The organism is Roseovarius halophilus (ex Wu et al. 2025), assembly GCF_047086965.1.
In genome coordinates, this window is record NZ_JBKOTX010000018.1 from 1 (window position 1) to 51,982 (window position 51,982).

General features: G+C 65.8%; 50 protein-coding genes, 1 tRNA gene and 4 pseudogenes. 33 read left to right on the top strand and 22 right to left on the bottom strand.

Translation table 11 applies throughout. The features are described 5' to 3' along the window. Together ACH107_RS05490 and ACH107_RS05495 are read left to right on the top strand one after the other, a co-directional pair. On the top strand, positions 1-211 hold a 211-nt coding region (locus ACH107_RS05490), incomplete at its 5' end, for an SEC-C metal-binding domain-containing protein (RefSeq protein WP_412504969.1). 149 nt (positions 212-360) lie between these two features. Further along, positions 361-1,392 carry a hypothetical protein gene (locus tag ACH107_RS05495; RefSeq protein WP_412504970.1) on the top strand — a complete coding sequence of 344 codons (1,032 nt, stop codon included), beginning with the start codon at positions 361-363 and terminating at the stop codon, positions 1,390-1,392. 114 nt (positions 1,393-1,506) lie between these two features. Here ACH107_RS05495 and radC read toward each other — a convergent pair whose 3' ends face one another. The 3 genes from radC to dnaK all read right to left on the bottom strand — a co-directional run bounded on the left by radC (position 1,507) and on the right by dnaK (position 5,495). Then, a complete protein-coding gene (gene radC / locus ACH107_RS05500; RefSeq protein ID WP_412504971.1) occupies positions 1,507-2,298 on the bottom strand; it encodes a RadC family protein in 792 nt (263 codons plus the stop codon). A 45-nt stretch (positions 2,299-2,343) separates the two neighbouring features. Continuing rightward, on the bottom strand, positions 2,344-3,501 hold the full coding sequence (dnaJ, locus tag ACH107_RS05505; protein ID WP_310690025.1) for a molecular chaperone DnaJ: 1,158 nt from the start codon (positions 3,499-3,501) through the stop codon (positions 2,344-2,346). Positions 3,502-3,575: 74 nt separating this feature from the next. Next, complete coding sequence (dnaK, locus tag ACH107_RS05510; RefSeq protein ID WP_412504972.1) at positions 3,576-5,495, bottom strand: molecular chaperone DnaK; 1,920 nt, start codon at positions 5,493-5,495, stop codon at positions 3,576-3,578. Between the two features lie 155 nt (positions 5,496-5,650). Between dnaK and ACH107_RS05515 the strand changes: the two genes are divergently transcribed. Beyond that, complete coding sequence (locus tag ACH107_RS05515; RefSeq protein WP_412504973.1) at positions 5,651-6,286, top strand: alpha-ketoglutarate-dependent dioxygenase AlkB family protein; 636 nt, start codon at positions 5,651-5,653, stop codon at positions 6,284-6,286. 12 nt (positions 6,287-6,298) lie between these two features. On the opposite strand, the gene ACH107_RS05520 is transcribed toward ACH107_RS05515, so the two are convergent. Beyond that, entirely contained in the window at positions 6,299-7,120 is an 822-nt protein-coding gene (locus tag ACH107_RS05520; RefSeq protein WP_412504974.1) for an ABC transporter permease, read from the bottom strand. A 131-nt stretch (positions 7,121-7,251) separates the two neighbouring features. Between ACH107_RS05520 and cysQ the strand changes: the two genes are divergently transcribed. The 8 genes and pseudogenes from cysQ to ACH107_RS05560 all read left to right on the top strand — a co-directional run bounded on the left by cysQ (position 7,252) and on the right by ACH107_RS05560 (position 15,161). Further along, on the top strand, positions 7,252-8,049 hold the full coding sequence (cysQ, locus tag ACH107_RS05525; protein ID WP_310690022.1) for a 3'(2'),5'-bisphosphate nucleotidase CysQ: 798 nt from the start codon (positions 7,252-7,254) through the stop codon (positions 8,047-8,049). Then, on the top strand, positions 8,049-8,849 hold the full coding sequence (locus ACH107_RS05530) for a manno-octulosonate cytidylyltransferase (RefSeq protein WP_310690021.1): 801 nt from the start codon (positions 8,049-8,051) through the stop codon (positions 8,847-8,849). The genes cysQ and ACH107_RS05530 overlap by 1 nt, the downstream gene beginning before the upstream one ends. Positions 8,850-8,964: 115 nt before the next feature. Beyond that, positions 8,965-9,861 carry a UTP--glucose-1-phosphate uridylyltransferase GalU gene (galU, locus tag ACH107_RS05535; RefSeq protein ID WP_412504975.1) on the top strand — a complete coding sequence of 299 codons (897 nt, stop codon included), beginning with the start codon at positions 8,965-8,967 and terminating at the stop codon, positions 9,859-9,861. 78 nt (positions 9,862-9,939) lie between these two features. Then, positions 9,940-10,266 (top strand): annotated as a pseudogene (locus tag ACH107_RS05540) (glycosyltransferase family 2 protein); the annotation flags it as partial. A 28-nt stretch (positions 10,267-10,294) separates the two neighbouring features. Beyond that, the gene (locus tag ACH107_RS05545) at positions 10,295-10,912 is read left to right on the top strand and encodes a hypothetical protein (RefSeq protein WP_412504996.1); all 618 of its coding nucleotides are present in this window, start codon (positions 10,295-10,297) and stop codon (positions 10,910-10,912) included. 145 nt (positions 10,913-11,057) lie between these two features. Beyond that, positions 11,058-12,042, top strand: a pseudogene (locus ACH107_RS05550) (glycosyltransferase family 2 protein). Then, positions 12,039-13,733, top strand: a pseudogene (locus ACH107_RS05555) (beta-1,6-N-acetylglucosaminyltransferase). The pseudogenes ACH107_RS05550 and ACH107_RS05555 overlap by 4 nt, the downstream one beginning before the upstream one ends. Before the next feature lie 3 nt (positions 13,734-13,736). Beyond that, a complete protein-coding gene (locus ACH107_RS05560) occupies positions 13,737-15,161 on the top strand; it encodes a sulfotransferase family 2 domain-containing protein (protein ID WP_310690017.1) in 1,425 nt (474 codons plus the stop codon). Here ACH107_RS05560 and ACH107_RS05565 read toward each other — a convergent pair. From ACH107_RS05565 to ACH107_RS05600, 8 genes are all read right to left on the bottom strand, one after another. Next, positions 15,149-15,613 (bottom strand): PTS sugar transporter subunit IIA, encoded by a 465-nt coding sequence (locus ACH107_RS05565; protein WP_310690016.1) that lies wholly within the window; start codon positions 15,611-15,613, stop codon positions 15,149-15,151. The genes ACH107_RS05560 and ACH107_RS05565 overlap by 13 nt on opposite strands. A gap of 36 nt (positions 15,614-15,649) precedes the next feature. After that, the gene (hpf, locus tag ACH107_RS05570; RefSeq protein WP_412504976.1) at positions 15,650-16,225 is read right to left on the bottom strand and encodes a ribosome hibernation-promoting factor, HPF/YfiA family; all 576 of its coding nucleotides are present in this window, start codon (positions 16,223-16,225) and stop codon (positions 15,650-15,652) included. Between the two features lie 229 nt (positions 16,226-16,454). Continuing rightward, entirely contained in the window at positions 16,455-17,216 is a 762-nt protein-coding gene (gene lptB, locus ACH107_RS05575) for an LPS export ABC transporter ATP-binding protein (RefSeq protein ID WP_310690014.1), read from the bottom strand. Position 17,217: 1 nt separating this feature from the next. Continuing rightward, positions 17,218-17,709, bottom strand: a complete 492-nt coding sequence (lptA, locus tag ACH107_RS05580) for a lipopolysaccharide transport periplasmic protein LptA (protein ID WP_412504977.1) — start codon at positions 17,707-17,709, stop codon at positions 17,218-17,220. Positions 17,710-17,713: 4 nt separating this feature from the next. Continuing rightward, on the bottom strand, positions 17,714-18,310 hold the full coding sequence (locus ACH107_RS05585; protein ID WP_310690012.1) for a hypothetical protein: 597 nt from the start codon (positions 18,308-18,310) through the stop codon (positions 17,714-17,716). Between the two features lies 1 nt (position 18,311). Continuing rightward, entirely contained in the window at positions 18,312-19,292 is a 981-nt protein-coding gene (locus ACH107_RS05590) for a KpsF/GutQ family sugar-phosphate isomerase (RefSeq protein WP_412504978.1), read from the bottom strand. Position 19,293: 1 nt separating this feature from the next. Beyond that, positions 19,294-19,905 carry a ribonuclease D gene (locus ACH107_RS05595; RefSeq protein WP_310690058.1) on the bottom strand — a complete coding sequence of 204 codons (612 nt, stop codon included), beginning with the start codon at positions 19,903-19,905 and terminating at the stop codon, positions 19,294-19,296. 30 nt (positions 19,906-19,935) lie between these two features. Continuing rightward, positions 19,936-20,022, bottom strand: a tRNA-Leu gene (locus ACH107_RS05600). Between the two features lie 181 nt (positions 20,023-20,203). On the opposite strand from ACH107_RS05600, the gene ACH107_RS05605 reads away from it, so the two are divergent. Beyond that, positions 20,204-21,184 carry a complex I NDUFA9 subunit family protein gene (locus ACH107_RS05605; protein WP_412504979.1) on the top strand — a complete coding sequence of 327 codons (981 nt, stop codon included), beginning with the start codon at positions 20,204-20,206 and terminating at the stop codon, positions 21,182-21,184. Here ACH107_RS05605 and ACH107_RS05610 read toward each other — a convergent pair. Beyond that, positions 21,181-21,984 carry an undecaprenyl-diphosphate phosphatase gene (locus ACH107_RS05610; protein WP_412504980.1) on the bottom strand — a complete coding sequence of 268 codons (804 nt, stop codon included), beginning with the start codon at positions 21,982-21,984 and terminating at the stop codon, positions 21,181-21,183. The genes ACH107_RS05605 and ACH107_RS05610 overlap by 4 nt on opposite strands. 218 nt (positions 21,985-22,202) lie before the next feature. Between ACH107_RS05610 and ACH107_RS05615 the strand changes: the two genes are divergently transcribed. The 9 genes from ACH107_RS05615 to ACH107_RS05655 all read left to right on the top strand — a co-directional run bounded on the left by ACH107_RS05615 (position 22,203) and on the right by ACH107_RS05655 (position 34,092). Beyond that, complete coding sequence (locus ACH107_RS05615) at positions 22,203-23,636, top strand: NAD(P)-dependent oxidoreductase (protein WP_412504981.1); 1,434 nt, start codon at positions 22,203-22,205, stop codon at positions 23,634-23,636. 61 nt (positions 23,637-23,697) lie between these two features. Then, the gene (locus ACH107_RS05620; protein WP_412504982.1) at positions 23,698-24,387 is read left to right on the top strand and encodes a hypothetical protein; all 690 of its coding nucleotides are present in this window, start codon (positions 23,698-23,700) and stop codon (positions 24,385-24,387) included. A 59-nt stretch (positions 24,388-24,446) separates the two neighbouring features. Further along, a complete protein-coding gene (gene gltB / locus ACH107_RS05625) occupies positions 24,447-28,985 on the top strand; it encodes a glutamate synthase large subunit (protein WP_412504983.1) in 4,539 nt (1,512 codons plus the stop codon). A gap of 97 nt (positions 28,986-29,082) precedes the next feature. Further along, positions 29,083-29,826, top strand: coding sequence for a monofunctional biosynthetic peptidoglycan transglycosylase (gene mtgA / locus ACH107_RS05630; protein WP_310690005.1), 744 nt, complete (start codon positions 29,083-29,085; stop codon positions 29,824-29,826). A 67-nt stretch (positions 29,827-29,893) separates the two neighbouring features. Next, complete coding sequence (locus ACH107_RS05635; protein ID WP_310690004.1) at positions 29,894-30,559, top strand: glutathione S-transferase family protein; 666 nt, start codon at positions 29,894-29,896, stop codon at positions 30,557-30,559. A gap of 93 nt (positions 30,560-30,652) precedes the next feature. After that, on the top strand, positions 30,653-31,696 hold the full coding sequence (gene queG, locus ACH107_RS05640; RefSeq protein ID WP_412504984.1) for a tRNA epoxyqueuosine(34) reductase QueG: 1,044 nt from the start codon (positions 30,653-30,655) through the stop codon (positions 31,694-31,696). Beyond that, positions 31,693-32,859, top strand: a complete 1,167-nt coding sequence (locus ACH107_RS05645; RefSeq protein ID WP_412504985.1) for a PQQ-dependent sugar dehydrogenase — start codon at positions 31,693-31,695, stop codon at positions 32,857-32,859. Before queG ends, ACH107_RS05645 begins: the two co-directional genes overlap by 4 nt. Before the next feature lie 36 nt (positions 32,860-32,895). Then, positions 32,896-33,828: a DMT family transporter gene (locus ACH107_RS05650; protein ID WP_412504986.1), complete on the top strand. Its 933-nt coding sequence runs from the start codon at positions 32,896-32,898 to the stop codon at positions 33,826-33,828. Between the two features lie 78 nt (positions 33,829-33,906). Next, on the top strand, positions 33,907-34,092 hold the full coding sequence (locus tag ACH107_RS05655) for a hypothetical protein (RefSeq protein ID WP_310690000.1): 186 nt from the start codon (positions 33,907-33,909) through the stop codon (positions 34,090-34,092). Positions 34,093-34,153: 61 nt separating this feature from the next. On the opposite strand, the gene ACH107_RS05660 is transcribed toward ACH107_RS05655, so the two are convergent. Beyond that, on the bottom strand, positions 34,154-35,023 hold the full coding sequence (locus ACH107_RS05660; RefSeq protein WP_412504995.1) for a branched-chain amino acid aminotransferase: 870 nt from the start codon (positions 35,021-35,023) through the stop codon (positions 34,154-34,156). 99 nt (positions 35,024-35,122) lie between these two features. On the opposite strand from ACH107_RS05660, the gene ACH107_RS05665 reads away from it, so the two are divergent. The 6 genes from ACH107_RS05665 (at position 35,123) to dxs (ending at position 40,505) form a co-directional block, all read left to right on the top strand. Then, complete coding sequence (locus ACH107_RS05665; protein ID WP_405049817.1) at positions 35,123-35,674, top strand: MarR family winged helix-turn-helix transcriptional regulator; 552 nt, start codon at positions 35,123-35,125, stop codon at positions 35,672-35,674. Between the two features lie 4 nt (positions 35,675-35,678). Next, positions 35,679-36,389 (top strand): response regulator, encoded by a 711-nt coding sequence (locus ACH107_RS05670; RefSeq protein WP_310689998.1) that lies wholly within the window; start codon positions 35,679-35,681, stop codon positions 36,387-36,389. Positions 36,390-36,565: 176 nt separating this feature from the next. Then, the gene (locus ACH107_RS05675) at positions 36,566-37,492 is read left to right on the top strand and encodes a histone deacetylase family protein (RefSeq protein WP_412504987.1); all 927 of its coding nucleotides are present in this window, start codon (positions 36,566-36,568) and stop codon (positions 37,490-37,492) included. Beyond that, complete coding sequence (locus tag ACH107_RS05680; RefSeq protein WP_310689996.1) at positions 37,489-37,731, top strand: exodeoxyribonuclease VII small subunit; 243 nt, start codon at positions 37,489-37,491, stop codon at positions 37,729-37,731. The genes ACH107_RS05675 and ACH107_RS05680 overlap by 4 nt, the downstream gene beginning before the upstream one ends. A 3-nt stretch (positions 37,732-37,734) precedes the next feature. After that, positions 37,735-38,592 carry a polyprenyl synthetase family protein gene (locus ACH107_RS05685; protein WP_310689995.1) on the top strand — a complete coding sequence of 286 codons (858 nt, stop codon included), beginning with the start codon at positions 37,735-37,737 and terminating at the stop codon, positions 38,590-38,592. Next, positions 38,592-40,505: a 1-deoxy-D-xylulose-5-phosphate synthase gene (gene dxs, locus ACH107_RS05690; RefSeq protein ID WP_412504988.1), complete on the top strand. Its 1,914-nt coding sequence runs from the start codon at positions 38,592-38,594 to the stop codon at positions 40,503-40,505. The genes ACH107_RS05685 and dxs overlap by 1 nt, the downstream gene beginning before the upstream one ends. Positions 40,506-40,631: 126 nt before the next feature. On the opposite strand, the gene ACH107_RS05695 is transcribed toward dxs, so the two are convergent. Then, on the bottom strand, positions 40,632-41,405 hold the full coding sequence (locus ACH107_RS05695) for an ion transporter (RefSeq protein WP_412504989.1): 774 nt from the start codon (positions 41,403-41,405) through the stop codon (positions 40,632-40,634). Between the two features lie 28 nt (positions 41,406-41,433). Beyond that, positions 41,434-42,288, bottom strand: a complete 855-nt coding sequence (locus tag ACH107_RS05700; RefSeq protein ID WP_310689992.1) for an SDR family oxidoreductase — start codon at positions 42,286-42,288, stop codon at positions 41,434-41,436. Between the two features lie 237 nt (positions 42,289-42,525). Between ACH107_RS05700 and ACH107_RS05705 the strand changes: the two genes are divergently transcribed. The 4 genes from ACH107_RS05705 (at position 42,526) to ACH107_RS05720 (ending at position 45,842) form a co-directional block, all read left to right on the top strand. Next, the gene (locus tag ACH107_RS05705; RefSeq protein ID WP_412504990.1) at positions 42,526-44,004 is read left to right on the top strand and encodes an AMP nucleosidase; all 1,479 of its coding nucleotides are present in this window, start codon (positions 42,526-42,528) and stop codon (positions 44,002-44,004) included. A gap of 130 nt (positions 44,005-44,134) precedes the next feature. Beyond that, positions 44,135-44,422: an HU family DNA-binding protein gene (locus ACH107_RS05710; RefSeq protein ID WP_412504991.1), complete on the top strand. Its 288-nt coding sequence runs from the start codon at positions 44,135-44,137 to the stop codon at positions 44,420-44,422. A 128-nt stretch (positions 44,423-44,550) separates the two neighbouring features. Next, a complete protein-coding gene (locus ACH107_RS05715) occupies positions 44,551-45,453 on the top strand; it encodes a DMT family transporter (RefSeq protein WP_412504992.1) in 903 nt (300 codons plus the stop codon). A 50-nt stretch (positions 45,454-45,503) separates the two neighbouring features. Continuing rightward, complete coding sequence (locus tag ACH107_RS05720) at positions 45,504-45,842, top strand: transposase (RefSeq protein ID WP_412504993.1); 339 nt, start codon at positions 45,504-45,506, stop codon at positions 45,840-45,842. Here the strand turns inward: ACH107_RS05720 and ACH107_RS05725 are convergent. Continuing rightward, entirely contained in the window at positions 45,787-46,641 is an 855-nt protein-coding gene (locus tag ACH107_RS05725; RefSeq protein WP_310689988.1) for a DUF2189 domain-containing protein, read from the bottom strand. The two genes, ACH107_RS05720 and ACH107_RS05725, sit on opposite strands and share 56 nt — an antisense overlap. A 206-nt stretch (positions 46,642-46,847) precedes the next feature. Here ACH107_RS05725 and ACH107_RS05730 point away from each other — a divergent pair, with 206 nt between their 5' ends. Beyond that, the gene (locus ACH107_RS05730) at positions 46,848-47,282 is read left to right on the top strand and encodes an STAS/SEC14 domain-containing protein (protein ID WP_310689987.1); all 435 of its coding nucleotides are present in this window, start codon (positions 46,848-46,850) and stop codon (positions 47,280-47,282) included. Here the strand turns inward: ACH107_RS05730 and ACH107_RS05735 are convergent. Continuing rightward, positions 47,279-47,908 (bottom strand): ribonuclease T2, encoded by a 630-nt coding sequence (locus ACH107_RS05735; protein WP_310689986.1) that lies wholly within the window; start codon positions 47,906-47,908, stop codon positions 47,279-47,281. The genes ACH107_RS05730 and ACH107_RS05735 overlap by 4 nt on opposite strands. A 131-nt stretch (positions 47,909-48,039) precedes the next feature. Here ACH107_RS05735 and ACH107_RS05740 point away from each other — a divergent pair, with 131 nt between their 5' ends. After that, positions 48,040-48,792, top strand: a complete 753-nt coding sequence (locus tag ACH107_RS05740) for a DUF1013 domain-containing protein (RefSeq protein WP_310689985.1) — start codon at positions 48,040-48,042, stop codon at positions 48,790-48,792. Positions 48,793-48,886: 94 nt separating this feature from the next. Here the strand turns inward: ACH107_RS05740 and ACH107_RS05745 are convergent, their stop codons facing one another. The 4 genes and pseudogenes from ACH107_RS05745 to ACH107_RS05760 all read right to left on the bottom strand — a co-directional run. Next, complete coding sequence (locus ACH107_RS05745) at positions 48,887-50,203, bottom strand: EAL domain-containing protein (protein ID WP_412504994.1); 1,317 nt, start codon at positions 50,201-50,203, stop codon at positions 48,887-48,889. A gap of 79 nt (positions 50,204-50,282) precedes the next feature. Beyond that, positions 50,283-50,876 (bottom strand): recombination mediator RecR, encoded by a 594-nt coding sequence (recR, locus tag ACH107_RS05750; RefSeq protein WP_310689983.1) that lies wholly within the window; start codon positions 50,874-50,876, stop codon positions 50,283-50,285. An 89-nt stretch (positions 50,877-50,965) separates the two neighbouring features. Further along, positions 50,966-51,310: a YbaB/EbfC family nucleoid-associated protein gene (locus ACH107_RS05755; protein WP_310689982.1), complete on the bottom strand. Its 345-nt coding sequence runs from the start codon at positions 51,308-51,310 to the stop codon at positions 50,966-50,968. 72 nt (positions 51,311-51,382) lie between these two features. After that, a pseudogene (locus ACH107_RS05760) lies at positions 51,383-51,880 on the bottom strand (DNA polymerase III subunit gamma/tau); the annotation flags it as partial. Positions 51,881-51,982: the final 102 nt, after the last annotated feature.

Sequence of the window (51,982 nt, forward strand, 5' to 3'; positions counted from 1 at the left end):
GAAAGCGAAACAGAACCAGCTTCATAAGGCCGCCGCGCCCGATAAAACCGCCCCGCCGGGGGCGGGGCCCCCGCCCGCCGCGGCCGGGGCCGCCCTGCGCGAGGGCTTTGACGAGAACGACCCCACCACCTGGGGCAATCCCGGCCGGAACGAACCCTGTCCCTGCGGGTCGGGCAAGAAGTTCAAACACTGCCACGGGCGTCTGGGCTGAGGCTAGCCCCGGGCACGATGCTGCCGCATTTCCGACGCCAAGACGCCGCGGTTGGGCCATTGTGAGGTCACGGGGGCGGGTCAGCCTCCTTCCTAACGTGACCGTGGGAAGGGGGCCTAGGGATAATGTCCCGCATCAGACATATCGCCATGATCGTCGGCACGTTCAGTGTGGCGCTGGGCATCGGCTTCGTCATGCAGAACGGCGATGCCCTGGCCAGCCGGTTCGGCCTGGACGCTCCCGATGGGACCGCGCGTGCTGGTGCTGAGGGCATCACGCAGGCCTTGGCGCCCGCGGCTCAGTCTGCTGTCATGCGCATGAATCCTGCCCTCACGGCCGCCACGACGGAGCGGGCCGGTAGTGGTCCGAAACCGGCATTGCCGGACACGGGCCAGCGGCCCACAATGCCCGGTGCTCCGGTCCGCCTGGCCGCGATCGAAACGGACATGCCGCCCAAGCGGCCTGGTGTCCCCGCCAAAGACGCCGAAATCAACAGCGAGGCGTGCCCGGTCAGCGTGGCAGGCACACCCGAGGATGCGGCGATTGTTTCCCTGTGGATCTCGGCCCCGTGCCACGCCGGGTCACCACTCATCCTGCACCACCAGGGGCTGCGGGTCAGCGCCCGTGCCGACGCGCAAGGTGCTGTAACGCTGGACGTTCCGGCGCTTGCGCCCACGGCGGTCTTCGTCGCCGCCTTTCCCGATGGCGCGTCCGCCGTCGGCACGGTGCGCGTTCCCGATACCGGCCGCTACGACCGGGCAGTGCTGCAGTGGCGTGGTGCCGCTGACGTGATGCTGAGTGCTTATGAATTTGGCGCGGGTTTCGGTGAGGCGGGCCACATCTATCGTGGCAACACCGCTGACGCGGCCCGTGCGATCACCGGCGAGGGGGGGGTCCTGATGCGGCTTGGGGATGCTGCCGCCGACGAATCTCCGCACATGGCAGAGGTCTATACCTTCCCGTCGGGCCAGCATGACCGTGGCGATATCGCGCTGGTTGCCGAGGCCGGGATCACCGCCGGGAACTGTGGTGCCAAGCTGGCCGCCCAGAGCATCCAGATCCGTCCGGATGGCACGACCGAGGCGCAGGACATGACCCTGCGGGTTCCGGGGTGCGAGGCCGCCGGTGATTTTCTCCACCTGCAAGGCATGTTCGAGGATCTGAAGCTCGCAGCGCGATGATCGGGTGAGAGGCCCGCAGGGTCGCGCCGGGCGTGGGGGACGCCGATTTTTTGTCTCTGGCGGACCGGCCGACCGTGGAGCCGGTGATTGGTCACGCGAATGCGCGGCGCAATGCTACAAAAGTCCCTCGGCGCGAAAGCTCAACTCGCGCGACCGGCCGATCACTAGGTGGTCGTGCAGGGCGATGGCGAGCGCGCCCGCGGCCTCATGTATCTGGCGGGTCATGTCGATATCGGCCTCCGAAGGGGTCGGGTCGCCCGATGGATGGTTGTACACCAGGATCAGCGCCGAGGCGTTCAATTCCAGCGCCCGCTTGACAACCTCGCGCGGGTAGACGGGCACATGATCGACGGTGCCCTGACCTTGGGCCTCGTCGGCGATGAGGATGTTCTTGCGGTCAAGGAACAGGATACGGAACTGCTCGGTGTCGCGATGCGCCATGACCGTGTGGCAGTAATCCAGCACCGCGTCCCGGCTGCTGATGACGTGGCGTTGCAGGACCTTGGCGCGGGCCATGCGGTGGGCCAGCGCCTCGACGATCTTCAACTCGGTCGCTACGGCGGGGCCAACGCCCGCAACAGCCTCCAGGCGGGCGACCGGGGCCGAGAGCACGCCGTTCACGTCGCCGAAGGTCTCTATCAGGCGCCGGGCCAGGGGTTTGACATCCTGCCGCGGAATGGCGCGGAACAGGGCCAGTTCCAGGAGTTCGTAATCGGGCATGGCGGCCGCGCCACCGGTCCGGAACCTGTCGCGCAGGCGCTTGCGGTGATCGGCCAGGTAAGAAGGGGGACGCCCGCCTGGGCCGCGGGGCGCGTGTGGGCGTGCCTTCACCTCTTCGTCCCCGGACAGCAGGTCGGGCTGCAGGCCGGCCAGGGGGGCTTCGGAAAAGGCGCGTTGGTCCGACATACCGTCAGGTTTGCGGCGATTCCCTTACCGAAGCGTTAAGGCCCCTTACCCCTTCATGGATTCCCAGAAATTCTTCACCGACTTGAAGAAATTCGAGCTGTTGGGGTTGTTGTCCTCGGCCTGTTTCTCGAATTCCCGCAGCAGTTCCTTTTGCCGCGCGGTGAGGTTCACCGGGGTTTCGACGGACAGTTCGATGAACATGTCGCCGGCCCCGCCCCCGCGCAGGCTGGGCATTCCCTTTGAGCGCAGGCGCATCTGACGGCCCGACTGGCTGCCCGCCGGGATCTTCACGCGGCTGCGGCCACCGTCGATGGTGGGCACCTCGATGTCCCCGCCCAGGGCCGCCGTGGTCACCGAAACCGGCACCCGGCAGAAAAGGTGGTTGCCGTCGCGTTCGAACAGGTCGTGCTCAATCACGTCGATGAAGACATAGAGATCGCCGGACGGCCCGCCGCGCATGCCGGCCTCGCCCTCGCCGGCGTGGCGGATGCGGGTACCGGTCTCGACGCCCGGCGGCACGTTGACGGCAAGCTGCTTTTCGGTCTCGACGCGGCCCGCGCCGTGGCAGGTCTTGCAGGGGTTCTTGATCGTCTGGCCCATGCCGTTGCAGGTCGGGCAGGTCCGTTCGACGGTGAAAAAGCCCTGCTGCGCGCGGACTTTTCCCATGCCCGAACAGGTTGGGCAGGTCACCGGTTCGCTGCCGCCCTCGGCACCGGATCCGTCGCAGCTGCCGCAGTGCACCGAGGTCGGAATGGTGATCGTCTTCTGCGTGCCGGTATAGGCCTCTTCGAGGGTGACGCGCATGTTGTAGCGCAGGTCGCTTCCGCGCGCCGCGCGCGAACGTCCGCCGCCGGGGCCGCGGCCGCCCATGAAATCTCCGAAGAGGTCGTCGAAGACATCCGAGAAGGCGCTGGCGAAATCGCCCTGGCCCTGGAAACCGCCACCGGGACGACCGCCGCCACCGCCGCCCATGCCGCCCTCGAAGGCGGCGTGGCCGAAGCGATCGTAGGCCGCTTTCTTCTCCGGGTCCTTGAGAACCTCGTAGGCCTCGCCGGCTTCCTTGAACTGTTGCTCGGCGTCGGGGTTGTCGGTGTTCCGGTCCGGGTGCAGTTCCTTGGCCTTCTTGCGATAGGCCTTCTTGATATCGTCAGCATCGGCGCCCTTGGAGACCCCGAGAATCTCGTAATAGTCACGTTTGGACATTCGCGTTCCCCCCTATGGGTCGCAAAAGGCCGGCCCGCCACGATGTGCGGGCCAGCCTCGGAGCGTGATTTCCCTCAGGCGCGCTTGTTGTCGTCGTCGAGGTCTTCGAAGTCGGCGTCGACGATGTCCTCGTCGGCTTCGCCCACCCCGTCCTGCGGGGTCTCGGGGTCGGCGTCGCCGGACTCTTCGCCTTGGGCCTTGTAGATCGCCTCACCCAGCTTCATGGCCGCTTCGGTCACGTTCTGGATGCCCGAGCGGATTTTCTCCGGGTCCTCGCCCTCCAGGTTTTCCTTGAGCGCCGAGATCGCCAGCTCGATCGCCTCGATGGTGGACGGGTCGACCTTGTCGCCGTGGTCCTCCATCGACTTCTCGGTCGAATGGATCAGGCTTTCGGCCTGGTTGCGAGCCTCGACCAGGTCCTTGCGTTGCTTGTCGGCCTCGGCGTTCTCCTCGGCATCCTTGACCATCTGTTCGATGTCGTCCTCCGACAGACCGCCCGACGCCTGGATCGTGATCTTCTGATCCTTGCCGGTGCCCTTGTCCTTGGCCGAGACATTGACCACGCCGTTGGCGTCGATGTCGAAGGTCACCTCGATCTGCGGCATGCCGCGCGGCGCCGGCGGGATGTCCTCGAGGTTGAACTGGCCCAACAGCTTGTTGTCGCTGGCCATTTCGCGTTCGCCCTGGAACACGCGGATGGTCACGGCGTTCTGGTTGTCCTCCGCGGTCGAGAACACCTGGCTCTTCTTCGTCGGGATGGTCGTGTTGCGGTCGATCAGGCGCGTGAAGACACCGCCCAGCGTCTCGATACCCAGCGACAGTGGCGTGACGTCCAGCAGCACCACGTCCTTGACATCGCCCTGAAGCACACCGGCCTGGATGGCGGCGCCCATGGCGACGACCTCGTCGGGGTTCACGCCCTTGTGGGGTTCCTTGCCGAAGAACTTGGTGACCTCGTCAAAGACCTTGGGCATGCGGGTCTGACCGCCGACCAGGACGATCTCGTCGATGTCGTCGGTCGACAGGCCCGCGTCCTTGAGCGCGGCCTTGCAGGGCTTGATCGACGCCGTGACCAGATCACTGACCAGGCTTTCCAGCTTGGCGCGGGTCAGCTTCATGACCATGTGCAGCGGCGAGCCGTCAGCCCCCATCGAGATGAACGGCTGGTTCACCTCGGTCTGCGACGCGCTGGACAACTCGATCTTGGCCTTCTCCGCGGCCTCCTTAAGGCGCTGCAGCGCCATCTTGTCCTTGGTCAGGTCGACGCCGTGCTCTTTCTTGAACTCGTCGGCCAGGTAATTGACGATCCGCATGTCGAAGTCTTCACCGCCCAGAAAGGTATCCCCGTTGGTGGACTTCACCTCGAAGAGGCCGTCGTCGATTTCCAGGGTGGTCACGTCGAAGGTGCCGCCGCCGAGGTCATAGACCGCGATGGTCTTGGTCTCTTTCTTGTCGAGGCCATAGGCCAGCGCGGCGGCGGTCGGTTCGTTGATGATGCGCAGCACTTCGAGGCCCGCGATCTTGCCCGCGTCCTTGGTGGCCTGGCGCTGGGCGTCGTTGAAATAGGCGGGCACGGTGATGACGGCTTGGTCCACCTCTTCGCCAAGGTAGCTTTCGGCGGTTTCCTTCATCTTCTGCAGGATGAAGGCGGACACCTGGCTGGGGCTGTACTTGTCGCCCTTGGCTTCGACCCAGGCGTCGCCGTTGCCGCCGTCGACGACCGAGAACGGCATGTTCTTGTTGTCCTTGGCCAGGTCGCTGTCGTCCAGGCGACGGCCGATCAGGCGCTTGACGCCGAAAATGGTGTTTTCGGGGTTGGTGACGGCCTGGCGCTTGGCCGGCTGGCCGACAAGGCGCTCGTCGTCCGTGAAGGCAACGATCGAGGGCGTGGTGCGCGCCCCTTCCGCGTTCTCGACAACGCGGGATTGGCTGCCATCCATGATGGCAACGCAGGAGTTCGTGGTTCCTAGGTCAATTCCGATGACTTTGGCCATTTTACAAATCCCTTCCTTCAGGCGGTTTGAGCGGCCCGGGCCCGTTGTGGCACCCTGGCCTCATGGTTTCTGGTGAAGCGGGGTCATCCCCGCTCCGGATCACGGCGTATATAGGTAGGGTCAAAGAGGCCTGCAAGCAGGGGAAAGGCAATGGAATGAGCAAATTCGAGGAATCCGGTCAGGGTCTTGCGCCGACGCTGTGCTTGCGCGGGGTCGATCTCTGGCAATCCTGGCTGTCGCCCGAGGATCAGAAGATGATGCTGGCCGAGATTCGCGCGGTGGCCGCGCAGGCCCCGCTCTTCACGCCGGTCACGCCCTCGGGCAAGACCATGAGCGTGCGCATGACCGCGGCGGGCCGCTTCGGCTGGGTCACCGACAAGGCAGGCTATCGCTATGAGCGGCGCCATCCCGGCGGCATGGACTGGCCGCCGATCCCGCCCTCGGTCCTCGCAGCCTGGGAAGCGCTGTCGGGCAGCGACCGGGCGCCGGAATGCTGTCTTGTGAACTACTACCCGCCGGGGGCCCGCATGGGGATGCACCAGGATCGGGACGAAGCCGACTTCGCCCAGCCGGTGCTGTCGATCTCGCTGGGCGACGAGGCGCTGTTCCGGATCGGCAACACCACCCGGGGCGGCAAGACCGAGAGCGTCTGGCTGCGCTCGGGCGACGTGCTGCGCATGGGGGGCGCGGCGCGGCTGCTCTATCACGGGATCGACCGGGTCAAGGACGGCAGTTCCGCGCTGCTCAAGGACGGGGGGCGCATCAACCTGACGCTGCGCGTGGTCACCTGACCGGCACAGGGGCTATCGTGTCGCCTCGTGGCTGAGCGAAACATTCCGGCGGGCATAGAATTCCAGCATCAACCCGATCATTACCAGCACAACGCTGACCGTCAGCGCGTAGGAAATGGACGAAAACATCGGATTGTAATTGATAAAGGCGAACCCCCGCGCCTGGTCGATGGTGTGATAGAGCGGGTTCCAGTCGAACAGCGCCCGCATCGAGGCGGGCAGGGCGTTGGCCACGAACATCTTGCCGCTGGCGATCATCTGCGCGCGTCTGTACAATTGCGCGACGACGGCGACGAAATCGGGCAGCGACGGCTTGAGGCCCAGAAAGACCATGCCCGCTGCACAGCCCGAAAACCAGGCCAGCAACAGCATCCCCATGGCACCGACCGGATCTTCGATGGTGATCGGCGTGAATGCCGCGTGATAGATATAGAGAACGACCGCCACGGACAGCACCTGAATGTAGAGCGAACTCAGCGCCGAGGCCGAGATCGCCACAATCGTGTTCATGGGCGCGTGTTTCATCATCGCCGAGGCCGGACCCTCGGACCCCATTACGGCACCGACGGCCTTGATGTGGGTCATGAACAGAATGATCCCGGACATGATGTAAAGCATGAAATCGCCCCGGATCGCCGAGCCCCTAAGGCCCAGGATCGAGAATATGACATAGAAGACGAGGGCCAGAACCACCGTCTGCATGATGTTGATGAGCAGGCCGATCACGGCGTACCTGTGCTGCTTGCGGATGTCGCGGACGATGGAGTGATAGATCAACTCCATCATGTCCAGCGCCCCGCGCGACCTTGACTGTGCTCTGCGTGTCTCGAACATCGTGGCCGGCCTGCGTTGTTGCGCAGCAAGAATTGTAGGGAAATCTTGCAATTTTCTTTTCCTTTATTATAGGACCGCCCGAGACGATTATCAACGTGTCGCACCCCGGGGTGCGAGCCGGGAGCGATAAATTGGATTTCGAGACCCTCATACCTGTGGTGCGCCGGCTGGCGCTGGAGGCGGGTGACCTGATCATGGAGATCTACAACGCCCCGGACTTCGAGGTGCGCACCAAGAGCGACGACAGCCCCGTGACAGCGGCGGACGAGGCCGCGGACGCGCATATCGCGGCCGGGCTGCGCGCCGCCTTTCCCGATTTGGCGCTTGTGACCGAGGAACAGGCCGAGTCGCACGACCTGTCGGCATCGACCTTCCTGATCGTGGACCCGCTGGATGGCACCAAGGAATTCATCCACCGACGCGGCGATTTCACGGTGAACATCGCCTATGTGCTGGACGGCAGCCCGGTGCGCGGCGTGGTCTATGCCCCTGCCAAGGGCCGCCTGTTCTATACCGACGCCGGTGGAACGGCCCTCGAGGAGACCGGCCCCTTCGACAAGGCGGCCCCCGGCGAGACGCGGCCGATCCGTGTCGGAACGCCGGACAATGCCGCGCTCATGGTCGTGGCCTCGAAGTCGCACCGCGACAAGGCGACCGAGGACTATATCGCGAAATACGCCATCAAGGACAGCACCAGCGCGGGATCTTCGCTCAAGTTCTGCCTTGTCGCGACCGGCGAGGCCGATCTTTACCCTCGCTTCGGCCGGACCATGGAATGGGACACAGCCGCCGGCCATGCCGTGCTGACCGGGGCCGGCGGCGAGGTGGTACGCTTCGACGATCATCAGCCGTTGCGCTATGGAAAGGCGGGTTTCGCCAACCCCTTCTTCATCGCCCATGCCCCCGGCGTCGGGCTGAAACCGGCCTGATGTCTGTTCTCGTTGTCATCCCGGCGCGCTACGCCTCGACCCGCTACCCGGGCAAGCCGCTTGTCGCGTTGACGGGGGCTGGCGGCGTGGCGAAAACCCTGATCCAGCGCTCCTGGGAGGCCGCGGGCGCCGTCTCGGGGGTTGATCGCGTGGTCGTGGCCACGGATGACACCCGCATCCGCGACGCGGCGCGGGGGTTCGGCGCCGAGGTCGTGATGACCTCGGACACCTGCCGCAACGGCACCGAGCGTTGCGCCGAGGCCCTGGCCGCGCTCGGCGGCGGTTACGATATCGTCGTCAACCTTCAGGGCGATGCGCCGTTGACACCGGCCTGGTTCGTCGAGGATCTGGTCGAGGCCCTGGCCGATCACCCGGTGGCCGAGGTCGCCACGCCGGTGCTGCGTTGCGATGGCCGGGCGCTGAATGCACTTCTCGACGATCGCCGTCAGGGCCGGGTGGGCGGGACAACGGCGGTCTTCGGCACCAATCACAGCGCGCTCTATTTCTCCAAGGAGGTCATCCCCTTCACGCCCGGCCCCCATGCCGACGATGCGGAGACGCCCGTCTTTCACCATGTCGGCGTCTACGCCTATCGGCCCGCGGCCCTGGCGGCCTATGGCCGCTGGCCCCTCGGCGCGCTGGAAGCTCTGGAAGGCCTGGAACAATTGCGATTTATCGAACATGGTGTGCCGATGCTCTGTGTCGAGGTCACGGCGCGTGGGCGCCAGTTCTGGGAGCTGAACAACCCGGAGGACGTGCAGCGAATCGAAGAAATGATGGTAGACATGAATCACCCGTGACCCGGAACTCGGCGGTTTCCCCTTTGAGACCGTGCCGGGGTCATGCTTTTTATGAATGATATGAATGCAAGGGGCGCAGGGGTTTGGACCCGGCGTTGACGTTAAGAGGTACACAATGACGAAAAAACGCGTAACCAAAGCGATTTTTCCGGTGGCCGGGAAGGGGACAAGGTTCCTGCCGGCGACCAAGTCGGTTCCCAAGGAAATCATGACCCTCGTGGATCGGCCGCTTATCCAGTATGCCATTGACGAGGCGCGCGCGGCCGGCATTACGGAGTTCATCTTTGTCACCTCGCGCGGCAAGTCCGCGCTGGAGGATTATTTCGACCACGCCCCCGAGCTTGAGAACATGCTGCGCAAGTCGGGAAAGGACGCGCTTCTCGACACCCTCAAGTCCACTGACATGGACAGCGGGGCGATCGCCTATATCCGTCAGTACAAGGCGTTGGGCCTGGGCCACGCTGTCTGGTGCGCGCGGCGGCTGATCGGCGACGAGCCCTTCGCGGTGATACTGCCCGACGACGTGATCGCGGCCAAGACGCCCTGCCTGCAACAGATGGTCGAGGCCCATGCCGAGACCGGCGGCAGCATGGTGGCTGCCATGGAGGTGCCGCGCGACAAGACCGCGTCCTACGGCATTCTGGACGTCAAGGATGAGAAGGGGCCGACCGTCTCGGTCAACGGCATGGTCGAGAAACCCGCCGCCGACGAGGCCCCCTCGAACCTGGCGGTGATTGGGCGTTACATCCTGACCCCGGACATCATGCGCAATCTCAGCCGGATCAAGACGGGCTCGGGCGGGGAGATCCAGCTGACTGACGCCATCGCTGCCGAGATCGACGAGGGTCGCGAGGTGTTCGGCTACAGGTTCCAGGGCCATCGTTTCGATTGCGGCTCCAAGGTCGGGTTCTTGCAGGCGACCGTGGCCTTCGGCCTGGCCCGCGACGACCTGGGCGAGGAATTCGGCGACTACCTGCAAGAACTGATGTCGATGCGCCAGGCGGCCCAGTAAGCCGCCATGTCCATTTTCGCGCAGATGGATGCGGCGTCGCCTCGCGTCGCCCCGCGGTCGCCGGTCTTTGCCTACCGGATGCGCTGGAAGCGCCGCCGCCTCCTGCTGCGGGCCTGGCGGTTCCGCCACCAGTTGCAGCGGCTTCGCGTCGATTCCGCGCGCATCGAGGCCGCGCCGATCCTGGCCTTTTCGACCCTGCGCAATGAACGGGCGCGCTTGCCGCATTTTCTGGATCACAACCGCGCGCTCGGGGTCGGGCACTTCCTGATCGTGGACAATGACAGCGACGACGGCACGCAGGAATTCCTGCGCGGGCAGGCTGATGTCTCGTTCTGGCGGGCCGGGGGCAGCTACAAGCAGGCGCGCTTCGGCGTCGACTGGCTGACCTGCCTGCAGTTCCGCTTCGGACATGGCAAGTGGTGCCTTACGCTGGATGCCGACGAGCTGCTGGTCCTGCCCGGGGGGGCGCGACCTGCGGCAGCTTACCGCCCACCTCGATGCCACGGGACGCCGGGCCTTCGGCGCGCTGATGCTGGATCTGTTTCCCAAGGGCCCCGTGACCGCGGGAACCTTCGCGCCCGGGGACGACCCGCGCGACCATCTGCCCTGGTTCGACCCGCGGGGCTACCGCGCGCGACGGCACGCGGTCTTCGACAACCTCTGGATCCAGGGGGGGCCACGCGACAGGGTCTTCTTCACCGATCAGCCCGATCGCGCGCCGATGCTGTCCAAGACCCCGCTCATCAAGTGGCGCCGGAGTTTTGCCTATATCACCTCGACCCACCAGGCCTTGTCGATGCACCTCAACCGCGTGTTCGCGCCCGGTCGGCCGACCGGTGTTCTGCTGCACAGCAAGTTCCTGCCCGACATCGCCGCGAAATCGGCCGAGGAGCTGCACCGGCGCCAGCATTTCGAAAATGCCGACTTCTACACCGCCTATCACGAGAGCCTGATCGCGGGGGTGGACCTTTGGCATCCGGACGCGGCGCGCTATCAGGGGCCGCAACAGCTTGAATCCCTTGGGTTGATGACTGCCGGCGACTGGCGCTGATCTTGCCTGAACCACGGAATTGTTTAATGACTGGAAACCACCGATGCCGTTGAATGTGCCATACCGCTGGGGCGGCACTGGATGTGCAGCGCCGGTCCCGGCGCAGGGAGAAAGGTGACACTTGGGCCTTTGGCAATCATATCGGCTGCGATGGAAGCGCAAGGCCGCCCACCTGCGCGCCCGGCGCAAGTCGCGTGAACTGCGTGTCGTGCGCGACCGGACCGATCGGATCGGTTCGAAGGACATTATCGTATTCTCGACCCTGCGCAACGAGGACATCCGGCTTCCTTACTTTCTGCAATACTACCGAGAGCTTGGCGTCGATCACTTCATCATTGTCGACAACGATAGCGACGATGGCGGTCGCCAATACCTGGCCGCGCAGCCCGATGTCTCGCTCTGGACGACAAAGGCAAGCTATCGCCGTGCGCTCTGCGGGGTGGATTGGCTGAACTACCTGCAACGCAAGTATGGCCACGGCCACTGGACGCTGGTGGTGGACCCGGACGAGTTCTTTGTCTTCCCCTTTTGCGACACCCGTCCGATCCGGTCGTTGACGGACTGGCTAGAGGCGTCGGAAATCCGGTCATTCTCGGCCATGCTGCTGGACATGTATCCCAAGGGTCGGATCGACGCGGTGCCCTACCAGCGCGGGCAGGACCCGCTGGAGATCGCACCGTGGTTCGATGCGGGCAATTACACCATGTCCAAGAACCACCTCTACTACAATCTCTGGATCCAGGGCGGCCCACGCGCGGACGGCCTTCACCGAAAACCCGCGGCGCGCACCCGCGCTCAACAAGACGCCGCTGGTCAAGTGGGACAGGCGTTATGCCTATGTCAGCTCCACCCATATGCTGCTGCCGCGCGGGTTGAACCTGGTCTACGACGAATGGGGCGGAGAAAAGGCCTCGGGCGTTCTGTTGCACGCGAAGTTCCTCGATGTCTTCACCCACAAGGCGCGGGAGGAGTTGCAGCGCGGTCAGCACTACGCCAACAGCCATGAATACAAGGCCTATGCCGAGGAGCTGGCCGAGCATCCCGAACTGTGGTGCACGTGGTCCGAGAAATACATCAACTGGCGGCAGCTGGAAATCCTGGGCCTGATGTCCAAGGGGAACTGGGCATGAACCTCGGCGTTGGCATGCTGGTGCACACGGCGCTGGATCGCGCCGGGCAGGTGATCCGCCACTGGTCGGCGGCAGGGTGCCGGGTGGTGATCCACGTCGACCGCAACGTCGACCGGTCGACCTATGATGCCTTCGTCCAGTCGCTTGCCGATCTGCCGGATGTCCAGTTCAGCAAGCGCCACCGGTGTGAATGGGGCACCTGGGGCCTGGTGGCGGCCGCGCAAGCGGCGTCCGAACAGCTTCTGCGCAACTTTCCTCGGGTGCGCCATGTCTACCTCGCCTCGGGGGCCTGCCTGCCGCTGCGCCCGGTGGAGGATTTGCAGGACTACCTGGCCGCCCGGCCGCGCACGGATTTCATCGAGAGCGCGACCACCGCCGACGTTCCCTGGACGATCGGTGGCCTGGACGAAGAGCGTTTCACCCTGTGCTTTCCTTTCTCTTTCCGCCGACAGCGGTTCCTCTTCGACCGCTTTGTCGACTTCCAGCGTCGGCTCAAGCTGCATCGCAAGATCCCCGAGGGGATCGTCCCGCACATGGGGTCGCAATGGTGGTGCCTGACGCGGCAAACCCTTTCGGCGATCCTCGAGGACCCGGATCGGCCCGTCTACGACCGCTATTTCCGCCATGTCTGGATCCCGGACGAAAGCTATTTTCAGACCCTCGTGCGGCTTTATTCGCAAAACGTCGAAAGCCGGTCGCTGACGCTGTCCAAGTTCGACTACCAGGGCAAGCCGCACATATTTTACGACGATCACCTGCAGTTGTTGCGCCGCTCGGACTGTTTCGTGGCGCGCAAGATATGGCCCCGGGCCGATCTGCTGTACGACACCTTCCTGACATCGGCCAACCCCATGCGTGGAACCGAACCGAACCCCGGCAAGATCGACCGTGTCTTTTCAAAGGCGGTCGAACGCCGCAAGCGCGGGCGCGCGGGGCTGTACATGCAGTCGCGCTTGCCGCGCGAAGGGCACGAAAACGGCTTTACCGCGGCCCCCTATTCGGTGTTCGAGGGCTTCACCGAGCTGTTCGAGGATTTCGAACCCTGGCTGGCCCGCAACGCCGACACGCGCGTGCACTGACATCTTTTCGCGACCGACGATGTACAGTTCGAAGGACGACAGCGCACCCTTGCCGGCGGGCTGTGCAACAACCCGCGGCTGCGCGACCACAATGCGCGCATGTTCCTGACCAACCTGATCTGGAACACACGGGGCGAACACCAGTGCTTCCAGTTCGGCCCGCGCGACAGCCAGCTGATCACCGGGGAGCTGGCCCGTGATCCCAACGCGCAGATCAGCGTGATCACCGGTGCCTGGGCGATCCCGCTTTTCCTGTCCAATCGCAATTTCGCGGAGATCCGGGCCGAGGCGGCCGCGCTTCAGCGCATCGAGGCCGAGCACCTTGCGGCGCTGCGTGCGTACTGGTCCAAGGCGCGGGTGCGGATATGGACCCTGGCCGAGTTCGTCGAAAGCCCGATTGAGGCCCTGCAGACCACGCTGGACGACATGAGCCCCCAAACCCCGCGCGGGGTGACCGAGGCCCCGCGCATGGTCGATCTGGCCGGGTTCGCGCAGTTCCTGCAGAACCTCAAGAACCAGGGCATGCACCCCTACATGATGGGCGATTTCCCCTCGGACCCGGGCCCGCAGCACCCGCGCGGTCAGCAACGCAAACCCTATCTTGTCAGGTAAGACATGACTGAGTTCGATTATTTCGTGGTCTTCGCAGAGATGCGGACCGGGTCCAATTTCCTTGAGGCGAACATCAATGCGATGGAGGGCCTGCACTGCCACGGCGAGGCCTTCAATCCCGCTTTTATCAGCTATCCCAACCGCGAGGAGACGCTGGGCGTGACCCGCGCCGACCGCGACGCCGATCCCCAGCGTCTGCTGGGGTGCATCAAGGCCGCCAAGGGACTCAACGGGTTTCGTTTTTTCAATGACCACGACCCACGCGTCCTCGACGAAATCCTGGCCGATCCGCGCTGCGCCAAGATCGTCCTGACCCGCAATCCCGTCGACAGCTACGTCAGCCGCAAGATCGCGCAGGCCACCGGCCAGTGGAAGCTGACCAACGTCAAGCACGCCCGTGCCAGCGAAGTGGCCTTCGACGCGGCTGAGTTCGAGGCCCATGTCTCGGCCTTGCAGGCCTTTCAGGTGCGCCTGCTGGGCGGCTTGCAGAAGAGTGGCCAAACCGCGTTCTACCTGGCCTACGAGGACTTGCAGGACCTGGAGGTGATGAACGGGATGGCGCGGTTCCTGGGTAGCCCGGCGCGGCTCGCGGCGCTGGATCGGACCCTGAAAAAGCAGAACCCGGCCCCGGTTTCGGACAAGGTGCGCAACTTCGACCAGATGGAGGCGGCGCTGGCCCGGCTTGATCGGTTCAACCTGAACCGCACCCCGAACTTCGAACCCCGCCGCGGTCCCGTGGTGCCCGGCCATGTGGCGGCGGCGCAGTCGCCCCTACTGTTCCTGCCCGTCCAGGGTGGCCCGCAAGAGGCCGTCCTGGACTGGATGGCGGGTTTGGACGATGTCCGGCGTGACGCGCTACAGGGTGATTTCACCCAGAAAACCCTGCGCCAGTGGAAGCGCGCGCGGCCGGGCCATCGGAGCTTTACCGTACTGCGCCATCCGGTTGCCCGGGCCCACGCGGCCTTTTGTGACAAGATCCTGTCTACCGCGCCGGGCAGCTATTCGGAAATTCGCAAGGTGCTGCGCCAGCAGTTCAAACTCGATCTGCCAAAGGGCGACCCGGACGCCGCCTACAGCCCCCAGTCCCACCGCGTGGCCTTTCTCGGGTTCCTGCGGTTTCTCAAGGCCAACCTGGCCGGTCAGACCGCGGTCCGGGTCGACGCCTTCTGGGCCAGCCAGACGGCGGTGTTGCAGGGTTTCGCGGGGGTCACCCTTGCGGATATGATTCTGCGCGAGGACCGGTTGGAGGAAGACCTTGCCGGGCTGGCCGCGCAGGTCGGCAAAGCGACCATGCCGGTGGTCGAACAGCCCACCGATACACACGCCGGGCGGCTGTCAGAGATCTACGATCCCGAGATCGAGTCCGCCGTGCGCGCTGTCTACGCGCGCGATTACATCGGATTCGGTTTTGCTGATTACGCCGCCTGAGAGGTCGCGTGCTCGGTCAGGATGGTGAAGAGCGTCGCCGGGTCGTCGTTCGAACGGAGTTTTGAGCAAACCGATTCGTCCCGCAGGGTCCGCGAGACCAACGCCAGTGCCTTGAGGTGTTCGACGCTGGCAGATTCAGGCGCAAAGAGCGCGAAGACGAGGTCAACCGGCTGGCGGTCGACGGCGTTGAAATCCAACGGCTTCTTCAGGCGCAGGAACAGCCCGCAGACCCTCTCGAGGCCGGGCATCCGCGCGTGCGGCAGGGCGACGCCATGGCCCACGCCGGTGGGGCCAAGGCTTTCGCGGTCCAGTAGGGCATCGACGACGGAGGCGGTGTCAACCTCGAAGCAGCCCTCGGCCATCTCGGCGAGGGACCGGAACAGTTGCTTCTTGCTGCTGGCAGCCGCAATGACCCTCGTGCCCTCGGCAGGCAGAATTTCCGAGATTCGCATCTGTCGCTCGCTTTCCGTCTTCGACCGGCGCAGGGATCAGCCCGAATTGCGCGGGTCGATCCAGCCTATGTTGCCATCGTCGCGGCGGTAAACGACGTTGACCCCGCCATGTCCTTCGTTGCGGAACACCTGTACCGGCGCATCCGACAGTTCCATCTGCATGACCGCCTCTCCGACGGACAGGGCCGGGATTCGCGTCTCCATCTCGGCCACGATCATGGCGCTGACGTTGTCCGGCCCGGCATCCTCCGAGTCGCTGTTCGAGGCGAGGATATACGCACCGGCCCGCGAAAGTTCAACCGGCGTGGCGCGCTCCTTGTGATGGTCCTTCAGTCGCCGCTTGTAGCGTCTGAGTTGTTTGTCCATCTTGTCTCGGGCTGCGTCGAAGGCGGCGTAGATCTCGTGCGCCTGGCCCTTGGCCTGGGTGGTAAGACCGGTGGAAAGATGCACCACGGCCTCGCAGTTGAAGGCGCTTCCGCTCTTGGAGAAGATCACATTGGCATCGGTAGGGCGGCCGGAATACTTCTCGAACATTTCTCCCAGTTCCGTCTGAACGTGGGTTTGCAGGGCGTCGCCGATATCAATCTGTTTGCCGGTGATCTGATAGCGCATGTCTTCTCCTTCCAGGTTGCGACAGCAGGCGTGGCGCAGGCATATGCGCGGGGCCTCAGGTCATGCTGTCGTGAGGGATGACGCAGCGTGATCTCGGCCTGAGCGCACCCGTCGCCGGAACGGCGCGACAGGGGCAGGCGAGGGGAACCGTCTGTGTCATCACGTTCAGTTGGCGACAGGTGGGGCGGGCTTGTCAATGGCCAAGCACGGCCCCCGCGGCCTCCCGCCGTCAGCGCACGCGGAAGCTGTCACCGAGGTAGACACGGCGCACGTTCTCGTTCTCGATCACCTCGTCGGCGGTGCCGCTCATCAGCACTTTGCCATCGTGCAGGATGTAGGCGCGGTCGACGATCTGGAGGGTTTCGCGCACGTTGTGATCGGTGATGAGCACACCGATTCCACGGTTGCGCAGGTCCGAGACAAGGTGCCGGATCTCGCCGACCGCGATGGGGTCGACCCCCGCGAAGGGCTCGTCGAGCAGCACGTACTTCGGCCCCGCGGCCAGACAGCGGGCGATCTCGGCGCGGCGGCGCTCGCCACCCGACAGGGCCATCGCCGGGGCCTGACGCAGGTGCTCGATCGAGAACTCGCTGAGCAGTTCCTCGAGTCGTTCCCGTCGCCGCCGCCGGTCCTTCACCGCGATTTCGAGGATCGCCATGATGTTGTCCTCGACCGACAGGCCACGGAAAATCGACATTTCCTGCGGCAGGTAGCCGATCCCCAGCTTGGCCCGGCGATACATGGGCAGGGGTGTCACGTCGCGCCCGTCGATCATGACCTGCCCGCCCTCCGGGGTGATCAGCCCGGCGATGGCGTAAAAGCAGGTCGTCTTGCCCGATCCGTTGGGCCCTAGCAGCGCCACGACCTCGCCCCGGCCCAGGTCCATGCTGACATCACGGATGACAAGGCGCTTGCGGTAGGCCTTGCGCAGGTTGTGGATGCGCAGCCCGGCGCCGCCCTCGGTGACGCTCAATTCCGGCGTTTCGGTCATCTCAGCCGTCGTCCGGGTTCAGGATCGTGCGGACCTGGCCGTCCATCCGGGCGCTGCCCGTGCGCAGGTCGACGCGCATCCGCTCCGCCGAGAGCGCGCTGCCCCCCTGGGTGACCAGCACCTGGCCCTCCAGCACAAGCGTCCCGCCGGCAATGTCGTAATCGGCGCGCTGGGCTTCGGCGGCCTCTGTCGGGGTCACGAAGGTGACGCCGCCCGAGGCGCGCAGGTTGTCTATCGCGCCGGTCTGGTCGTTGTAGGTCACGTCCACCCGGGCCGCAGTCAGGCGAAGATCGCCCTGGCCGATCTCGACATTGCCCGAGAAACTGGCCTTGCCGGTGTCCTGGTCCACCTCGAGGCTGTCGGCGGTGATTTCCACCGGGGCAGTGGGGTCGGCATTGACCGCGCCCAGTGTCAGGTTGGTCTGGGCCGAAGCGCCGGTCGCCGCTGCCAGCGTGATGAACAGGGCCAGGGCCCAGGTCTTGCAGATGTGCACGTCGCTAATCCCCTTGCTGGGGCTGGTATACCAGCCGAACGCCGTCGTGGAAAAGCATCCTTTGCCCGGATGTCGTGCGGGGCGTGTCGATCAGAAGCTTTCCGGCGGTCAGGTCACCGAAGGGCGCGCGGACCTCCAACGCCCCGTCGGATTCGATCCGGCCCGCTGCGATATCGGCCGTCAGGCCCATGGTTTCCATCTTGTAACCGTTCGAGGTGGTGATCCGCGTCAGCCCGAACAGCCGCGCGCGCTGGGTTGCGGTGTCCATCTCGCCGTCACCGGCGCGCACTGCGATCTCGACCCCGCCGGCCGACGTGATATCCGCGCGCAGGGTGTCGATGTGGATGAGCGTACCGTCCGGCCGGGCCTGTTTGGCCGTGACCTCGATGACCGACCCGTCGTCGGCCATGCCGGTGATCTGCGCCCCCGAGACGCGGGGGTCGCGGGCGATTTCCTCGATCTCGGCGTAGGGGATGTCGCCGCCGGGCAGCGGCGCCCGGGCCAGCAGAAAGATGGTCGACATCAGCGCCAGCGCCGCCAGCGGCAGGCCCACCTTGAGGATGGCCACCCACCGCGAACTGAGCTGGTCGGTCCTGGCCATGTCAGACCACGCCCGCCCTCAGGCAGTCGTGGATGTGCAGGATGCCCACCACCCGTCGCGAGCCTTGGGGATCGACGACGAACAGGCAGGTGATCTGGTTGTCCTCCATCACCGCCACGGCCTCTTCGGCCAGAGAGTCGGGGCCGATGGTGCGCGGGTCGCGGGTCATGACCTCGCCCGCGGCGCGGTCCAGCAGGCCGGCCATGTTCCGCCGCAGGTCGCCGTCGGTCACCACGCCTGCGAGGCCGCCCTGGTGATCGAGCACGCCGACCACGCCGAAGCCTTTCTGGCTGATGGTCAGCAGGCTCTCGCTCATGGGTGTGTCCGCCTCCGCCAGGGGCATGCGGTCGGCCCCGTGCATCAGGTCGCGCACCCGCGACAGCCGCGAGCCAAGCTTGCCGCCCGGGTGATAGGCACGGAAATCCTCGGCGGTGAAGGCGCGGTGATCCATCAGCGATACCGCCAGCGCATCGCCCAGGGCCAGGGTCATGGTGGTGGAATTCGTCGGCACGACGCCGGTGGTGCAGGCCTCGCCGGTGCGGGGCATCGCGACAAGGATGTCCGCTTCGCGGCCCAGGGTGCTTTCGGCGCGGCTGGTCAGCCCGATCAGCGGGATGCCGAAACGGCGGGTGTAGGACAGCAGGTTGGCCAGCTCCGGCGCCTCGCCCGAGTTGGAGATCGCCAGGACCACGTCCGCGCGGGTGATCATGCCCAGGTCGCCGTGGCTGGCCTCGGCGGGGTGGACGAACTGTGCAGGCGTGCCTGTACTGGCGAAGGTCGCGGCGATCTTGCGCGCGATATGGCCGGATTTGCCGATCCCCGAGACGATCACCCGGCCCGGCGTTTCCAGGATCTTTTCGACCGCCGCCGCAAAGCCGCCGTCGAGCGTTTCGGCCAGGGTTTCCAGCGCAGCGGCCTCGGCCCGGATCACGCCGCGGGCGGTGTCGAGGAACTTGGTCGCGCGGTTGCCGTTCCTGTCCATGTCAGTGGGCGAAGATGTCGATTTCGGGCCAACCGGCCAGGTCCAGCCGCGCCCGCATCGGAAGGAAATCAAAGCAGGCGGCGGCCATCTCGGTGCGGCCTTCGCGGGCCAGACGGGCATCCAGCGCCTTTTTGAGGCGGTGCAGGTAGAGGACATCCGAGGCGGCATAGTCCAGCTGCGCTGCCGTCAGTTCGGCCGCGCCCCAGTCGCTTTGCTGCTGGTGCTTGGAAATGTCGATGTCGAGCAATTCCTGCAGGAGGTTCTTGAGCCCGTGCCTATCGGTGTAGGTGCGCGTCAGCTTGCTGGCGATCTTGGTGCAGTAGACCGGGGCCGCCAGCGCGCCGAAGGCGTGATCCAGCGCGGCGATGTCGAAGCGGCCGAAATGGAACAGCTTCAGCACCTTCGGGTCGGTCAGCAGGCGGCACAGGTTGGGGGCCTCTGTCTGGCCATGTTTGACCTGCACCAGGTGGCAATCGCCATCGCCCGCCGACATCTGCACCAGACACAGCCGATCCCGGTGCGGGTTCAGGCCCATCGTCTCGCAGTCGATCGCAACGATCGGACCAAGGCTCAGCCCATCGGGCAGGTCGCGCTCGTAAAGGTGGTTTGCCATCGTTTCCATCGTCTCCTGCTAGGGGAGGGATGGTGCCCAGAAGAGGACTCGAACCTCCACGTCCATACGGACACCAGCACCTGAAGCTGGCGCGTCTACCAATTCCGCCATCTGGGCACAGATGTCGTGGAAGCGGCATTTACGCCCGCACGACGGCGCTGTCAACGCGTTTCCGGCTGTTTTTTCGCAGGTCCACGGACCGGTGGCGGTGTTTGCCGAGCCGCAGCCCGAAACCACCTTGTTTGTCGGCCCCCCGGGCGATAAACGCGGGGCAGCGGCAGACACGAGGGGTAGGGCCATGTCCAAGCTTGTCACCATTTTCGGCGGGTCCGGGTTTCTGGGGCGCTACATCGCCCAGCGCATGGCCAAGGCGGGCTGGCGCGTGCGCGTCGCGGTGCGCCGCCCGAACGAGGCCATGTTCGTCAAACCCTATGGTGTGGTCGGCCAGGTCGTGCCGGTGTTCTGCAACATCCGCGACGACAACAGTGTGCGCGAGGTTCTTCGCGGGGCCGATGTGGCGATCAACTGCGTGGGCACATTCGATGCCTTCGGCAAGAACAACTTCGATGCGGTGCAGGCCGAGGGGGCCGAGCGCATCGCCCGGATCTCGGCCGAGGAGGGCGTGCAGCGCATGGTGCAGATTTCGGCCATCGGCGCCGATGCCGAGGCCGACAGCGCCTATGCCCGCACCAAGGCCGCGGGCGAGGCCGGGGTGCTGGCGCATATGCCCGAGGCGGTGATCCTGCGGCCCTCGGTGCTGTTCGGCCACACCGATGCCTTCTTCAACCGTTTCGCGGCGATGACAACCTACAGCCCCGTCCTTCCGGTCGTGGGCGCCGAGACGCGCTTTCAGCCGGCCTATGTGGATGACGTGGCCGAGGCCGCGGCCCAAGGCGCGCTGGGTCGCGCTGCGCCGGGTGTCTACGAACTTGGCGGGCCGGACGTGAACACCTTCCGCGAGTTGATGCAGCAGATGCTGGGCATGATCCGGCGCCGTCGCCTGATCCTGAACATGCCGTTCTGGATGGCCGGGCTGATGGCGCGTGTCTTCGCGCTGGGCGAGCGGATGAGCTTCGGCCTGCTCAAGGGGCCGATAAGCCGCGACCAGGTGCTGCAATTGCAACGGGACAACGTCGTGTCTGAGGGCGCGCGCGGCTTTGCCGAGCTTGGCATTTCGCCCAAGTCGCTGGAGGCGATCCTGCCCGACTACCTGTGGCGTTTCCGCCCCTCGGGCCAGTATTCGGCCATGAAGGACTCGGCCCGGAACCTGAAAAGCTAGGTATAGGCGATCACCAGCAAGGTGATGCCAAGGATCACCCGGTAGATCACGTAGGGTGTGAAACTGACCGAGCTCAGCAGGCGCATCATCAATGAGAGCGCCAGTAGCGCCGCGACAAAGGCCATGGCGGCGGCCAGTGCGCCGTCACGGGCGGCCCCCGCATCTGCGGTCAGTGCCACCTCTGCCCCCAGCAGCACGCCCGACGCGAGGATGACCGGGATCGACATCAGCATGGCCAGTTTTGCGCCGTCCTCGCGGGCATAGCCAAGGTGCCGCGCGGCGGTGATGGTGATCCCGGAGCGCGAGGTGCCGGGGATCAGCGCCAGGGCCTGCCAGGCCCCCATGACGACGGCATCACGCAGGGTCCAGTTGCCGGCCGTCTTGTCCACCCCGCCTGTCTGGTCGGCCCAGTAGAGCACCAGGCCGAAGATCAGCATGGTCCAGCCGATGAGCGCCACGGAGCGCATGGCGGCATCCAGCCCGGTCAGTTTCAGAACCAGCCCGAAGAGAACCGCCGGGACCGTGGCGACAATCAGCAGAAGGGCAAGCCGGGCGCCTTCGGTATCCGTGCGGCCTCTGGCCAGGCGCGGAAGCCCCAGCATGGCCCCGCGCACGTCACGCCAGAAATAAAGAACGACCGCCAGCAAGGTGCCCACGTGAACCGCCACGTCTATCACAAGGCCCTGGTCGGCCCGGCCCGTCAGCTGCGGCAGCAGGATCAGGTGCCCGGACGAGGACACGGGCAGAAACTCGGTGATGCCCTGGATCACGGAGACAAGGACGAGGGTAAAAAGGGGCATGGGTCCGCCTGATTCGTTTCCCTTCGTTTCTAAACAAGGCAGAGAATTGCGAAAGATCGGGAAATAGGTCCGGAGCGGAACGAAAAATCTGTTCCAGGCCCGTTTTTGCTGCGGCGCGGCAGGAGATTTCCTATAAATAGGTCAGTTATTATGACTTTTATTCTGGCTCCGATCAGTTTACATCAAAGCTTCCAAGTGACTCTGTAGGAGGACGGAACGTGTCTGGTCAGAAGATGCTCAAGTTCGTCGATGTGGAACGGGACATGCCGGACAAGCGTCCGCCCGACCTTCGACGCACGGATTTCCACGAGATCTACGCTGAATATGCCGACGAAAAGGCCAAGGGACAGGCCGCGCGGTGCAGTCAGTGTGGTGTGCCCTACTGCCAGTCGCACTGTCCGCTGCACAACAACATCCCCGACTGGCTGCGCTTGACGGCGGAAAACCGTCTCCAAGAGGCCTATGAGCTGAGCCAGGCCACCAACACCTTTCCCGAGATCTGCGGCCGCATCTGCCCGCAGGATCGTCTGTGCGAGGGCAACTGCGTGATCGAGAAGGCCGGCCACGGCACCGTCACCATCGGCCAGGTCGAAAAATACATCACCGACACCGCCTGGGACGAAGGCTGGGTCAAGCCCATCGTGCCCCACGCGGAGCGCTCCGAAAGCGTCGGCATCATCGGCGCCGGCCCCGCCGGGCTGGCCGCGGCCGACAAGCTGCGCCGCGAGGGTATCAAGGTCACGATCTATGATCGCTATGACCGCGCGGGCGGGCTGATGACCTATGGCATTCCCGGCTTCAAGCTGGAAAAGGACATTGTCATGCGCCGAAACGATCAGCTTGAACAGGGCGGGGTCGAGTTCGTGCTCAACTGTGACGTGGGCGATGACCTGTCCTTCGATGCCATCCGCGGCAAGCACGACGCGGTTCTGATCGCCACCGGCGTCTACAAGTCGCGCGAATTGCAGGCCCCGGGGTCGGGGGCCGATGGGATCGTGCGCGCCATCGATTACCTGACAGCCTCCAACCGCAAGAGTTTTGGCGACGTGGTCGAGGAGTTCGAAAACGGCGAGTTGAACGCGGCGGGCAAGAAGGTCGTCGTCATCGGCGGCGGTGACACGGCCATGGACTGCGTGCGCACCGCCACCCGGCAGGGCGCGGAAAGCGTGAAATGCCTCTATCGCCGTGATCGCGACAACATGCCCGGTTCGCAGCGCGAAGTGAAAAACGCCGAGGAAGAAGGCGTGGAATTCGTCTGGCTGACGGCGCCCAAGGGCTTTGCCGGTGATGCGGTCGAGGGGGTCATGGTCCAGCAGATGCGCCTGGGCGCCCCCGATGCCAGTGGCCGCCAGATGCCCGAGGTGATCGAGGACAGCGACTACGTGGAAGAGGCCGACCTGGTCATCAAGGCGCTGGGATTCGAACCCGAGGAGCTGCCCAAGCTCTGGGGTGTCGAGGGCCTGGAGGTAACCCGCTGGGGCACCGTCAAGGCCGAGTTCACCACCGGTCGGACCAGCCTCGATGGCGTGTTTGCCGCCGGGGACATCGTGCGCGGGGCCAGTCTCGTGGTATGGGCCATTCGCGACGGATGCGACGCCGCCGACGCGATCCTGGACTATGCGTCGCAGGGGGCCGCGATTGCGGCGGAATAGGGTGCCGCCGGAACATCGCTGCGGCCCTGGCCGCCGCCGCACCACCACGCAGGAGGGCCGGATGAAAATCGCAGGAGTCATGACCGCCGCCGTCGCGCTGGCTGCGCCCGGCCTGGCACAAGGCCAGACGTTCGACCTGCCGCCGGGCTGCGAGGCCTTCGTGACGGTCCAGGGCAAGGATTGCACGGTCAGTCACATGTTCACCTGCGAGGACGATCCCGAGGGCCACACCCGCCGCGCGGAGCTGGACGAGGAAATGATCACCTACATCGGCCGCGTCGATTCCGAGGCGCAGTGGATCGAGAGTTTCCACCTGACCACGCGCCACACCGAGCGGCTGGAAAGCAGCCCCGCCGACCGGGCCTCGCTGACCGAGCTTCTGGCCACCGACCGCGACACCTGGGATTTCGTCACGCAAAGCGCCGAGATCGGCCCGACCCGCTATACCGGCGAGGACCGTTTGACCGGCGAGAGCATGGTGATTGACGGTGTCACCCTGTTGCGCACGGAATACGAGATCACCGCCCGCGGCGCCGATGGCGAGGAGCTGTGGCGCGGGCAGGGGCGCGAATTTGTCCATCCCGACTGGCGCGTCTTCCTGTCGGGCAAAAGCGCCTACACAACCCCCGATGACAGCTACGAGATTGACGGCACGCCCGTGGAGTTCATCTTTCCCGGCGAGCCGGGCTTTCTTTCCGTCAACCCGAAATACGGCTGCGGCGTCGTGATGTCGTCGCTGGCCGCGGACTGACCGACACCCCCTTAGCGGCGCACCTCCGGGCGTGCGGCCGCGAAACGAGGAGCAAGACCATGACCAAGTTCGATTCAAGCTGGGCCGCCGCGGAACAGGCACGGCGCGACTGGGTGGCCGAGAACGGCCTGTACCGGCCCGAGGACGAGCGCGCCAACTGCGGCGTGGGCCTTGTCGTTTCGATGGACGGAAAACCGTCGCGGCAGGTGGTGCAGAACGGCATCGACGCGCTCAAGGCGGTCTGGCATCGCGGTGCGGTAGATGCCGACGGCAAGACCGGCGATGGCGCGGGCATCCACGTCCAGATCCCGGTGCCCTTCTTCTATGACCAGGTCGAACGCACGGGCCACACCCCGCGCCGCGACGAACTGCTTGCGGTGGGCCAGGTGTTCCTGCCGCGCACGGATTTCGGCGCGCAAGAGACCTGCCGGACGATCGTGGAATCCGAAGTGCTGCGGATGGGTTATTCAATCTATGGCTGGCGCCATGTGCCCGTGGCCGTTGATTGCCTCGGCGAGAAGGCCAATGCGACCCGCCCCGAGATCGAGCAGATCCTGATTTCCAACGCCAAGGGCGTGGACGAGGAAACCTTCGAGCGCGAGCTTTACGTCATTCGCCGCCGGATCGAGAAGGCTGCCATCGCGGCAGGCGTGCAGGAACTCTACCTGGCGTCCCTTTCGTGCCGCAGCATCATCTACAAGGGCATGATGCTCGCCGAGCAGGTAGCCGAGTTCTATCCCGACCTGTTGGACGAGCGCTTCGAGAGCGCCTTTGCGATCTACCACCAGCGCTATTCGACCAACACCTTCCCGCAGTGGTGGCTGGCCCAGCCTTTCCGGATGCTGGCCCACAACGGCGAGATCAACACGCTCAAGGGCAATCTGAACTGGCTGCGCAGCCACGAGATCCGCATGGCCAGCGCCGCATTCGGCGACATGGCCGAGGACATCAAGCCCATCGTGCCGGGCGGGTCGTCGGATTCGGCGGCGCTCGACGCGGTCTTCGAGGTGCTGGTGCGTTCCGGCCGGTCGGCGCCCATGGCCAAGACGCTGATGGTGCCTGAAAGCTGGTCCAAGCAGGCCACCGAACTGCCGCAAACCTGGCGCGACATGTATTCCTATTGCAACAGCGTGATGGAGCCCTGGGACGGGCCGGCAGCGCTGGCCATGACCGACGGGCGCTGGGTCTGCGCCGGGCTTGACCGCAACGGGCTGCGCCCCATGCGCTATGTCGTCACCGGCGACGGACTGGTGGTCGCGGGCTCCGAGGTTGGCATGGTGCCCACGGACGAGGCGACTGTGGTCGAGAAGGGCGCGCTTGGTCCGGGCCAGATGCTGGCCATCGACATGGCGAGTGGCACGCTGTTCCACGATACCGAGATCAAGAACAAGCTGGCCCGCGCGCTGCCCTTCGGTGACTGGGTGGGCAAGATCAACAACCTTGATGACAAGCTGGCCGGGGTCACCGAGGTGCCGCTGCATTCCGGGGCCGATTTGCGCAAGCGCCAGATCGCCGCCGGCTACAGCATCGAGGAGCTGGAGAGCATCCTGGTCCCCATGGCCGAGGATGCCAAGGAAGCCATCGCCTCGATGGGGGATGACACGCCCAGCGCGGTGCTGTCGGACAAGTATCGCCCTCTCAGCCACTTCTTCCGCCAGAACTTCAGCCAGGTCACGAACCCGCCGATCGACAGCTTGCGCGAGTTCCGGGTGATGAGCCTTAAGACCCGGTTCGGTAACCTCAAGAACGTGCTCGACGAGGACAGCAGCCAGACCGAGATCCTGGTGCTGGAAAGCCCCTTCGTGGGCAATGCCCAGTGGGATGCGCTGGTGGCTTCGTTCAACGCCCCGGCGGTCGAGATCGACTGTACTTTCCCGGCCGGTAGCGGGGCCTCGGCGCTGCGTGAGGCGCTGACCCGCATTCGTGAAGAGGCCGAGGACGCGGTGCGTTCGGGCGCGGGGCATCTGGTGCTGACCGATCAGCACCAAGACCCGGACAAGGTGCCCATGCCGATGATACTGGCCACAAGCGCCGTGCATAGCTGGCTGACACGCAAGGGTCTGCGGACCTTCACCTCGATCAACGTGCGCTCGGCCGAGTGCATCGACCCGCAGTACTTCGCCGTGCTGGTCAGCAGCGGTGCAACGGTCGTCAATGCCTACCTGGCCGAGGACAGCCTGGCCGATCGGATCGAGCGCGGCCTTCTGGACACCACCCTGACCGAGGCCATGGCGCGGTATCGCAAGGCCATCGACCAGGGGCTTCTCAAGATCATGGCCAAGATGGGGATCTCAGTCATCTCGTCCTATCGCGGCGGGCTGAACTTCGAGGCGGTGGGCCTGTCCCGCGCCATGGTGGCCGAGTATTTCCCCGGCATGCAAAGCCGAATCTCGGGCATCGGGCTGGGCGGCCTGCAAAAGCAGGTGGAAAAGGTCCATGCGCAGGGCTGGCGCAGCAGCCAGGACATCCTGCCCATCGGAGGCTTCTACAAGGCGCGCCGCTCGGGCGAGAAGCACGCTTGGGAAGCCACCTCGATGCATCTGATGCAGGAAGCCTGCAACCGGGCCTCGCACGAGATGTGGAAGCAGTATTCGACGGCCATGCGGTCGAACCCGCCGATCCATCTGCGCGACCTTCTGGCGATCAAGCCGCTGGGCCAGTCGATCCCGATCGAAGAGGTCGAGAGCATCACCAGCATCCGCAAGCGGTTCGTCACGCCGGGGATGTCGCTGGGCGCGCTGTCGCCCGAGGCGCACAAGACGCTGAACGTTGCCATGAACCGCATCGGCGCCAAGTCCGACAGCGGCGAAGGCGGCGAGGACCCGGCGCATTTCGTGCCCGAGCCCAACGGCGACAATCCCTCGGCCAAGATCAAACAGGTGGCGTCCGGGCGCTTTGGTGTCACGGCGGAATACCTCAACCAGTGCGAGGAACTGGAGATCAAGGTCGCCCAGGGCGCCAAGCCCGGCGAGGGCGGCCAGCTTCCGGGCATGAAGGTCACCGACCTGATCGCGCGGCTGCGGTATTCGACCAAGGGCGTGACGCTGATCTCGCCCCCGCCGCACCACGACATCTACTCCATCGAGGATCTGGCGCAGCTGATCTATGACCTCAAGCAGATCAACCCGCGCTGCAAGGTGACGGTGAAACTCGTCGCGTCCAGCGGTGTCGGCACCATCGCGGCCGGTGTGGCCAAGGCCAAGGCCGACGTGATCCTGATCTCGGGGCACAACGGCGGCACGGGTGCCAGCCCGGCGACCAGCATCAAGTACGCGGGCCTGCCCTGGGAAATGGGCCTGACCGAGACGCATCAGGTGTTGTCGATGAACAACCTGCGTTCGCGCGTGACCCTGCGCACCGACGGCGGGCTGCGCACGGGCCGGGACGTCGTCATGGCCGCCATGATGGGGGCCGAGGAATACGGCATCGGCACCGCCGGCCTGATCGCGATGGGCTGTATCATGGTGCGCCAGTGCCAGTCGAACACTTGCCCGGTCGGTGTCTGCACCCAGGACGAGCGTCTGCGCGAGAAGTTCACCGGCAATGCCGACAAGGTGGTCAACCTGATCAGCTTCTACGCCTCCGAGGTGCGCGAGATTCTGGCCGAGATCGGTGCGCGGAGCCTGGACGAGGTGATCGGGCGCGCGGACCTTCTGGCGCAGGTCAGCCGCGGGTCGGCCCACCTGGACGATCTGGACCTCAACCCGCTGCTGATCACCGTCGACGGGGCCAAGGAGATCGTTCACGACCGCGAAAAGCCGCGCAACGAGGTCTCGGACACCCTGGATGCGCAGATCGTCAAGGACGCCGCGCGCTTCCTCCAGGACGGCGAGAAGATGCAGCTGGAATATTCGGTGCAGAACACCCTGCGAACGATCGGCACCCGCACGTCGAGCCATATCGTGCGCAACTTTGGGATGAACAACGACCTTCAGCCCGACCACCTGACGGTCAAGCTCAAGGGCAGCGCGGGCCAGTCGTTGGGCGCTTTCGCCGCGCCGGGTCTGAAGCTCGTCGTCTCGGGAGATGCCAATGACTACGTGGGCAAGGGCCTTTCCGGAGGCACCGTCGTGGTACGGCCGCCGCAGGGTAGCCCGCTGGTGGCCAGCGAGAACACCATCATCGGCAACACGGTGTTGTACGGGGCGACGGGGGGCTACCTCTTTGCCGCGGGGCGGGCCGGGGAACGCTTCGCGGTGCGCAACTCGGGCGCGCATGTGGTCATTGAGGGCTGCGGGTCGAACGGCTGTGAGTACATGACCGGCGGGGTTGCGGTGATCCTCGGTGAAATTGGCGCCAACTTCGGGGCTGGGATGACCGGCGGCATGGCCTATCTGCACGACCCCGATGGCACGGCGCGCAACCTGATGAACATGGAAACGCTGGTGACCTGCTCGGTCACGGTGGATCACTGGGAGGTCGAGCTGAAAGGCCTGATCGAGCGCCACGCCGCCGAGACCGGCAGCCGCAAGGCCGCCGACCTGTTGCAGAACTGGCAGGTCGAGAAGCCGAACTTCGTTCAGGTCTGCCCCAGGGAGATGCTGCCGCATCTATCGGCCCCGCTGGGGCTGGAGGACAGCGCCGTCCCGGCCGAGTGAGCCTGCCGCACCATCCTCGCCCGGTCCCCCTCGGGATCGGGCGTGCAGCGGGGCTGCGTCCGCTTGACCGTCCGCGCCGGACGGTGTGAATGGGCGCATGACTAGGAAACGCGCAGTAAAAAACAAAGCGGCCCCGGGCGATCCGCCCGGCGCCGGCCCGTGGCTGGCACGCGTCCGCGCGACATTGCGGCGCTGGCTTCTTCGGGGCGCGCTTGGCATTTTCGGGGCGACTGTCCTTCTGGTCGCGCTTTTCGCCGTGCTCAACCCGCCGACAACGCCCTACATCTGGTCGGAAAGCCGCCGCCTGGATGGGGTGGCGCACGCGTGGGTGCGCATGGCCGAGATCGCACCGGTCATGGCCCGCGCCGCCGTGGCCGCCGAGGACGCCGACTATTGCCGGCACTGGGGGCTGGATCTTTCGGCGATCCGGGCGGCCATGTCCGATGGCGGGCGGCGCGGGGCCTCGACCATCAGCCAGCAGACGGTCAAGAATGTCTACCTCTGGCAAGGGCGCAGCTGGTTGCGGAAATCCATCGAGGCACTGGTCACGCCGCTGGTCGAGGCGATCTGGTCCAAGCGCCGTATCCTCGAGGTCTACCTCAACGTGGCCGAGTTCGACGCGGGCGTCTTCGGCGTCGAGGCCGCAGCGCAGCACTACTTCGGCATTCCGGCACGGGACCTGAGCCCGGTGCAGGCGGCGCGGCTGGCGGCGGTGCTGCCCGACCCCAAGGGCCGCTCGGCGGCGCGGCCCTCGGATTTTCTGCGCCGCCGGGCGGCCGGCATCCGCGACGGGGCGGCAACGATCCGCAGGGATGGCCGGGCGGCCTGTTTTGAGGCGTGACCCGGGATTGAACCCGCCCCGCGCATCGGGCATGGAAGGGATGTGCACCCGAACCGAGACAGCCCAGATGAACCGCCTTTATCACTACCCCCTCTCGCCGTTCAGCCGCAAAGTGCGCCTGAGCCTGGCCGAGAAGAAGATCGAGGTGGAACTGGTCGAGGAACGCTACTGGGAGAAGGACCCCGACTTTTTGCGGCGCAACCCGGCGGGCAAGGTGCCGGTCCTGAAGATGGGCAATCGTACCATGGCCGACAGCACCGCGATCTGCGAATATCTGGAAGAGGCCCATCCGGTTCCGGCCCTGCTGCCGACCACACCCGAGGCCCGCTACGAGGTGCGCCGCCTCGTGGCCTGGTTCGACGACAAGTTCAACAGCGAGGTCACGACCAAGCTGATGGGCGAGCGGATGTTCCGCAAGGTCATGGGCACCGGCTATCCCGACAGCACCAACGTCAAGGCCGGCGCCAAGGCGATCAAGTATCACATCGACTACATGGCCTGGCTGCTGGACCAGCGCCGCTGGCTGGCCGGCGACCAGATGAGCCTCGCCGATTTCGCCGCCGCCGCGCATCTGAGCTGTCTCGACTATATCTCGGATGTGGACTGGAACCGATCCGAGGCGGTCAAGGACTGGTATGCCAAGATCAAGTCGCGCCCGGCCTTCCGGTCGATCCTGGCCGACCAGGTGCCGGGATTCCCGCAGCCGGACCATTATGCCGATCTGGATTTCTGATCCGGTCTCGCCGCCTTCGGCGTCGATCCGGGCGAGGGGCGCTGCCCCTCGCGCTCCCCGGGATATTTCGAGCCAGAGGCAGCAGGGGGTGATTTGTCCGACCTGAAGGCACGGCTGGTGGACAAGGCCCTGGCCGAGGGCTTTGCAAGCGTGGGCGTTTGCCGCCCGGATGCGGTGCCCGAGCTCGCAGATCAGCTGGACCGTTTCGTGGCCGAGGGGCGGCACGGACAGATGGGCTGGATGGCCGAACGCATGGCCTGGCGCGGCGATCCTTCGGCGCTCTGGCCCAGGGCGCGGTCCGTGGTGATGCTGGCCGAGCCCTATACCCCCGATCACGACCCGCTGGAGGTATTGGAGCAGCGCGACCGGGCGGCGATTTCCGTCTATGCGCAGAACCGCGACTACCACGACATCGTCAAGAAGCGGCTCAAGCGGGTCGGGCGCTGGCTGGTCGAGCAGGAGGGCTGCGAGATCAAGGTCTTCGTGGACACGGCCCCGGTGATGGAAAAGCCCCTGGCACAGGCGGCGGGCCTCGGCTGGCAGGGCAAGCATACCAACCTGCTGAGCCGCGCGATGGGCAACTGGTTCTTTCTGGGGGCGATCTTCACGACCGCAGATCTGGAACCGGACGCGCCGGGGCAGGAAAATTGCGGGTCCTGCACCGCCTGCCTCGATATCTGTCCGACCGATGCCTTCCCCGCGCCGTTCCAGCTGGATGCGCGGCGCTGCATTTCCTACCTGACGATCGAGCACAAGGGCCCGGTGGACGCAGAATTGCGCCCGCTGATGGGCAACCGCATCTACGGCTGCGACGATTGCCTGGCGATCTGCCCTTGGAACAAGTTCGCGCAAGAGGCCACCGAGATGCGCTATGCCGGCCGCGAGGACTTGCGCGCGCCAAGTTTGGCCGAACTGGCACGATTGGACGACGCGGGATTCCGTGCCATGTTCTCGGGGAGCCCGATCAAGCGGATCGGCCGTGACCGTTTCGTGCGCAATGTGCTCTATGCGATCGGCAATTCGGGCGATGCGGCGCTGGTGCCGGTGGCGCAGGGGCTCTGTGACGATCCGGATGCGGCGGTCGCGGATGCGGCGCGCTGGGCGGCCGGGCGATTGAGGGACGGGAGGATCGAATGAAACGACTGGCCATGATCCTGGCGCTGCTGGCAACGCCCCTCGCGGCACAGGTCGAGCAGGGGCGCCCCAACGCCGATTTCGAGCCCGCCTTCCCAAGTCAGACCCGCGCGCCGGCCCTGGAGGAAACACCAGTGCAGGCAGAGTGGTTGGCGCGAGGGCTGGAACATCCTTGGGGCATCGCCGTTCTGTCTGATGGTAGGTTTCTTGTCACCGAGCGCCCTGGCCGGATGCGCCTGATCGGGCCCGAGGGGGCCTCGGGGCCGATCGAGGGCGTGCCAGAGGTCGATGCGCGGCGGCAAGGCGGCCTGCTGGATGTCACCGTGCGCGATGACTTCGACCAGACGCGGCAGGTCTGGTGGACCTATGCCAAACGCGTGACGGGCGGCACGGTGACGGCCGCTGCGACCGGCACCCTGAGCGCGGATGGCAGCCGCATGGAGGATGCACGCGACATCTTCGTGCAGGAGCCGCCCTCGCGGAACCCGATGCACTATGGCAGCCGCATCGTCTTCGGCCCGGACGGCGTGGCCCATATCACCACCGGAGAGCATTTCAGCCGCGCCGACAGGCAATTGGCGCAGGACCTCGATACCACCTACGGCAAGGTCGTCCGTGTGACGCCCGAGGGCGAGGTGCCCCCCGACAACCCCTTCGTCGGCCGCGAGGGGCTGGATACGATCTGGTCCTATGGCCATCGCAACATGCAGGGCGCGGCAATCGGGCCGCAGGGGCAGCTTTGGACAATCGAGCACGGCCCGGCGGGCGGGGATGAGCTGAACCGCCCGCTTCCGGGGCGCAACTACGGCTGGCCGGTGATCTCTTACGGTGTGAACTACAACCGGAGCAGCGTCGGCTCGGGCCAGGCCGTGCGCGAGGCGATGGAGCAGCCGGTCTACTACTGGGACCCGGTGATCGCGCCGGGCGGCATGATGTTTCACAACGGCCGAGGCGGGTTCGACTGGGCGGGCGACCTGCTGATCGGGTCGCTCAATCCCGGCGGGCTGGTGCGGCTGCGGTTTGCCCAGGGCCGCGTCGCGGGCGAGGAACGCCTGCTGCGCGACATCGGGCGGGTCCGTGATGTCGAGGTGCTGGACGATGGCACCGTGCTGCTGCTGATCGACGCCCCCGACGGGGGGGTCATGCGGGTGCGCCCGGCGGGCTGACTGGCCATTTCGCAGCGCCGGGCGTAAGCAAGGCGCATGTTCGCCGCCACGACAGCCCTCAGCCCCGTGCGGGGTATCTTCCTGATGATTTCCGCCGTGACGATCTTTACCGTCATGTCCGCTTTCATCAAGGCGGCGCCGGGGGTGCCGGCGGGCGAGGCGATGTTCTTCCGCTCGGTTCTCGCCATGCCGATCATCCTGGTCTGGCTGATCTGGCAGGGTGACTGGCCGCAGGGCATCCGCACCAAGAGCATCCGCAATCACGCGGTGCGCGGGCTGGTCGGCTCTGCGGCCATGGGGCTTGGGTTCGCGGGCCTGAAGTATCTGCCCCTGCCCGAGGTCACGGCGATTCGCTTTGCCACGCCGGTCGTGATGGTGGTGCTGGCCGCGCTGATGCTGGGCGAGCGCTTGCGCCTGATCCGCATTACCGCAGTGGCGCTGGGCCTTGTCGGGGTGTTGATCATCATCTGGCCACGGCTGAGTTTCGGGCTGAACAATACCGAGGCGCTGGGTGCGCTGATGGTGCTGGGCTCGGCCTGTCTTGCCGCCCTGGCGCAGGTCTTCGTCAAGGGCATGAGCGGGACCGAGACGACGGCGGCCATCGTCTTCTGGTTTTCGCTGACCTCGACGGGCGCCTCGCTTCTGACCTTGCCGTTCGGCTGGGTCTGGCCCGATGCGGGCGAGGCGGCCTTTCTCGTGGGCGCGGGCCTGGTGGGTGGCATGGGGCAGATCTTGCTGACCTCTTCCTACCGGCTGGCCGATGCCGGGGTGCTTGCGCCCTTCACCTATGTCTCGATGCTTTGGTCGGTGGTGATCGGCTATGTCTGGTTTGACGAGGTGCCGACCCTGCCGATGCTGGTGGGCGCGGCGCTGGTGATCCTCGCGGGCGTCGTCATCGTGCTGCGGGAGCGGCAGCTGGGCAACAACACCACCGCCCGCCGCAAGGTCAGCGCCAAGGGGCTGCAATAGCCGCCCGGGGGTTGAACCCGTGCATTTCCGACCCCCACATGGTAGGGTGAAGACAGAAGAACCCGAAAGGAGGACCAGATGACGCGCCATATCGTGGACCGCCCCAAATCCCGCGACAACCCGTCCCGGGCCAAGGCCTTCCTGAAGATTCAAAGAGATGTTCATCCCAGCGATGCCACGCGCCGCTTGCAGCGTGAGCCGCGCAGGCATGGTGTCGGGCGACTCAAGCAGTTCCTGCGGATCGAGCGGGGCCGGACGGCCTGAGCCGCAAACCCGATACCCCCGGAGCTGCCTCCGGGGGTATCGCGCGCCAAAGTGCTTGGGCCTAGCTCCGCACCAGCTTTTCGTAACCCTCGACCATGTCCTTGGCCAGCGCACCGACTTCGAAGGTATAGTCTCCGATCTGGCCCACCGGCGTGACCTCGGCGGCGGTGCCGGTTAGCCAGCATTGCTCGAAGCCTACCAGTTCTTCGGGCATGATCACCCGCTCGTGGACCTTGACATGGCGCTCGCGCAACATGTCGATCACGGTCTGGCGGGTCAGCCCGTTGAGGAAGACATCCGCCTTGGGTGTGTGGACCTCGCCATCCTTGACGAAAAAGATGTTCGCCCCGGTGCATTCGGCCACGTAGCCGCGATAGTCCATGAACAGCGCATCCGAACAGCCCTTTGCCTCGGCCTCGTGTTTGGAGATGGTGCAGATCATGTAGAGCCCGGCCGCCTTGGCGTGAACCGGGATGGTCTCGGGGCTGGGGCGCTTCCACTTGGCGATATCCAGCTTGGCCCCCTTGAACTTGGCGTCGCCGTAATAGGCGCCCCATTCCCAGGCCGCCACGGCCAGTCGGACCGGGTTGCGGGCCGAGGCCACGCCCATGTCTTCGCCGGCGCCGCGCCAGGCCACCGCGCGCACATAGGCATCGGACAGGCCGTTGGCGGCCAGGACCTGCTGCTTGGCGGCCTCGATTTCATCAACCGTGTAGGGGAGTTCGAAATCCAGCTCGCCCGCCGAGAAATGCAGGCGTTCGGAGTGGTCGCGGCTGCGGAAGATTTTGCCACCATAGGCACGCTCGCCCTCGAAGACCGAAGAGGCATAGTGCAGCGCATGGCTCAGGACATGCACCTTGGCCTCGCGCCACTGCACAAGCTGGCCGTCCAGCCAGATCTTTCCGTCACGATCGTCATAGCCACCCGCCATCGCACCCTCCTTCAGGATTTGCATTTATTGCGCGCATTAGGTCCAATATGGACATAAAATTTCGCAAAATCTGTAATTCGATACTGATCACGCCTTGGAATGTCAACAACACTGACGTATTGTTACGTCAAGCGTGAAGAGGAGGCAGACGTGGCCGAGGGACCCGAGGGCGGACAGGCGCTTCTGTTCCTGACCGACGATCAGCTGCGCAAGGGGATCGAGGCGATGTTCTTCGCCTATCGCGGGTTCACTGCCGATCCCGACCGCATCCTGGCCGAGCTGGCCTATGGCCGCGCGCATCACAGGGCCGTTCACTTCATCGGGCGCCGACCGGGGACAACAGTGAACAACCTGTTGTCGATTCTCGGGGTCACCAAGCAATCTCTCAACCGCGTGTTGCGCACGCTGATCGAAGATGGCCTTGTCATCAGCGAGGTGGGGCGGAGCGACAAGCGCGAGCGCAATCTCTACCTGACTGATGCGGGCCGTGCGCTGGAACAGCGCCTCTCCGATGCCCAGAGGGACCGCATGCGCGCCGCCTACCGGGCCGCCGGCCCCGAGGCCGTGGCCGGGTTCCGCCAGGTGCTGGAGGCGATGATGGACGAGGACCTTCACCGCCACTACCGCGAGATGAAGGATCTGAAGGTGTGAGATGATGGCGGAGAAACCGGGGGACAGCCCGCACCTGCTGGTGGTGGACGACGACGAACGCATCCGGGCCCTGTTGCAGAAATTCCTGGCCCGGAACGGCTTTCTCGTGACGAGTGCGCGCGATGCCGACCACGCGCGGCGCATCCTGTCGGGGCTGGACTTCGACCTGATCGTTCTGGACGTGATGATGCCCGGCGATGACGGGATCACCCTGTGCGCCGAGTTGCGCGCCCGCCGCTCTACCCCGATCCTGCTGCTGACGGCCCGGGCCGAGACCGAGGACCGGATCGCGGGACTCGAGGCGGGCGCCGACGATTACCTGCCGAAGCCCTTCGAACCCAAGGAGTTGCTGCTGCGAATCAACTCGATCCTGCGGCGGATGCCCGCGGCCGAGCCTGGCGCTGGGGTGCCCAAGGTGCTGCACATGGGCCCGCTGCGCTATGATATCGAGCGCGGCGAGATGTGGCGCGGCGAGGACCTCGTGCGCTTGACCGCGACCGAGAGCCAGCTGTTGCAGATCTTCTCGGACCAGCCGGGCGAGCCCGTCAGCCGGGCCGATCTCGTGGATCGTCTGGGGCGCAGCGGGGGACAGGCGCAGGAGCGCGCGGTGGACGTCCAGATCACCCGGCTGCGCCGCAAGCTGGAGGACGATCCCAAGCAGCCGCGCTATCTGCAGACGGTGCGGGGTGCCGGTTACATGCTCGCCCCGGACTGAAGCGGGCGGCTGGAAAATCGTGACGCCTTTGGCGTCGCAGGTTTTCGGGGACATTGGCGCCGGACCGGCCAGGGGGATGGGCCGTTGTCCCGGCGGCGACTGTCGTGTCGTGAGTTTATTTGCCAAGATGAAGGGCGGCCTTGTGCCGCGCCGCCGGATGCGGTTTCTACTGGGGCATGACCACAGCCCTGATCACCCATCACGATTTCCTTGGCCATGTAACTCCGCCGGGCCACCCCGAGCAGGTAGCGCGGATGGATGCCGTGCATGGCGCGCTTGAAAACATGGACCTGACCCGCGTGGTGGCCCCGATGGCCGCCGAGGCGGATTTGTTGCGTGTGCATCCCAAGGCCCACCTCGACCGGGTCGCGGTGGCGGTACCCGAGACGGGCGCCCGGGCGCTGGACGCCGATACCCATGTCTCGGCCGGGTCGCTGGCGGCGGCCTGGAAAGCGGCGGGTGCGGTGATCCGCGGGGTCGACATGGTGATGGCGGGCGAAGTGGGAAATGCCTTTGCCGCCGTGCGCCCGCCCGGCCACCACGCCGAGACCGAGACGCCCATGGGATTCTGCCTGTTCGGCAGCGTTGCGGCTGCGGCGAAGCATGCGCTGGAGCATCACGGGCTGTCGCGCGTGGCGGTGGTGGATTTCGACGTGCATCACGGCAACGGGACGCAGGATCTTCTTTGGGACGAGCGGCGCGTTCTGTTCGTCTCGTCGCACCAGATGCCGCTCTGGCCCGGGACCGGGCGGCGCGACGAGACCGGCGCCTTCGACAATGTGATGAACCTGCCCCTGCCGCCCGAGAGTGACGGTGCGCACATGCGGCGGGTCTACGCGGCCGAGGTCTTTCCGCGCCTGCGGGATTTCGCGCCCGAGCTGATCCTGATCTCGGCCGGGTTCGACGCGCACCGGGCCGATCCGCTGGCCCAGCTGAGCTGGGACGAGTCGGATTTCGCCTGGATCACCGAAAATCTTTGCGCGATCGCGCGCGAGACATGCGGGGGCCGTGTGGTCTCGGCACTGGAGGGCGGGTATGATCTGGAGGCCCTGGGTGCCAGCGTGGCCGCCCATGTAACTGCCCTGATGGAGAATGCCCGATGAGTGACCGCCCCGTTGCCGAGATGAGTTTCGAAGAGGCCCTGCGCGAACTGGAAGAGGTCGTGGGCAAGCTGGAACGCGGCGAGGTCCCGCTGGACGAGAGCATCAAGCTCTACGAACGGGGGGCGGAGCTGCGCACCCGCTGCGAGGCCAAGCTGAAGGAGGCCGAAGAAAAGGTCGCCAAGTTGACGCTGGATGGGGATGGCAGCCCGACCGGCACCGAGCCGCTGGACGCGGGCTGAGCCATGACGCTGCAGGCGGCGGTCGAACGCGCCCGGTTCGCGGCGGAGGCCCGGATCGGCGCCGCGCTGGGCGGCCTGGATCTGCCGGTGGCGCGGGCGATGCTTTATGCCGTGCGCGGTGGCAAGGGCCTGCGCGCCTTCCTTGTTTGCGAGGGTGCGCGGCTGCACGGAGTCGACGATGCCATTGCCCCGGCCGCGGCGATCGAATGCATCCATGGCTACTCGCTGGTTCATGACGACCTGCCCTGCATGGATGACGACGCCCTGCGGCGCGGGCAGCCCACTGTGCATGTGAAATGGGACGAGGCGACGGCGGTGCTCGTGGGCGATGCGCTGCAATCCCTGGCCTTCGACCTGGTGGCGCAGGCCAAGGGGGACGCGGGCGATGTCCTGGCCCTGAGCCGTGGTCTGGCCCAGGCTGCCGGGGTGCGCGGCATGGTTGGCGGGCAGGCCATCGACATTGCTGCGGAGAATGCCGCGCGGCCGCTGACCCTGGCCGAGGTCGAAGCGCTTCAGGCGGGCAAGACCGGGGCGCTGATCCACTGGGCGGCAACGGCGGGGCCGGTGCTGGCCGGGGGGGAGGCCGGACCCTTGGGGCGCTATGGCGCGGCGCTTGGCCGGGCCTTCCAGATCTGGGACGATGTGCTGGATGTCGAGGGCAACGCCGCGACCCTGGGCAAGGCCACGGGCAAGGACGACGGGGCCGGCAAGGCGACCTTCGTGTCGCTGCTCGGGCTGGAGGCGGCCAAGCGCCGCGCGGCCGACCTGGTGACAGAGGCTTGCGATGCCCTAGCTGTTTATGGTGAAGACGCGGAAATGATGCGGGACTTGGCCCGCTACGTGATTGCGCGGGAAAAATGATGAGCCAGCCAACCGAAACGCCCCTGTTGGACAAGGTGCGACTCCCGGCCGACCTGAAGCGGCTGTCGGACGCGCAACTGCGGCAACTGGCCGACGAGTTGCGGCGCGAGACGATTTCGGCCGTCAGCGAGACCGGCGGGCACCTGGGCGCGGGCCTTGGCGTCGTGGAGCTGACCGTGGCCCTCCATGCGGTCTTCGACACGCCGAAGGACAAGATCGTCTGGGATGTCAGCCACCAGACCTATCCGCACAAGATCCTCACCGGGCGGCGCGACCGCATCCGGACCCTGCGGCAGAAGGACGGCCTGTCGGGCTTCACCAAGCGGTCCGAAAGCCCCTATGATCCCTTCGGCGCGGCCCATTCCAGCACCTCGATCAGTGCCGCGCTGGGCTTTTCCGTGGCTCGCGACCTGGGCGGCGAGGGCGGCGATGCCGTTGCAGTGATCGGTGACGGCGCCATGAGCGCCGGCATGGCCTTCGAGGCGATGAACAACGCCGGGCACCTGGGCAAGCGGCTGATCGTGATCCTGAACGACAACGAGATGTCCATCGCGCCGCCGGTGGGGGCCATGTCGTCCTACCTGTCGCAGCTTTACGCAGGGGCGCCGTTCCAGGACCTCAAGGCGGCGGCCAAGGGGGCGGTGTCCTTCCTTCCGCCGCCCCTGCAAGAGGGCGCGCGCCGGGCCAGGGATGCGCTCAAGCACATGACGGTCGGCGGAACGTTGTTCGAGGCGCTGGGCTTTTCCTATATCGGTCCGATAGACGGGCATGACCTCGACCAGGTGCTTGCGGTGCTGCGCACGGTGCATGCGCGGGCGACGGGGCCGATCCTGATCCATGCCATCACGCAGAAGGGCAAGGGCTACGCCCCCGCCGAGCAGGCCCTGGATCGCGGCCATGCCACGGCGAAATTCGACATGGTCACGGGCGAGCAGAAGAAGGCACCGTCCAACGCGCCCAGCTACACCTCGGTCTTTGCCGAGGCGCTGACCACGCAGGCGGACGCGGACGACAGGATCGTCGCGGTGACGGCGGCGATGCCCGACGGCACCGGGCTGGCGCGCTTCATGGACCGCTATGCCAGCCGGTGTTTCGACGTGGGCATCGCCGAGCAACATGCCGTGACCTTCAGCGCCGCACTGGCAGCGGGGGGGATGAAACCCTTTTGCGCGCTCTATTCCACCTTCCTGCAGCGGGGCTATGACCAGGTGGTGCATGACGTTGCGATCCAGCGGTTGCCGGTGCGCTTTGCCATCGACCGGGCCGGGCTTGTCGGCGCCGATGGGGCGACCCATGCCGGCTCTTTCGACATCGCCTACCTGGCGAACCTGCCGGGGTTCACCGTCATGGCCGCCGCCGACGAGGCCGAGCTTGTGCGCATGGTGGCCACGGCGGCGGCGCATGACGAGGGCCCCATCGCCTTCCGCTTTCCGCGCGGTGAAGGGGTGGGCGTCGAGATCCCCGCCGAGGCGGAGGTGCTCGAGATCGGCAAGGGCCGCATCGTGCAGCAGGGCCAGGGTGTCGCCATCCTGTCCTTCGGCACGCGGCTCGCCGAGGTGGAGAAGGCCTGCGAGGCGTTGGGCGGCAAGGGCATCACCCCCACCGTGGCCGATGCCCGTTTCGCCAAGCCTTTGGACCGGGAGATGATCCTGCAACTGGCCGAGGGACACGAGGCGCTGATCACCATCGAGGAGGGTGCCATCGGTGGTTTCGGCAGCCATGTTGCGCAGCTTCTGGCCGAGGCGGGTATCTTTGACCGGGGGCTGAAATACCGCTCCATGGTGCTGCCTGACATCTTCATCGACCAGGCCAGCCCGCGCGACATGTACGCGGTGGCCGGCATGAACGCCGAGCATATCGAAGCAAAGGTTCTGGATGTGCTGGGTGTCGGGGTTCTGGGCAAGCGGGCGTGACCGAACGGTGCGGCTGCGCCGCGCAGGTTTTTCCGGGACATCTGCAGCGCAACGCACATCGGCAGCATCGGCGAAATCCCTGACGCCTGGGCAGTGAGTTTATTTGCCAAGATGAAGCGGGCGCGGTCAGCGCCTGTCGTTCAGCCGCTGTTCGATCGCGTCCAGCCGCTTGAGCACCTCGTCGCGGTAGCTGCCGGTGGCGGCGTCGGCCTCTTCGTGGTGGGCGTCCTGCATGGAGTTGACGATCAGGCCCACCAGCAGGTTCACCACGGCAAAGGTCGTCACGAGGATGAAGGGCACGAAGAAGGCCCAGGCCTGGGGGTAAACCTCCATCACCGGGCGGACGATGCCCATGGACCAGCTTTCCAGCGTCATGATCTGGAACAGTGTATAGGCCGACTGACCCAGCGTTCCGAACCACTCTGGGAAGGCATCACCGAAAAGCTTGGTCGAGATCACCGCGCCGATGTAGAACATCATGGCCATCAGCATGAAGACGCTGCCCATGCCCGGCAGGGCGGTCACGAAGCCCTCGACCACGCGGCGCAGGCTCGGGGCCGCTGAAATGACCCGCAGCACCCGCAGGATACGCAGCGCGCGCAGTACCGAGAGGGTCTGGCCCGCCGGGACTAGGGCGATGGCGACGATGGCGAAATCGAAGAGGTTCCAGCCGGAGGCGAAGAAGCGCAGCCGGTGGGCAAAAAGCTTGGCGCCGATCTCGATCACGAAGACGGCAAGGCAGGCGGTGTCGAGCGCATAGATCACCGCCCCCCACTGCGCCATCAGGGCATCCGAGGTCTCTAGCCCCAGGATGACCGCGTTGAAGACGATCACGCCGATGATGACATTCCGCACCAAGGGCCGGTCCATGAAGAGGGCGGTTCTGTGTCTGAGGGTCATGAGGCGGGGTCTGACTAAGAGGTTGCGGTCAATCGGTGGCGTCTTCGGCCAGCAGGGCGCGCAGGCCGCTCCGGTAATCGGGATGGCGCAGGGTCACGCCCAGCTCTGTCTTGATGCGCGCGTTCCTGACCTTCTTGGATTCGGCGTAAAAGCTGCGGGCCATGGGTGACATCTCGGTGGTATCGAAATCCACCGCGGGCGGCTCGGGCCGGTCGAGGAGCCTTGCGGCGAAGGACAGCACGTCCTGCGGCGGGGCCGGGTCGTCATCGCAGACGTTGTAGACCGCGCCGGGGTTCGGTCGGGCGATCGAGGCCTCAAGCACCTGGGCGATGTCCGCGACATGGATGCGCGAGAAGACCTGACCGGGCTTGATGATGCGGCGGGCGGTGCCCTGCCGGACCTTCTCGAAAGGGCCGCGTCCTGGGCCGTAGATGCCTGCCAGACGGAAGATGTGCAGCGGCAGGCCCTGGTCGGCCCAGGCGGCCTCGGCGGCGACGCGACGCGCGCCCCGCGCGGTGCCCGGGGTCAGCGGGGTGCTCTCGTCCACCCAGGCGCCACCGTGGTCGCCGTAGACGCCCGTGGTCGAAAGGTAGCCGACCCAGCTGAACTGATCGGCCCGGGCGCGCAACGCCTCGCCCATCAATGCCAGCGTCGGGTCGCCGTCCTCGGTGGGGCCGGTAGAGATCAGCAGGTGGGTCGCCCCGTCGAGCCCGGTCTCGATCGCGCCGCGGTCCCAGGGCAGGGGGGTGACTCCCTCGGCGCGCAGCGCGTCGGCCTTGTCCGTGCTGCGGGTGGTGCCGGCGATATCCCAGCCGCGCGGCACCAGTCGCCGCGCCAGCGCCCGGGCCGAGTAGCCATGTCCGAAAGAGATGAGCCGCGTCATGATCCCTAGTTGGGGCAGGCGCGCCCGAGTGGCAAGAGGATTGTCCCCGCTTTGCGCGCCGGTGTGCCCGGCACCGCCCCGGGTGCTGCGCGAGAAGGCGCAACGCCCTGATCAATGGCTTGCGGCGGGCGGCAATCTGGTGTCAGTGTCGGGCAAGTTCGATCACAAGGCCGACCGGCACCGATTTCGCAGCGCGTAGGCGGTGTTTCCCGATAGCCGCCAAGGGGGAACGGCACCATGATTCCGTCCGATGCAGACCTGCCCGTCCGCACCCCCGAGGTGCCCGGCCCCGAGAGCTTTTCCGATGCGGCCAGCGCCGTGGCGCGGCTGCGCGAGCTCCACGAGATCGCGGTGGATTTCCTGACTCGGTCGTTCAACGACAATGTCGTCGGTGACCGGCCCGACACGCGGTTCCGCGCCTTCTATCCCGAACTGCGTCTGACCACCACGACCTTTGCCCACAATGACACGCGCCTAAGCTTTGGCCATGTGGCCGAACCGGGCACCTATTCGACCACGATCACCCGGCCGGACCTGTTCGAGGGCTACCTGACCCAGCAGATCGACCTGTTGATTCAGAACCACGACCAGCCGGTGACCGTGGGGATTTCGACCACCGCCATGCCGGTTCATTTCGCCGTGCGTGGCGAGATCAACGTGCCCCAGGACGGGGCGATCCGCTATGCCCTGCGCGACGTTTTCGACGTGCCCGATCTGGCGCAGATGCATGACGACATCGTCAACGGGACCGGCTTTCGCTACGCTGACGGCTCGGCCCCGCTGGCGCCTTTCACCGCGCCGCGGATCGACTATTCGCTGGCCCGCCTGCAGCACTACACCGCGACCGCGCCCGAGCATTTCCAGAACCACGTGATGTTCACCAACTACCAGTTCTACGTCCAGGAATTCGAGGCCTTTGCCCGCAAGATGTTGGCCGATCCCGACAGCGGCTATACCGGCTTCGTGGCGCCGGGCTGCGACGAGATCACCGACCCCCACGCGCCGCTGTCGCTGCCCGACAAACTGCCGCAGATGCCGACCTATCATCTGAAACGGCCGGGCAATGCGGGGATCACGCTGGTCAACATCGGGGTGGGGCCATCCAACGCCAAGACGGCGACGGATCACATCGCCGTCCTGCGGCCCCACGCCTGGCTGATGGTTGGCCATTGTGCCGGGTTGCGCAATTCCCAGCGTCTGGGGGACTTTGTCCTGGCGCACGGCTACCTGCGCGAGGACAAGGTGCTGGACGACGATCTGCCGGTCTGGGTGCCGATCCCGGCGCTGGCCGAGATACAGATCGCGCTGGAAACCGCCGTGGCCGGGGAAACCGCGCTGGAGGGTTATGACCTTAAGCGGCTGATGCGGACGGGCACCGTGGCCTCGCTCGACAATCGCAACTGGGAGCTGCGCGAGCACACCGGGCCGGTCCAGCGGCTGTCGCAGTCCCGCGCCATCGCGCTGGACATGGAGAGCGCGACCATAGCCGCAAACGGGTTCCGGTTCCGGGTGCCCTATGGCACGCTGCTGTGTGTCAGCGACAAGCCGCTGCACGGGGAACTCAAGTTGCCGGGCATGGCCAGCGACTTCTACAAGACGCAGGTGGCGCGTCACCTGCGCATCGGAATCCGGGCGATGGAACACCTGCGCGAGATGCCGCTCGAGCGCATCCACAGCCGGAAATTGCGCTCTTTCGAGGAGACGGCCTTCCTCTGAGCGGCAAAAATACCAACAAAATAGGGTTTTTTTGCCCGCAAAATTACACTAACCGTTGTGGGCACACACAAGATGCCGTTTAATGACGGTAGAAAAGCCCAACACATCGGGCAGAGCGAGGAGACGACACATGGCAAAACCCCTTACCAAGACGCAGCTGGTCGCAGCACTGGCCGAGGAAATGGGCACCGACAAGAAATCCGCAGGCACGGCCCTGGACGCGATGACCGAGGTCATCACCCGCGAGGTCTCCGGCGGCGGTGCCGTTACCCTTCCCGGTGTCGGCAAGATCTACTGCCGCGAGCGCCCGGAGCGCATGGTCCGCAACCCGGCCACCGGCGAGCAGATCAAGAAGGACGCCGACAAGGTGGTCAAGATGACCATCGCCAAGGCGCTCAAGGACAGCGTGAATTCCTGATCCTTGACAGGATTGGCTGAAAAGGGTCGCCCGGCGGGCGGCCCTTTTTCGTTCGCGGGCGGCCCTTTCCAAGACCGGCGGTTCGTGGTCAGGTCGCACCGTGACAATTGCAAGGACAGCCGGACAGAATGAAGACCGAGGTAGATATCAGGGCCATCCTTCTGGGCTTGGCCTTCGGGGTTATGTGGGCCTCGGCCTTCACGTCCGCGCGGGTGATCGTCGAGTATGCCGCGCCGCTACATGCCCTGGCGATCCGGTTCCTGATCTCGGGGATGATCGGCGTGGTCCTGGCGCGGATGTTGGGGCAGAGCTGGCGCCTGACCCGGCGCCAGTGGATGGCCACCATCGTCTTCGGAATCTGTCAGAACGCGCTTTACCTCGGGCTGAACTTCGTGGCCATGCAGACGGTCGAGGCCTCGCTGGCGGCGATCATCGCCTCGACCATGCCGCTTGTCGTGGCCATCGCCGGCTGGGCGGTCTTCCGTGAAAAGCTGCCGCCGCTTGGCATTGCCGGACTGGTTGCGGGCATCGTCGGGGTGGCGGTCATCATGGGCACAAGGGTGCAGGGCGGGGCCGACTTGTATGGAATCGCGCTCTGTGCGCTCGCCGTCCTGTCGCTGGCGGTGGCGACAATGTCCGTGCGCGGGGCCTCCTCGGGCGGGAACTTCCTGATGATCGTGGGGCTGCAGATGCTGGTGGGCAGCGCGTTGCTCTGGGTCGCGGCGCTGACGTTCGAGACCTTCCGCGTCACCTGGACATGGCAACTGGGCCTGGCCTTCGGCTATACGGTGATCGTGCCGGGGTTGATGGCGACGCTGGTCTGGTTCGTCCTTGTCAACCGTATCGGCGCGGTGCGCGCGGCGGTGTTCCACTTCCTGACGCCCTTCTTCGGGGTGCTGACCGCCTGGCTCCTGCTGGGCGAACCGCTGGGCTGGGGCGACGTGATCGGCGTGGCGATCATCACCTTCGGCATCCTCGCGGTGCAGCTGTCCAGGCAGAAACCCGCCGCGCCGGCCAAGCAGGCCGCCTAGGTGACAAGACTGCCGCGCCGATCCTGCTGCAAGCCCTCCCACCCGGCACCGTGATCGCCGACCGCGGCTATGATAGCCGGGCGTTTGTGGACCTCGTGCGCGACCCGGGAGGTGAACCCCATATCCCGACGCAGAGCCGGGTGCGCATCCAGCGCATCGCCCCCGAAAACCTTGATCGCCAACGCAACCTGGTCGAGAGGTTCTTCTGCAATCTCAAGCAGTTCCGCCGCATCGCCACGCGCTTCGAAAAGCACGCGGATACTTTCATGGCCGTCGTCGCCCTCGCTTCATCAAGAATTTGGTTGCGCGCAATTGAGTCCACGCCGTCGGGGCCTATTTCACCGCGCGCCGGTAGAGGTGCCACGTCGCGTGGCCCAGGATGGGCATGACCACAACCAGTCCGACAAGGGCCGGGATGGCGCCAAGGATCAACGAGGCGGCCACGATGAGACCCCAGGTGCAGATCACGCGCGGGTTCTTCCGGAACACGTCCAGCGACGTCATGATCGCCCGTGGTACGCTGACGTGACGATCCATCAGCAGCGGGAAAGAGATCACGCTGGTCGCCAGCACGAGCAGCGCAAAGAGGAACCCCGCGCCAGTGCCCAGCAGGATCATCGCCCAGCCCGCGCCCGTCGTGAAGGTGTCGGACAGGAACGCCGACAGCGAGGCTGGTGGCTGCGGCCCCAGTGTCAGGGCGTGAATGGCGAAGGCCGTGATCAGCCAGGTGCCGAAGATTGCCATGAGGCAAAGCCCCAGCACGACAAGCGCCACAAAGTAGGGCGCGCCGATGACCCCAAGCGCGGCGCCCCAGCTGACAGGTTCGCCCCGCTCGCGGCGTCGGCTGATCTCGTAGAGCCCCACGGCGGCCAGTGGCCCCAGCAGGGCAAAGCCTGCAACAAGCGGGAACAGCATTGGCAGCGCGGCCAGGTCCGTTGCCATGGCCAGCAACACCAGCCCGATCACCGGGTAGACCACGACAAGGAACAGGGCATCGGCCCGGGCGGCGGTAAAGTCCTGCATCCCGAGCCTCAGCGCGTCGCGCAGGTCCTGTCGGGTCAGGATCTTCACCTCGGGCGCGCGATCGGCTTTGCCGCCGATGGCCTCGACCGATTCGCCGACATGACTGGATGCCCGGCCCAGGGCTCTGGCGCCCCAGCTGAGCGGATTTCCGATCGTCTGTGTCATTTGGCCTCGCGTTTGCGGTTGACAGTCGGGCCAATGGGTCGGGGCGACGACATCTGTCCGAAACAGATTGGCCCAAGAATCAGCCTAGCAGCTTGGCCCGCCGCCCGTGGTCACGATTTCGATACGGAGGCCGCCGGTTGCGTCAGATCAAGGCCGGCCCCACCTGCTGTCTGCAGGATAAGGCCACACAAACGCAGGAGGCGCCCATGTCCGGTCATCTGGAGATTCTGCCCGGTTTTCCGCCCGATGTCCTGGCGGTTGCCGCGCACGGCCGCATCGACGGGAAAAGTTACGACGAGACCCTCGTGCCCGCGCTGGAGGCGGTCATCGAGAAAGAGGGAAAGGCCAAGCTCTTCTATCTGTTGGGCGAGGATTTCGAGCGCTTCACCGCCGGGGCCGCCTGGGACGACGCGCGTCTGGGGGTTCTCCACCTGCACGACTTCGCACGGATCGCCGTGGTGACGGATACGAGCTGGATTCGCGGGGCCGTCAGCGTCTTTGGCCCGCTGGTCCGGGCGCCTATCAAGGCTTTCCACCTTGACGAGCGCGCGACGGCGGAAAGCTGGATCGCCCGAAACGACCCGCCCGAGACCGGCTACAACGTCGATGCCACCGGCAGGGTGACGACACCCCGGTCCTAGCGCATGGGCGCGAACAGCGCATCGTCCAGCGTGCAGTCGCGCCGCACGTCCGCGCCGCAGTCCCGGAACGCCAGGTCGCGGGTCAGGCAGATGCGCGCCTCCTGGATGCTCCCAGAACGGCAGGTCACGGTGATCCCGTCCGCGGAAAGGCCGCGGTTGTCGCGCAGGAAGGCCTCTTCCACCACCGTGGCGGGCAGGCGAACGGGATCGTCCAGCTCGCGGAACACCTGCGGACGGGTGACCCTGTCGTAGGCCTCGGCAGACAGGGCGTAGTAATCCGCGGCCGACAGCCCGGAACAGACGCCGTGCTTGTCCCATTGGTGCCAGGCCGCTCCGGCCGACCCGAACAGGCCCGCCTGCGCGGCAGTATCCGCCCGCGAGGGGTTGCGGTGATCGGTGCTGCAATAGTCAGGCCAGCCGCGCTCGTATTGCGGCCAGAGACCGTGCAGCACCCAGCCGAAACCGGCCCCGGGTGCACATTGCGGCGATCCCCGCTCGGCGCCCTCGCGGGCGCACCAGTTGGGCGACCAGCTCAGCGCCATTACGTAGTAATCAAACTCGCCGGCTGTCCCCCCGGCCCGCAGCGGGCCGGCGAAAACGAGAAGAACAAGGATCAGTCGCAGCATTTCGGGGCTTTCAATGTGGTTCGGTGGCGACTATATACCGCCCGAGTTCCCCGACAAAGAGAACCTGATCCGCACCCCGGATCGCCCCCGCCGGGGCAGGGGAAAGATGTATTCGCGAAGGAGCCGAGAACATGGCTGAAAAACCGATTATGGCAAAGGCCACCGCCGTCTGGCTGGTGGACAACACGACAATCACGTTCAAGCAGATCGCCGATTTCGTGGGCCTGCACGAACTCGAGGTTCAGGGCATCGCCGATGGCGACGTCGCCGCCGGGGTCAAGGGCTTCGACCCTGTGTCGAACAACCAACTGACCCAGGACGAGATCGACCGGGCCGAGGCGAACGCGCAGCACAGGCTCACGCTCAAGCACAACCCCGCCGCCGAGGGCGAGGAAAAGCGCCGCGGCCCGCGCTATACGCCGCTGTCCAAGCGTCAGGACAGGCCCAACTCGATCCTCTGGCTGGTCAAGTTCCACCCCGAGCTGACCGACGCGCAGATTTCAAAGCTCGTAGGCACCACCAAGCCGACGATCCAGTCGATCCGCGAACGCACGCACTGGAACATCTCGAACATGGAACCCATCGACCCGGTCGCGCTGGGCCTATGTCGGCAGTCCGAGCTGGACACCGCCGTGCAGAAGGCCAACGCCAAGCGCGAGCAGGCAGGCGAGGTCATGTCGGATGACGAGCGTCGCAAGCTGGTCTCGACCGAGCAGAGCCTCGCCGCCGAGGACGAACCGCGCATGCCCACGGCCATCGAGGGTCTGGAAACCTTCTCGTTGTCAAATGACAACGTGGGCAAGGACGGGGACGACGAGAAGACGCCTGATGCCGACAGCTTTTTCAACCTGCCGGATGATGATGGGGACGAGGACGAGGATTGATCGCGCCCGACCCGTCTCGTTTCGCGCCCGGTCCGAAAGGGCCAGGCGCTTGGTTTTTCTGCAAAGGTGTCTGACAGGGTACGGCAGGCGCGGCTCAGGTCCCCTGAGCGGCGGCCCAATGGCTCACCGGGTTGGGCCGGCCCAGATGGAACCCCTGCCCGAGGCCTGCCCCTGCCTTCCGGGCGCGTTGCAGTTGCGCCGGGGTCTCGATTCCCTCGACGATACAGGTCGCGCCCGCCGCATGGGCTAGGTCGATGGTGCGTTCCAGGATCGCCGCGTCGCGCCGGGACCGCCCCGCGGCCGCGGTGAACCGCTTGTCGATCTTGACGTAATCCACGCAGGTGGTCTGAAGGCGGCTGAGCGTCGATTGCCCCACACCGAAATCGTCCAGGGCGATCTGCACGCCGAGGTCGCGCAGCATCCTCACCGTGCGCGCGATGGCGTCGTCATCGTCGCGCGTGACGATGGTTTCGACCAGTTTGAAGACCACGTTCCCATGGGGAATGTCGCCAATGATCGTGTTCACCCAGTCGAGCCCGTCCGCTCCCAGATTCGCCAGAAAGGCGGTAGAGATGTTGAACGAGACGCATTTGCCCTGGGTGTTCGCGGCCCAGGCTGCGGCGGCGTGGGCCTGGGCCAGTGGTGGCTTGGTTTCGGCATCGTAGGCGGCTGTCATCGATTCGAGGAAATGCGCCGGGCCAAGGACCTGGCCATCGGCGCGGTGCCAGCGGATCAGCGCCTCGTAGCCCCAGACATCGCCGGTGGCCAGGTCCAGGATGGGCTGCAGGTGATAGCCGATCTCGTTGCGCCTGAGGCCGAGCCGGACCTCCTCGACCGAAGGCCTGACAGGCCCTGATGCGTGGCGGCGCTCACTCACCTGCGCCGCGCGATTCTTGCCATTCGCCTTGGCCACGCGCAGGCCGTCATTGGCGATCATCAGGGCATCGCGCGCGGACATGCCCTGGCGCACGCGGCAGGTTCCGATCGAGGCCCCGCGCGAGACCTCCAGGTCCCCGACCCGGCTTGTGCAGCCCCGGATCGCGGCAAGCAGATCAGTGCAGATGACCTCGACGCAGGCCGCGTGCGCCCTGTCCAGCAGCACCATGAATTCGTCCCCCGCAAGTCGGCAGACAAGACCCCGTCCGGCCACGGCGCAGCGGATCGTCCGGGCGATACCGGTCAGCAGGTCATCGCCGATGCCGAAGCCGTAGTTGTCGTTCACGCTCTTGAAGTCGTCCAGGTCGATAAAAATCAGCACGTCGCCCGCCGCCGCCCCGACCTCGAAATCCTGATAGAAGGCCTGCCGCGACAGCAGGCCGGTTAGATCATCGAAACGCAGCTGCCGTTCAAGCTGTTGCACCTTCGCGCGAAGGGCACAAATATCTTCGGCGGGATCTTCTTCAAGATGCATGATAAGCAAAAGACACAAACATAGGTTGCAATGTCAAGCGAACCGTAGCGATTGGCCCGGCCCGCTGAGCAACTGGGCCTCAAACCCCTTTGCGGGCGTTCAGGGCCGCGGTGATCGTGCCGTCGTCCAGATAGTCCAGTTCGCCGCCCACGGGCACGCCCTGGGCCAGCGAGGTGACCGAAACCCCGGCCAGTTCATCGGCGATGTAGTGGGCCGTGGTCTGGCCGTCCACGGTGGCGCCCAGGGCTAGGATCACCTCGGTGACGCCCTCCGAGGCGACGCGGGATTTCAGACGCGGGATGCGCAGGTCCTCGGGGCCGACATCATCCAGCGCCGACAGCGTGCCACCCAGCACGTGATAGCGGCCCTTGAAGACGGCGGCGCGCTCCATCGCCCATAGGTCGGCCACGTCCTCGACCACGCAGATCTGGCCGGTGGCGCGTTTCTCGGCGGCGCAGATGTCGCAGATGTCGGTGGTGCCGATATTGCCGCAGTTGAGGCACTCGCGGGCGCTGGCCCCGACCCGCGCCATGGCCTCGGCCAGCGGGGCCAGAAGCTGCCCCCGTTTCTTGACCAGGTGCAGGACCGCCCGGCGGGCCGAGCGCGGCCCCAGGCCGGGCAGGCGGGCCATCAGGTCGATCAGGTCTTCGATGTCGCTGGTGCCGTTGGTCAAGAAGGCGCTCCGATGGGCCAGGGTGCGGCCCGCAAAAGGCTGCGCCTTTCGCCCCACCGCAGCAGGTCGAACGGGCAGGCCAATGCGACCTAGAAAGGCAGTTTCATGCCGGCGGGCAGGCCCAGTTCTTCCTGGATCGTCTGCATTTCCTCGGCGGCGCGGTCGCTGGCTCTGGACTGGGCATCCTTGATGGCGGCAAGGATCAGGTCTTCGACCACTTCCTTGTCGTCGCCATTGAAGATCGAGGGGTCGATGTCCAGTCCCTTGAGCTCACCCTTGGCGCTGGCCGTGGCCTTGACCAGCCCGGCCCCGCTTTCGCCGGTGACCGTCATGGCGTGCATATCCTCCTGAAGCTGCTCCATCTTCTGCTGCAGCTCCTGGGCGGATTTCATCATCTTGGCCATGTCGCCCATCTGGCCCATTCCCTTGAACATTCCCGTTTCTCCTGTCGACTCTGGTTCCGAGTAGCAGATATGGCGCTCCGGCGGCCCGGCCACAAGGCCGGATCATTCCTCTTCGAAGGGGTCCCATTCCTCGTCCACCTCCGGCAGGGCCTCCAACTCGGCCTCCTGCTGCAGGGCGTCCGGCGTGCGAATCCCGACGATCCGCGCCTCCGGGAAACGGCTCAGCACGGCCTGGACCAGCGGGTGCGTGGCTGCCTGATCGCGCAGGGCTGCCTCTTCGGCGTCGCGGTCCTCGGCAAGGGTGGCGCCGCCGCCGGTGCCCACGAGCGTCACCGCCCAGCGATTGCCCGTCCAGGCCTGCAGACGGCTGCCCAGCTTCGCAGCAAGGTCGCGCGGGGCATCCTCGGTGGGTTGGAACTCGATGCGGCCCGGCTGGTAGGCGACAAGGCGGACACAGTTCTCCACGTCGACGAGGAGTTTCACGTCGCGGTGGCTGCGGATCAGCTCGATCACGTGGTCGAATGTGGGATAGCGGGCGAGCGCGGCATCCGTCGCGACGGCAGGCTCGGCGCCACCATGGCGGGCCGAAGGGCCGGATGGTCCTAGCCATGGTCATCTTCAGGCTGCCGCGGATTTTGTGGCCGAACTCTCCGAGCTCGCCAATGGTGATCCGGTCGACAATTATACGGCAGCCCTTAATGA

What these genes read in the sequence shown, in the direction of transcription:
- ACH107_RS05685 (WP_310689995.1), top strand. Translation starts at nt 37,735, where the DNA reads ATGACGCTGCAGGCGGCGGTCGAACGCGCCCGGTTCGCGGCGGAGGCC.
- ACH107_RS05590 (WP_412504978.1), bottom strand. Translation starts at nt 19,292, where the DNA reads ATGGACAGGAACGGCAACCGCGCGACCAAGTTCCTCGACACCGCCCGC.
- ACH107_RS05705 (WP_412504990.1), top strand. Translation starts at nt 42,526, where the DNA reads ATGATTCCGTCCGATGCAGACCTGCCCGTCCGCACCCCCGAGGTGCCC.
- ACH107_RS05675 (WP_412504987.1), top strand. Translation starts at nt 36,566, where the DNA reads ATGACCACAGCCCTGATCACCCATCACGATTTCCTTGGCCATGTAACT.
- dxs (WP_412504988.1), top strand. Translation starts at nt 38,592, where the DNA reads ATGAGCCAGCCAACCGAAACGCCCCTGTTGGACAAGGTGCGACTCCCG.
- hpf (WP_412504976.1), bottom strand. Translation starts at nt 16,225, where the DNA reads ATGCGCTATCAGATCACCGGCAAACAGATTGATATCGGCGACGCCCTG.
- dnaK (WP_412504972.1), bottom strand. Translation starts at nt 5,495, where the DNA reads ATGGCCAAAGTCATCGGAATTGACCTAGGAACCACGAACTCCTGCGTT.
- ACH107_RS05695 (WP_412504989.1), bottom strand. Translation starts at nt 41,405, where the DNA reads ATGACCCTCAGACACAGAACCGCCCTCTTCATGGACCGGCCCTTGGTG.
- ACH107_RS05610 (WP_412504980.1), bottom strand. Translation starts at nt 21,984, where the DNA reads ATGCCCCTTTTTACCCTCGTCCTTGTCTCCGTGATCCAGGGCATCACC.
- ACH107_RS05520 (WP_412504974.1), bottom strand. Translation starts at nt 7,120, where the DNA reads ATGTTCGAGACACGCAGAGCACAGTCAAGGTCGCGCGGGGCGCTGGAC.
- ACH107_RS05700 (WP_310689992.1), bottom strand. Translation starts at nt 42,288, where the DNA reads ATGACGCGGCTCATCTCTTTCGGACATGGCTACTCGGCCCGGGCGCTG.
- ACH107_RS05725 (WP_310689988.1), bottom strand. Translation starts at nt 46,641, where the DNA reads ATGACACAGACGATCGGAAATCCGCTCAGCTGGGGCGCCAGAGCCCTG.
- ACH107_RS05515 (WP_412504973.1), top strand. Translation starts at nt 5,651, where the DNA reads ATGAGCAAATTCGAGGAATCCGGTCAGGGTCTTGCGCCGACGCTGTGC.
- ACH107_RS05670 (WP_310689998.1), top strand. Translation starts at nt 35,679, where the DNA reads ATGGCGGAGAAACCGGGGGACAGCCCGCACCTGCTGGTGGTGGACGAC.
- ACH107_RS05635 (WP_310690004.1), top strand. Translation starts at nt 29,894, where the DNA reads ATGAACCGCCTTTATCACTACCCCCTCTCGCCGTTCAGCCGCAAAGTG.
- ACH107_RS05560 (WP_310690017.1), top strand. Translation starts at nt 13,737, where the DNA reads ATGACTGAGTTCGATTATTTCGTGGTCTTCGCAGAGATGCGGACCGGG.
- ACH107_RS05655 (WP_310690000.1), top strand. Translation starts at nt 33,907, where the DNA reads ATGACGCGCCATATCGTGGACCGCCCCAAATCCCGCGACAACCCGTCC.
- dnaJ (WP_310690025.1), bottom strand. Translation starts at nt 3,501, where the DNA reads ATGTCCAAACGTGACTATTACGAGATTCTCGGGGTCTCCAAGGGCGCC.
- ACH107_RS05755 (WP_310689982.1), bottom strand. Translation starts at nt 51,310, where the DNA reads ATGTTCAAGGGAATGGGCCAGATGGGCGACATGGCCAAGATGATGAAA.
- ACH107_RS05605 (WP_412504979.1), top strand. Translation starts at nt 20,204, where the DNA reads ATGTCCAAGCTTGTCACCATTTTCGGCGGGTCCGGGTTTCTGGGGCGC.
- galU (WP_412504975.1), top strand. Translation starts at nt 8,965, where the DNA reads ATGACGAAAAAACGCGTAACCAAAGCGATTTTTCCGGTGGCCGGGAAG.
- ACH107_RS05680 (WP_310689996.1), top strand. Translation starts at nt 37,489, where the DNA reads ATGAGTGACCGCCCCGTTGCCGAGATGAGTTTCGAAGAGGCCCTGCGC.
- ACH107_RS05715 (WP_412504992.1), top strand. Translation starts at nt 44,551, where the DNA reads ATGAAGACCGAGGTAGATATCAGGGCCATCCTTCTGGGCTTGGCCTTC.
- gltB (WP_412504983.1), top strand. Translation starts at nt 24,447, where the DNA reads ATGACCAAGTTCGATTCAAGCTGGGCCGCCGCGGAACAGGCACGGCGC.
- ACH107_RS05735 (WP_310689986.1), bottom strand. Translation starts at nt 47,908, where the DNA reads ATGCTGCGACTGATCCTTGTTCTTCTCGTTTTCGCCGGCCCGCTGCGG.
- ACH107_RS05645 (WP_412504985.1), top strand. Translation starts at nt 31,693, where the DNA reads ATGAAACGACTGGCCATGATCCTGGCGCTGCTGGCAACGCCCCTCGCG.
- ACH107_RS05530 (WP_310690021.1), top strand. Translation starts at nt 8,049, where the DNA reads ATGTCTGTTCTCGTTGTCATCCCGGCGCGCTACGCCTCGACCCGCTAC.
- ACH107_RS05495 (WP_412504970.1), top strand. Translation starts at nt 361, where the DNA reads ATGATCGTCGGCACGTTCAGTGTGGCGCTGGGCATCGGCTTCGTCATG.
- ACH107_RS05585 (WP_310690012.1), bottom strand. Translation starts at nt 18,310, where the DNA reads ATGGCCAGGACCGACCAGCTCAGTTCGCGGTGGGTGGCCATCCTCAAG.
- radC (WP_412504971.1), bottom strand. Translation starts at nt 2,298, where the DNA reads ATGTCGGACCAACGCGCCTTTTCCGAAGCCCCCCTGGCCGGCCTGCAG.
- ACH107_RS05650 (WP_412504986.1), top strand. Translation starts at nt 32,896, where the DNA reads ATGTTCGCCGCCACGACAGCCCTCAGCCCCGTGCGGGGTATCTTCCTG.
- ACH107_RS05595 (WP_310690058.1), bottom strand. Translation starts at nt 19,905, where the DNA reads ATGGCAAACCACCTTTACGAGCGCGACCTGCCCGATGGGCTGAGCCTT.
- ACH107_RS05545 (WP_412504996.1), top strand. Translation starts at nt 10,295, where the DNA reads ATGCCGACGAGCTGCTGGTCCTGCCCGGGGGGGCGCGACCTGCGGCAG.
- mtgA (WP_310690005.1), top strand. Translation starts at nt 29,083, where the DNA reads ATGACTAGGAAACGCGCAGTAAAAAACAAAGCGGCCCCGGGCGATCCG.
- ACH107_RS05620 (WP_412504982.1), top strand. Translation starts at nt 23,698, where the DNA reads ATGAAAATCGCAGGAGTCATGACCGCCGCCGTCGCGCTGGCTGCGCCC.
- lptB (WP_310690014.1), bottom strand. Translation starts at nt 17,216, where the DNA reads ATGACCGAAACGCCGGAATTGAGCGTCACCGAGGGCGGCGCCGGGCTG.
- ACH107_RS05745 (WP_412504994.1), bottom strand. Translation starts at nt 50,203, where the DNA reads ATGCATCTTGAAGAAGATCCCGCCGAAGATATTTGTGCCCTTCGCGCG.
- ACH107_RS05710 (WP_412504991.1), top strand. Translation starts at nt 44,135, where the DNA reads ATGGCAAAACCCCTTACCAAGACGCAGCTGGTCGCAGCACTGGCCGAG.
- ACH107_RS05730 (WP_310689987.1), top strand. Translation starts at nt 46,848, where the DNA reads ATGTCCGGTCATCTGGAGATTCTGCCCGGTTTTCCGCCCGATGTCCTG.
- ACH107_RS05665 (WP_405049817.1), top strand. Translation starts at nt 35,123, where the DNA reads ATGTCAACAACACTGACGTATTGTTACGTCAAGCGTGAAGAGGAGGCA.
- ACH107_RS05565 (WP_310690016.1), bottom strand. Translation starts at nt 15,613, where the DNA reads ATGCGAATCTCGGAAATTCTGCCTGCCGAGGGCACGAGGGTCATTGCG.
- ACH107_RS05740 (WP_310689985.1), top strand. Translation starts at nt 48,040, where the DNA reads ATGGCTGAAAAACCGATTATGGCAAAGGCCACCGCCGTCTGGCTGGTG.
- ACH107_RS05660 (WP_412504995.1), bottom strand. Translation starts at nt 35,023, where the DNA reads ATGGCGGGTGGCTATGACGATCGTGACGGAAAGATCTGGCTGGACGGC.